Annotated in this window: 52 protein-coding genes (1 of these 52 cut by a window edge); 32 read left to right on the plus strand and 20 right to left on the minus strand. The window is 62.7% G+C overall.

The features are described 5' to 3' along the window. The 10 genes from BSZ35_RS11685 to BSZ35_RS11730 form a co-directional block, all read right to left on the minus strand. A partial coding sequence (locus BSZ35_RS11685; RefSeq protein ID WP_258096201.1) for a TPM domain-containing protein occupies window positions 1-711 on the minus strand: 711 nt, incomplete at its 3' end. A gap of 158 nt (window positions 712-869) precedes the next feature. Next, window positions 870-1,469 carry a LemA family protein gene (locus BSZ35_RS11690; RefSeq protein WP_105012603.1) on the minus strand — a complete coding sequence of 200 codons (600 nt, stop codon included), beginning with the start codon at window positions 1,467-1,469 and terminating at the stop codon, window positions 870-872. Between the two features lie 119 nt (window positions 1,470-1,588). Further along, window positions 1,589-2,107: a hypothetical protein gene (locus BSZ35_RS11695; RefSeq protein ID WP_146110069.1), complete on the minus strand. Its 519-nt coding sequence runs from the start codon at window positions 2,105-2,107 to the stop codon at window positions 1,589-1,591. Between the two features lie 232 nt (window positions 2,108-2,339). After that, window positions 2,340-5,216, minus strand: coding sequence for a phosphoenolpyruvate carboxylase (gene ppc, locus BSZ35_RS11700; protein ID WP_105012605.1), 2,877 nt, complete (start codon window positions 5,214-5,216; stop codon window positions 2,340-2,342). Window positions 5,217-5,347: 131 nt separating this feature from the next. After that, on the minus strand, window positions 5,348-6,214 hold the full coding sequence (locus BSZ35_RS11705) for a hypothetical protein (protein ID WP_105012606.1): 867 nt from the start codon (window positions 6,212-6,214) through the stop codon (window positions 5,348-5,350). Window positions 6,215-6,223: 9 nt separating this feature from the next. Beyond that, window positions 6,224-7,339, minus strand: a complete 1,116-nt coding sequence (locus BSZ35_RS11710) for a DUF3179 domain-containing protein (protein WP_258096202.1) — start codon at window positions 7,337-7,339, stop codon at window positions 6,224-6,226. Between the two features lie 77 nt (window positions 7,340-7,416). Beyond that, window positions 7,417-8,574, minus strand: a complete 1,158-nt coding sequence (locus BSZ35_RS11715; RefSeq protein WP_105012608.1) for a DUF3179 domain-containing protein — start codon at window positions 8,572-8,574, stop codon at window positions 7,417-7,419. A 344-nt stretch (window positions 8,575-8,918) separates the two neighbouring features. Next, window positions 8,919-9,479, minus strand: a complete 561-nt coding sequence (locus BSZ35_RS11720) for a DUF4269 domain-containing protein (protein WP_105012609.1) — start codon at window positions 9,477-9,479, stop codon at window positions 8,919-8,921. A gap of 134 nt (window positions 9,480-9,613) precedes the next feature. Continuing rightward, on the minus strand, window positions 9,614-10,267 hold the full coding sequence (locus BSZ35_RS11725) for a response regulator transcription factor (RefSeq protein ID WP_105012610.1): 654 nt from the start codon (window positions 10,265-10,267) through the stop codon (window positions 9,614-9,616). Window positions 10,268-10,444: 177 nt separating this feature from the next. After that, window positions 10,445-13,090 carry a PAS domain S-box protein gene (locus tag BSZ35_RS11730; protein WP_105012611.1) on the minus strand — a complete coding sequence of 882 codons (2,646 nt, stop codon included), beginning with the start codon at window positions 13,088-13,090 and terminating at the stop codon, window positions 10,445-10,447. 276 nt (window positions 13,091-13,366) lie between these two features. On the opposite strand from BSZ35_RS11730, the gene BSZ35_RS11735 reads away from it, so the two are divergent. From BSZ35_RS11735 to BSZ35_RS11785, 11 genes are all read left to right on the plus strand, one after another. Next, window positions 13,367-14,251 carry a universal stress protein gene (locus BSZ35_RS11735; protein ID WP_219846635.1) on the plus strand — a complete coding sequence of 295 codons (885 nt, stop codon included), beginning with the start codon at window positions 13,367-13,369 and terminating at the stop codon, window positions 14,249-14,251. Between the two features lie 605 nt (window positions 14,252-14,856). Continuing rightward, window positions 14,857-16,089, plus strand: coding sequence for a hypothetical protein (locus BSZ35_RS11740; RefSeq protein WP_105012613.1), 1,233 nt, complete (start codon window positions 14,857-14,859; stop codon window positions 16,087-16,089). A gap of 111 nt (window positions 16,090-16,200) precedes the next feature. After that, complete coding sequence (locus tag BSZ35_RS11745; RefSeq protein ID WP_105012614.1) at window positions 16,201-16,809, plus strand: YceI family protein; 609 nt, start codon at window positions 16,201-16,203, stop codon at window positions 16,807-16,809. Window positions 16,810-16,978: 169 nt separating this feature from the next. Next, the gene (locus BSZ35_RS11750) at window positions 16,979-17,689 is read left to right on the plus strand and encodes a response regulator transcription factor (protein WP_105012615.1); all 711 of its coding nucleotides are present in this window, start codon (window positions 16,979-16,981) and stop codon (window positions 17,687-17,689) included. Next, a complete protein-coding gene (locus BSZ35_RS11755; protein ID WP_105012616.1) occupies window positions 17,682-19,199 on the plus strand; it encodes a HAMP domain-containing sensor histidine kinase in 1,518 nt (505 codons plus the stop codon). Before BSZ35_RS11750 ends, BSZ35_RS11755 begins: the two co-directional genes overlap by 8 nt. A gap of 63 nt (window positions 19,200-19,262) precedes the next feature. After that, window positions 19,263-19,994, plus strand: coding sequence for a YceI family protein (locus tag BSZ35_RS11760; RefSeq protein WP_219846636.1), 732 nt, complete (start codon window positions 19,263-19,265; stop codon window positions 19,992-19,994). A 131-nt stretch (window positions 19,995-20,125) separates the two neighbouring features. After that, window positions 20,126-21,466 (plus strand): TolC family protein, encoded by a 1,341-nt coding sequence (locus tag BSZ35_RS11765; RefSeq protein WP_105013824.1) that lies wholly within the window; start codon window positions 20,126-20,128, stop codon window positions 21,464-21,466. A 116-nt stretch (window positions 21,467-21,582) separates the two neighbouring features. Beyond that, the gene (locus BSZ35_RS11770; RefSeq protein WP_105012618.1) at window positions 21,583-22,692 is read left to right on the plus strand and encodes an efflux RND transporter periplasmic adaptor subunit; all 1,110 of its coding nucleotides are present in this window, start codon (window positions 21,583-21,585) and stop codon (window positions 22,690-22,692) included. 184 nt (window positions 22,693-22,876) lie between these two features. Beyond that, window positions 22,877-26,125 carry an efflux RND transporter permease subunit gene (locus BSZ35_RS11775; protein ID WP_105012619.1) on the plus strand — a complete coding sequence of 1,083 codons (3,249 nt, stop codon included), beginning with the start codon at window positions 22,877-22,879 and terminating at the stop codon, window positions 26,123-26,125. A gap of 421 nt (window positions 26,126-26,546) precedes the next feature. After that, entirely contained in the window at window positions 26,547-26,897 is a 351-nt protein-coding gene (locus BSZ35_RS11780; RefSeq protein WP_258096203.1) for a P-II family nitrogen regulator, read from the plus strand. Window positions 26,898-27,058: 161 nt separating this feature from the next. After that, window positions 27,059-27,559, plus strand: coding sequence for a hypothetical protein (locus BSZ35_RS11785; protein ID WP_105012621.1), 501 nt, complete (start codon window positions 27,059-27,061; stop codon window positions 27,557-27,559). 170 nt (window positions 27,560-27,729) lie between these two features. Here BSZ35_RS11785 and BSZ35_RS11790 read toward each other — a convergent pair whose 3' ends face one another. The 3 genes from BSZ35_RS11790 to BSZ35_RS11800 all read right to left on the minus strand — a co-directional run bounded on the left by BSZ35_RS11790 (window position 27,730) and on the right by BSZ35_RS11800 (window position 30,099). Further along, window positions 27,730-28,329 carry a short chain dehydrogenase gene (locus tag BSZ35_RS11790; protein ID WP_105012622.1) on the minus strand — a complete coding sequence of 200 codons (600 nt, stop codon included), beginning with the start codon at window positions 28,327-28,329 and terminating at the stop codon, window positions 27,730-27,732. A 146-nt stretch (window positions 28,330-28,475) separates the two neighbouring features. Beyond that, on the minus strand, window positions 28,476-29,426 hold the full coding sequence (locus BSZ35_RS11795; RefSeq protein ID WP_219846637.1) for an SMP-30/gluconolactonase/LRE family protein: 951 nt from the start codon (window positions 29,424-29,426) through the stop codon (window positions 28,476-28,478). Window positions 29,427-29,889: 463 nt separating this feature from the next. Continuing rightward, entirely contained in the window at window positions 29,890-30,099 is a 210-nt protein-coding gene (locus BSZ35_RS11800; protein ID WP_105012624.1) for a cold shock domain-containing protein, read from the minus strand. Between the two features lie 385 nt (window positions 30,100-30,484). Here BSZ35_RS11800 and BSZ35_RS11805 point away from each other — a divergent pair, with 385 nt between their 5' ends. The 3 genes from BSZ35_RS11805 (at window position 30,485) to BSZ35_RS11815 (ending at window position 33,020) form a co-directional block, all read left to right on the plus strand. Continuing rightward, window positions 30,485-31,558, plus strand: a complete 1,074-nt coding sequence (locus BSZ35_RS11805) for a mannose-1-phosphate guanylyltransferase (RefSeq protein ID WP_105012625.1) — start codon at window positions 30,485-30,487, stop codon at window positions 31,556-31,558. Window positions 31,559-31,783: 225 nt separating this feature from the next. Continuing rightward, the gene (locus BSZ35_RS11810; protein ID WP_219846638.1) at window positions 31,784-32,305 is read left to right on the plus strand and encodes a cupin domain-containing protein; all 522 of its coding nucleotides are present in this window, start codon (window positions 31,784-31,786) and stop codon (window positions 32,303-32,305) included. 43 nt (window positions 32,306-32,348) lie between these two features. Then, window positions 32,349-33,020: a TrkA family potassium uptake protein gene (locus BSZ35_RS11815; RefSeq protein ID WP_105012626.1), complete on the plus strand. Its 672-nt coding sequence runs from the start codon at window positions 32,349-32,351 to the stop codon at window positions 33,018-33,020. A gap of 18 nt (window positions 33,021-33,038) precedes the next feature. Here the strand turns inward: BSZ35_RS11815 and BSZ35_RS11820 are convergent, their stop codons facing one another. After that, entirely contained in the window at window positions 33,039-33,686 is a 648-nt protein-coding gene (locus BSZ35_RS11820; RefSeq protein ID WP_181149318.1) for an outer membrane beta-barrel protein, read from the minus strand. A gap of 382 nt (window positions 33,687-34,068) precedes the next feature. Here BSZ35_RS11820 and BSZ35_RS11825 point away from each other — a divergent pair, with 382 nt between their 5' ends. Beyond that, window positions 34,069-35,508, plus strand: coding sequence for an alpha-L-fucosidase (locus tag BSZ35_RS11825; RefSeq protein ID WP_105012628.1), 1,440 nt, complete (start codon window positions 34,069-34,071; stop codon window positions 35,506-35,508). A 267-nt stretch (window positions 35,509-35,775) separates the two neighbouring features. Here the strand turns inward: BSZ35_RS11825 and BSZ35_RS11830 are convergent, their stop codons facing one another. Both BSZ35_RS11830 and BSZ35_RS11835 read right to left on the minus strand, forming a co-directional pair. Then, window positions 35,776-35,976 (minus strand): hypothetical protein, encoded by a 201-nt coding sequence (locus tag BSZ35_RS11830; protein ID WP_105012629.1) that lies wholly within the window; start codon window positions 35,974-35,976, stop codon window positions 35,776-35,778. 216 nt (window positions 35,977-36,192) lie between these two features. Further along, complete coding sequence (locus BSZ35_RS11835) at window positions 36,193-36,642, minus strand: Hsp20/alpha crystallin family protein (protein ID WP_105012630.1); 450 nt, start codon at window positions 36,640-36,642, stop codon at window positions 36,193-36,195. A 198-nt stretch (window positions 36,643-36,840) separates the two neighbouring features. Between BSZ35_RS11835 and BSZ35_RS11840 the strand changes: the two genes are divergently transcribed. From BSZ35_RS11840 to BSZ35_RS11860, 5 genes are all read left to right on the plus strand, one after another. After that, window positions 36,841-39,507, plus strand: coding sequence for an MMPL family transporter (locus BSZ35_RS11840; RefSeq protein ID WP_258096204.1), 2,667 nt, complete (start codon window positions 36,841-36,843; stop codon window positions 39,505-39,507). 104 nt (window positions 39,508-39,611) lie between these two features. Next, window positions 39,612-39,956 carry a hypothetical protein gene (locus BSZ35_RS11845; RefSeq protein ID WP_105012631.1) on the plus strand — a complete coding sequence of 115 codons (345 nt, stop codon included), beginning with the start codon at window positions 39,612-39,614 and terminating at the stop codon, window positions 39,954-39,956. Then, a complete protein-coding gene (locus BSZ35_RS11850) occupies window positions 39,953-40,210 on the plus strand; it encodes a hypothetical protein (RefSeq protein ID WP_105012632.1) in 258 nt (85 codons plus the stop codon). The genes BSZ35_RS11845 and BSZ35_RS11850 overlap by 4 nt, the downstream gene beginning before the upstream one ends. Before the next feature lie 208 nt (window positions 40,211-40,418). After that, window positions 40,419-40,763, plus strand: coding sequence for a hypothetical protein (locus BSZ35_RS11855; protein WP_105012633.1), 345 nt, complete (start codon window positions 40,419-40,421; stop codon window positions 40,761-40,763). A gap of 111 nt (window positions 40,764-40,874) precedes the next feature. Further along, window positions 40,875-41,366, plus strand: a complete 492-nt coding sequence (locus tag BSZ35_RS11860; protein WP_181149319.1) for an HPF/RaiA family ribosome-associated protein — start codon at window positions 40,875-40,877, stop codon at window positions 41,364-41,366. A 35-nt stretch (window positions 41,367-41,401) separates the two neighbouring features. On the opposite strand, the gene BSZ35_RS11865 is transcribed toward BSZ35_RS11860, so the two are convergent. The 4 genes from BSZ35_RS11865 to BSZ35_RS11880 form a co-directional block, all read right to left on the minus strand. Next, window positions 41,402-41,992, minus strand: coding sequence for a HEAT repeat domain-containing protein (locus tag BSZ35_RS11865; protein WP_105012635.1), 591 nt, complete (start codon window positions 41,990-41,992; stop codon window positions 41,402-41,404). Between the two features lie 223 nt (window positions 41,993-42,215). Next, window positions 42,216-42,890, minus strand: coding sequence for a BON domain-containing protein (locus BSZ35_RS11870; RefSeq protein ID WP_105012636.1), 675 nt, complete (start codon window positions 42,888-42,890; stop codon window positions 42,216-42,218). A gap of 183 nt (window positions 42,891-43,073) precedes the next feature. Continuing rightward, window positions 43,074-43,946 carry a transporter gene (locus tag BSZ35_RS11875; RefSeq protein WP_105012637.1) on the minus strand — a complete coding sequence of 291 codons (873 nt, stop codon included), beginning with the start codon at window positions 43,944-43,946 and terminating at the stop codon, window positions 43,074-43,076. A 324-nt stretch (window positions 43,947-44,270) separates the two neighbouring features. Continuing rightward, on the minus strand, window positions 44,271-44,723 hold the full coding sequence (locus BSZ35_RS11880; RefSeq protein WP_146110071.1) for a hypothetical protein: 453 nt from the start codon (window positions 44,721-44,723) through the stop codon (window positions 44,271-44,273). A 388-nt stretch (window positions 44,724-45,111) separates the two neighbouring features. Here BSZ35_RS11880 and BSZ35_RS11885 point away from each other — a divergent pair, with 388 nt between their 5' ends. The 12 genes from BSZ35_RS11885 to BSZ35_RS11940 form a co-directional block, all read left to right on the plus strand. Then, on the plus strand, window positions 45,112-45,879 hold the full coding sequence (locus BSZ35_RS11885; RefSeq protein ID WP_105012639.1) for a glucose 1-dehydrogenase: 768 nt from the start codon (window positions 45,112-45,114) through the stop codon (window positions 45,877-45,879). A 315-nt stretch (window positions 45,880-46,194) separates the two neighbouring features. Next, window positions 46,195-47,109, plus strand: coding sequence for a universal stress protein (locus BSZ35_RS11890; RefSeq protein WP_105012640.1), 915 nt, complete (start codon window positions 46,195-46,197; stop codon window positions 47,107-47,109). A gap of 58 nt (window positions 47,110-47,167) precedes the next feature. Further along, window positions 47,168-48,442 carry an FAD-dependent oxidoreductase gene (locus BSZ35_RS11895; RefSeq protein WP_105012641.1) on the plus strand — a complete coding sequence of 425 codons (1,275 nt, stop codon included), beginning with the start codon at window positions 47,168-47,170 and terminating at the stop codon, window positions 48,440-48,442. 147 nt (window positions 48,443-48,589) lie between these two features. Further along, on the plus strand, window positions 48,590-51,004 hold the full coding sequence (ppsA, locus tag BSZ35_RS11900) for a phosphoenolpyruvate synthase (protein ID WP_105012642.1): 2,415 nt from the start codon (window positions 48,590-48,592) through the stop codon (window positions 51,002-51,004). A 102-nt stretch (window positions 51,005-51,106) separates the two neighbouring features. Continuing rightward, window positions 51,107-52,516, plus strand: coding sequence for a F0F1 ATP synthase subunit beta (gene atpD / locus BSZ35_RS11905; protein WP_105012643.1), 1,410 nt, complete (start codon window positions 51,107-51,109; stop codon window positions 52,514-52,516). Between the two features lie 51 nt (window positions 52,517-52,567). After that, entirely contained in the window at window positions 52,568-52,945 is a 378-nt protein-coding gene (locus BSZ35_RS11910; protein ID WP_105012644.1) for a F0F1 ATP synthase subunit epsilon, read from the plus strand. 6 nt (window positions 52,946-52,951) lie between these two features. Continuing rightward, the gene (locus BSZ35_RS11915) at window positions 52,952-53,257 is read left to right on the plus strand and encodes an AtpZ/AtpI family protein (RefSeq protein WP_105012645.1); all 306 of its coding nucleotides are present in this window, start codon (window positions 52,952-52,954) and stop codon (window positions 53,255-53,257) included. 40 nt (window positions 53,258-53,297) lie between these two features. Beyond that, window positions 53,298-53,591 (plus strand): ATP synthase subunit I, encoded by a 294-nt coding sequence (locus BSZ35_RS11920; RefSeq protein ID WP_105012646.1) that lies wholly within the window; start codon window positions 53,298-53,300, stop codon window positions 53,589-53,591. A 111-nt stretch (window positions 53,592-53,702) separates the two neighbouring features. Beyond that, window positions 53,703-54,404, plus strand: coding sequence for a F0F1 ATP synthase subunit A (locus BSZ35_RS11925; RefSeq protein ID WP_105012647.1), 702 nt, complete (start codon window positions 53,703-53,705; stop codon window positions 54,402-54,404). Window positions 54,405-54,577: 173 nt separating this feature from the next. Continuing rightward, window positions 54,578-54,847 (plus strand): F0F1 ATP synthase subunit C, encoded by a 270-nt coding sequence (locus BSZ35_RS11930; protein WP_105012648.1) that lies wholly within the window; start codon window positions 54,578-54,580, stop codon window positions 54,845-54,847. A gap of 167 nt (window positions 54,848-55,014) precedes the next feature. After that, on the plus strand, window positions 55,015-55,857 hold the full coding sequence (locus BSZ35_RS11935) for a F0F1 ATP synthase subunit delta (protein ID WP_105012649.1): 843 nt from the start codon (window positions 55,015-55,017) through the stop codon (window positions 55,855-55,857). A 5-nt stretch (window positions 55,858-55,862) separates the two neighbouring features. After that, window positions 55,863-57,105, plus strand: the 5' portion of a protein-coding gene (locus tag BSZ35_RS11940) for an alternate F1F0 ATPase, F1 subunit alpha (RefSeq protein WP_105012650.1). The gene runs 314 nt beyond the window's last position; only the first 1,243 of its 1,557 coding nucleotides appear in the window; the start codon lies at window positions 55,863-55,865; the stop codon falls past the right edge of the window.

Genomic DNA, 57,105 nt, shown 5'->3' on the forward strand with positions numbered 1-57,105 from the left:
GCCCCCTCCGTGTCCTCCCCCGCCCCAGAAGATGATGGGAAAGTCTCCGCCTCGCCGTCGCGACCGACGTCCCTTCTTTCCGGTGCCCCCGCCCCGAAATGAGGAGATGACAAAGTAGGCAAGCACCAGCAGCGTAAAGAGGAGGGCCATTGGCATGCCGTCGTCCGACGACGCCGAGCGTGAAGAGGCCGTTGCGTCGTACTCTCCCTTGGTCGCCTGAATGATCGCGTCGGTCCCGCGGTCGATGCCGGCGTAGAACTGGCCTTCGCGGAAGTAGGGGGTAATGACGCGTTCCACGATCCGGTTCGCGATCGCATCGGGGAGTGCGCCCTCCACTCCGTACCCGGTGGCAATGAACATCTGCCGGTCCCCGCGCGAGACGAGCATAACGACGCCGTTGTCCTTTCCTTCCTGTCCCACGCCCCACTCACGCCCCAGTGCCACCGCGTAGTCCGCGATGGGGGCTCCATTCAGGCTTCGGACCGTCACTACAACAATAGCGGTGGAGGTCGTGTCGGTGAAGGCGGTGAGCTTGCGGGCCAGTCGCTCCTCCTCGGTAGAGGACAGCAGGCTGCCCTGATCAAGCACGGGGCCGGACGGACGCGACGGAAAATCGTACCGCTGCGCCTGAGCAGGGGCTCCCATCGCGAGGGCGAGAAGGCCAACGCCGGCAAGAATCAGAATGTACGCACGGAAGCAGCGAGGGAACACAAGAAGGGATCGTGCAGCAATTGAGAGAACTGCCGAGAGCTTTTCTACACCGAGCCCGTCGGCTGTTTTTGTGTCTCGAGTGCTCGGTAATGTCAAACGGCTGAGTCAACTCCGTGAGTCCAGTTCTCACGCATCACGGATTACGCATCACGAGTCTCTCAGTCAAAGTTCACGTCCGGGGCCTGCTCGGCTCCGGCTTCCGCCTCGAACGCCGTGCGCGGCGGGAAGCCCATGAGACCCGCAAAGAGAACCGTCGGGAAAGAGCGCACCTTCGTATTGTACTGCTGGACCGCCTGGTTGTAGTCGCGGCGGGCCACGGTGATGCGATTTTCTGTGCCTTCCAGCTGGGCCTGTAGGTCGCTGAACGCCTGCGTAGCCTGCAGCTGGGGATAGTTCTCGGACACTGCCAGCAGCCGTCCGAGCGACTGACCAAGCGCCGACTGGGCTTGCTGGAATTGCTGAAGCTTTTGGGGATTGTCGAGGTCCTCGGGGCGGACCTGGATGGACGTCGCCTTTGCCCGTGCCTCCGTCACCGCCTGAAGTGTTTCTTTCTCAAAATCGGCGGCGCCCTGGACCGTCTCTACCAAATTGGGAATAAGATCGGCCCGGCGCTGGTACTGCGCCTGCAGGTTGGACCATGCGGTCTTCACGCTCTCGTCGGACTGCACGAGGGTGTTGTACGAACTCGCCGCTCCACAGCCCCCGAGGCCCAGCAAGACCACGAGGATGACGAGTGTAATTGTGCCTTTGCTACGCATTGATGTTCGGATGTTCGGGGAGATGAAAGAGGTGAGTCGTGATGCGTGGCGAGTGATGCGTGACCACCAGGGCGTCCGGAAACCACGCACCACGTACTACGCGTCACGGAGGCATTCGGTTACTCAAACCGGACGACGAGGTGGACCTTGTCCCGCGCCCATTCCACGTGTCGCTTGCGCTGGAGGCCAAGGACCACGACGCCCGCATACGCGCCCACCCGGTCGAAGAAATACTCAACGGTCGTCGGGACCGCGTTTTCTTCGGGATCCTCTTGACTGTCAGCGTGGGTGTGCGAAAAGATCGAATCAGACTTATCAAAGTACAATAGGGCACTTTCCTCCGCGGCGTGGTCGAACGCTTTCCGCAGGTTGTTCTGCGTCTGCATCCGATGGTCGCCGAGGAGTGAGGCCATCTGGAATTGGTGCACGTTGCCCGTGGCGTGCCGCGTCAATGTGGCCAGGGCCTGCTGACGATGCTCCCGCACGCCCCCGTAGAATAGAAGGCGCGTACCGGTGCGGGCGTCCCGGTCGGCCATGAGGGATTCGAGGCGCTGGGCAAACGCGTCGGGGTCGTATGCGAGTACGGGAGCATCCACGGCCTCCGGATTTGTGCCCTCAGATGATGGGGAAGAAGGCATGGCACCGGGATCGGAGCGACGAAGGATACGGATGATTGGAAGTCCGGGACGGAAGGACTTGTTCCTCATCCGCCGCGGGTGTTTTTCCCGATCGGGACTGAGAACCGACGCATTCCGCAGGCGGTCGCACGACTCCAGGCAGGCACTCGCCCACAGAAGCGCCACTGGACACCACCGACGCTCCGGGAGGGCTATTCGGGGGGGCGTCTCCACAGGAAGAACCGAAGTACTATCACCCCGTGCTTTGCATAGCTGCCGCAATGCCGTTGAGGCTCAGGAGAAGCGCCTCGCCCAGTGTTTCTTGTTGGGAGGGATCATCTGTGGACCGATACCGCTCCATGAGCTCCACCTGCAGCAGATTGAGAACATCGGTGTACGGGTTGCGGAGTTGGATCGACTTCTTGAGCACCGGGCTGTTCTCGAAGATCTCGTCCTGATCAGTAATTTTCAGGATGGCTACCTCGGCGCGCTCATAGTCTTCGACGATGGTGGCGTGGTTCGAGATCGCCGGATCGGTGTGGGCGTCGTACTGTTCGGCGATGGAGAGGCGGGCTCGTGCCATCTCGCGCTGCGCGCTGTCAAGAATGCCCCGAAAGAACGGCCACCGCCGGTAGAGAGAGCGGAGCGTATCGAGAGCCTCCGGGGTCTCATCAAGGATCTTCGACAAGGCGTAGCCGGTCCCGTACCAGCCGGGCACAATGTACCGTGGTTGCGTCCAGGAGAAATTCCACGGAATGGCCCGCAGCGAACCGAAGTCCACTTCTTCTCCCGCCGAGGCGCGGGACACCGGCCGGGAGGCAATGGGGAGGCGGCTAATGTGCTCGATGGGCGTGACCTGCGTGTACCACTGCCACTCCGTCCCGCCGCCGTCGCCAATGAGGTCCCGATAGGCCTCCATCGAGTGCTCGGCGAGGCGATCCATGAGGCCCGCCACGTCCGAGTCGGTAGACACCTTGTCGTCCAGCATCTCCTTGTAGCTCTCATCCTCCTGCGCCTGGGCGGTGGACAGAAGCGTGGCGTTCACGAGCTGCTCCACGTGTCGACGAGCAATGTCCGGCAGCGCGTAGCGGAACGAGATGATTTCTCCTTGCTCGGTCATCCGGATGCGGCCGTTGTGCACGACCGGCGGGAGGGCGCGGATGGCCTGCGAGGAGCGCCCGCCCCCCCGGCCCACCGTCCCGCCACGGCCGTGGAAGAGGCGCAGGTCCACGTCGTACTCGTCGCAAACAATGCCGAGATCGTTGATGGCCTTGTGGAGTGCCCAGTTGGCCATCCAGTAGCCGCCGTCCTTGTTGCTATCCGAATAGCCGAGCATGATCTCCTGAAAGCCGTCGCGTCCCTCCAACTGCTGGGCGTAGACCGGGTGAGTGAAGAGCGTCTCCATCCGGTCGTCGGCGGCATCGAGGTCGTCGATCGTTTCAAAGAGCGGCACCATGTCGACCGGGCACTGGAACGCCCCGTCGACCACGTTGCCCAGGCCCGCCTCCTTTGCCAGCAGCATCGGCTCCAGCAGGTCGCTTACCGTGTGCGTCATGCTCACGATGTAGCTGCCCACCGCGTCCGGGTCCACGGTGTGGATGGCCCGAATGACGTCGAAGACCTCCATCATCTCCGCCGGCATCTTGGGGAGGTCGTCGGGGTCGGAGACGAGCGGGCGCGGGTTCTGGAGCTCGGCCTCCAGCACCTCCAGTTTTTCTTCCTCGGAAAGCCCGGCATAGTCCCCCTCGACCCCGGCCTTGCGTAACAGCGCAGCCACCGTCTCTTCGTGTACGCCGCTGTGCTGGCGCACGTCGAGCGCAGCAAGGTGAAAGCCGAACGTTTTCACGAGTGCACGCATCCGATGCAATTGCCCACTCCGGCCCGCATCATTAAAGCCGTGCAGGTTCAAGCTCTCGGCAATCAGGTCGAGGTCGGCCAACAGATCATCGGCGGTGTAGTCGGCCGCCATCGCCTCCACATCCGTCTCGTCGATTTGGTCGAGCAGGGCCTCCAGCCGGGCCTCCACGTAGCAGAGCTTGAGCCGGTAGGGCTCGTGGCGGTACTGGTGCAGGGACTCGTCGGAGAGGACGACCTCCTGGGCGTCCGCCTCAATGGAGTTGAGCAGGGCTTCCGAGGCGGTCACCTGCCGGCGCGAGAGGCTGAGGTCGTCCCGCAGCTGATCGAGCTCGTCGAGGTAGTGCTCGATCGTGTCCTTCCGCTGGGTGGCAAATGTCCAGCGCGTCACGTCGGCCGTCACGTTGGGGTTGCCGTCCCGATCGCTCCCGATCCAGGAGCGGTACTGGAGAAAGGCCGGCACCTCGGCGGTGTCGTCGTAATGATGACGCAGCGCATGCTGCACGTCACGATGGATGTGAAAGATGGTGTCCCAGATGGGGCCGTGCAGGAAGTAGTGTCCCTGCTCCACCTCTTCGCGCACGGTGGGCCGGTCCGCTCGAATCTCGTCGGTGGCCAGAAGGAAGGCGACCTGCGCGTGCAGATCGTCGAGCGTGTCGGCACGCTCGGCGGGGGTGGCGTCCGTTCGGTCCAGCGTCGCCAGCAGGTCGGCAATGCGCTTCTGCTTGCGGAGTACCGTGCGCCGCCGGGCCTCTGTGGGATGGGCCGTGAGGGTGGGCTGAATGTCGAGCTGCCCGAAGAGCTCGGCGACCTCGTCTACCGAGTAGCCTTCTTCTTTCAACTGGGCCACCGCCGCATCGATCGACTCCGCTCGCGGCTGTCCGCCCGATTGCTCGTTGCCGGATCCCGGCCCCAGCGGCCAGTCGGCGGGACCCGACCGGCGCGCACGCTCCCGGTTGATGCGAATAATCTCCTGCTGCTCCGCCTGGTTGACGAGGTGGAAGAACGTGGTATATACGTGGAGCAACCGCACAATGTCGTCCTCGTCCAGGTCGGCGATGCGGTCGGCTGCCTCCTCCCGGAGGGACGGGTCGTTCTCGTGTTCGGCTCGTTTGCAGAGCACCCGCAGCGCTTCGACGTGCTCAAACAATTCGTCGCCCACCTGGTCGCGGGTAATTTGCCCCAGCATGGAGCCGAGAAGGTTCACCTGTCGACTCAAGGGTTCGGAGATGCCGGTGCCTTCCGTTTCGAGTTCGAGACCGTCCCAACGAGGCATACAGCGGATATATCGTGTTAAGATAGGATGTAGTCGCGAAATCACCCTAAGATAGGAACACAGGGGATAGGGTCCAAACGCGGGTGCGCTTCCAACGAAGGGCATTAGGAGATCTTAACATCCGGGTCGGGCTACTTCCAGACCGGTTGATCCCACGTGAGGAAGTACCCGAGGGTGACGCTCGGACCGGCGGGCAGATTGTGACCATGGAGCGGAAGTCGAGCTCCGATCTCGACGATCCCCGGCCCGAGGGCGCCTCCGAGCGTGGGAAGGAGCTGGACGAGCGTGCGCCGGTTGTTTTCCAGCACGAGGCCGAAGTCGGTGCGCACGGGCGGACGCCCAAACAGTCCGTCGACGGCAATCTTCCAGTGAAGAAACTCAAACGAGCCCCCTGCGGCGACGTACAGCAGTCGCTCATCGCCCGGCCGTCGCTGGATTTGAGTATTTTCTTCACGCCACCGATAGCCGGCCCAGCCCATCACGTAGACAGGCCACGGGTGGAAGCTTTTGCCTACCTCCACGAGCACCTCCCAGTCGCGCTGGCCCTCGGTTAGGGGCACAATGTCTGGGTCGATCGGGAAATCGCCCACGGGAAATTTGACCCCGCTTCGGAGAGCGAAAGAGACGGGCAGATCGTTGAGGCCAAAGAGCGCCGGACCCATGCGAAGAAACACCCGAGGATCTCCCAGTCCCGAACTCCGACGGTCCTGTACCACGTCGTTGAAGGCCAGGCGGTGGTAGGGGGCGTCGACCCAGACATCGAGCCCGCGCCAGAGTCCCAGCGCACCGGACAGCCGAATCGTTGTGGTGATGGATCGTGCCCCCTCGTTGAAAAGCGGCTCGGTCTCGCCCAGGTGATTAAAGCGCCGGTCCGTGTCCTGATGGGACAGTTGAAGCTCGACCCATCCCGTGCCGGGGGGTTCTACCCATTGCGCCTGTCCCGGGAAGACCGGAGCGACGAAGAGGCCGACCACAATGGCGATGAGCGTTTGTCGCATGGGGGGAGGTTATGACGATGAGGACGGGCCGGTCCATACCTGCGTTTGGGGCTGAAAGACGGCCCAGGCGAACCAGAAGGCCACGTAGGCGCTCTTGACCGGGGCGAGTCGTTCGCCCTTTCGGGGTCCTTCGATGGCCCGGCCGTCGAGGCTCCACACGCTGCCGGTCTCGTCGTCGACGATGCGGCCGTTTTGGACGGAAAAGGAGGCATCGGTGGTAAACGCCATCGCCCCCTGTGCCGCTCGGCTCCAGAAGATCGTCTTGACGCTCCCGCCGACGGTCACCCTCACGACCCGGGCCGGGGATCCGTCGTCCAGGAGTCGAAAAGGGAGGGCGAGCCCCCCGCTTCTGCCCTCCGGAAGGCCGAGGACGCGTTCCTTCGGGGGGCGACGGTTGTCGATGGGCGTTCCCTCAAACAGCAGGCTCGTGTTGTGGAGGCGCTCGTACGGGCCGTAGGGGTACGACCGCGGCCCGTAGGAAAACCGGTGCCCGGTATTTCGGGAGAGCACGTTCGTGTCGGGGTGAAGGGCCTTCCATCGGCCCCATTGCATCTCCACGACCGGAATCATGGTGAGGCCGTCGCCGGTCGCGGGGCCGCACATGGCCACCCGATTCATTTGCGGCCAAAGCGACTGCTCGTCGCGGCGATCGTACATCACGAGATTGTTGTCGAGCAGAAGCCCGGAGACGCCGAACTCGGCCCCGTCGGCCCCGCTGCGATCGAAGGCCAGGCTGGAGCCGGTCAATGGACAGTAGGTGACGGCGATGGGGCGGTTATTCCAGTCGTTCAAATTCACGATCTCGTGTCGCCACAGAATGTTGTGGGGCACGGCCAGGGGCGTTTCGCCGCCCAAAAGGCCAATAACCCGACTCGTATCGGCAAGGTAGCCTGCTGCTTCTGCCTCGGGACCGACGAGCGGCGGATCGGTGAGGGCGGGAATGCCGTCGCGTCCCACCTCACTGTCGATAAGTCGCTCGGTTGAGAGGAGACAATTTTCCACGAGGGTGGAGTTGCCGGACGTACCGGGAGGCTGCGACGATCCGCGGTCGCAGCCTCCGAGCACGAGTCCGCCTGCAAGCACGACGAGTAGGCCCATGAAGAACCGAGTTGAAAAAGCGGGCATGGGAAAAAGGCGTTGGTGGCAGAACGGGAGGCGATGGAAATGCTCGTCCGCCGAAGGGGGCGTACGGAACTACGATCTTACGATCCGGCCGCGGGAGCGTAGAGGCGCGTGTCCGGGCGAAACGCAAACCAGGCGAACGCAAAGTAATCCCCGTGGGAAAGACGGGTCAGCTCCGTGCCCTTCAGGGGTCCCTTCACGGCCGTGCCCGTGATCGTCCACACGCTACCAGTAGACGTGTCTTCAAATCGGCCGTTGTCGAGGTAGCGAAATCGAAGCGTCCGCCCGTCCACCCGACGATCAAAGACGCCAGTGGAGCCGACCGCTTTCGAGCGTTGGATCTGCCGGGCGTCGAGGGCCGAAACGGCGCCCGGGGCATGAAAGACGACGATCGGTCGGGTCGCAATCGTATCGTGAAGGACGCGCTTCTTCTGCGTGGTCCTGTGCGGATAGGCCTTGTACGTACCGTCGAGACTGACGGCCACCACCTTTGCTTTCGGCGGCAGCCGATCGTCGGTCGGTCCATCGTACGCGAAGGGAGACTTCGTGATGTCGTCGTAGCCGGCGTACGGGTTCCGGCCATAGGGCCGGTCGTACCCAGTATCTCGTGAGAGCACCTGCCCGTCCGGATAGTTATTGGCAAACTGTTGGAAGGAGATGAGCTGAGACGGAACAACCGCAAGTTCGTCCCCTGTGCGGTCCCCCACGATTGCTTCTCCCGTAAATTGCTGCCAGAGAGTCTCTGTGCGCCGGTCGTACATCACGAGGTCGGAGTTGCGGAGCAGTCCCGAGACGCCGAAGGTGGTGGGCTCTCCCTCCAGGGTGCGCTCGAATGCGATGGCGCTGTAGCAGAGGGGGCAGAAGGTAACGGCCACGGGCGTGCCGCCGATCGTGTCGTTGACGATCTCGTGGTACGTCAGGATCTGGAGCGGATAGGCCTTCACCGTCCCGTTGTGCTCAATTGCGATGACGGGTTCCGTCGGGGCGATCCAGTTGCGGGCCGCCGCAATCGACACGAACGACGGCTCATCGATCGAGGGAATGCCGTCTTTGGACGGGCCCCCGTGGCGGAGGGTCGCAAGGTCGATGCTGGCCGTCGACAGGTCGGTATCGAATTGAGCAAGAGCAGAGGGAGCCTCCGGCGGCAGGTCGGGTTGAGCCTGGAGGGGGAGGGCGACGGCAAGGCCCCAGAGGCCGACCACAACCACTCCTCGAAAAAAATGGGACAGGTAAGGCATGGCGGTCAGGGAGCGTCGAGCAGGCACGGCGCGTTCATCGGGGACTTTAGAGAAGCGCCGGTCCGGAACGTTACGCTGAACAGGCTCTCCCCGAAGAAAAAATCGGAAGAGAGACGATTTTATACCAGAGGCCGAGGATCGTTATGCACGTTGGAGGCCCGCCTCGGGACGGACATCCGTTTCGACTGGGAGAGGTAGATGCCCATCGATCCTTCGAAGATGGTATTACTCCGATTCCCGCTGCTCAGGCATAAGGGGCATGCAGGCCTTGGAGGAGCTGCCCGTGCCGCCTACTCACGCCGGTTGCACGCGGTTCTGGTTCGCCCCGCGACGGCAGACCGCCGTTACGCTGCACGGGCGCACAGGTCGCTGATTTCCTTCTCCGTGGCCGTCTCCAGCGACAGTATCGCCTCGTACGGGTCGCCGTCCAGCCCCAACAGATGGGCGAAGGCGGGTTCTGTGCCGAATCCTTCTCGCTTCAAGTGCCGGACCTCTTCCCGCAGTTGGGGAGCGGCCTCCACGAGGCGCTTCATCACGTTGAGGTGCCGCCAGGCCGCCTGGCGCTCAACCGGCTGCTGCTTGCCGAAGAGCTCCACCGGAAAGGAGGCCGTGTCGAACCGGGCCACGACGGCACCGCCCGCTCGCGTCCACATCTGAAACTGGGGCTGATGACCATAGAGTCGCTCGACGGTGGATTGGAAGCCGGCGGGTCCGCCGGACCCGCTCACGTCGCAGATGATGTCGAGGTCGCTTCCAGAGACGTCGAGGCCGATACACACGGTGCTCACCAGCGCGGGATCGAAGCGGCGGAGGTGGTCGAACACCGCCAGCTTCACCAGCACGTCGTGGGCCGTGCGTTGCCGGGGCGTGCCGTCTTGCAGGTACGAAAACCTACGCCAGTTCATGTCCGGGCACACGGGATTAGTCGTTTTCTACACAGGTGGCCTCCCCCTCGTCCGGCGGACAATCTCACAATCCTACATGCCAATGGCGCTACGGAAGCCTGCGTCCTACCGGAATAGAGCTCCCGGAATTGGTATCAGGGCGAATTTTCGCTCTCAACCCACTGCACGGCGTGCTTCATGAGCTCGTTGCCCGAGTCGAAGTTGAGCTTGTCCTTAATGCGGGCGCGATAGGACTCAACCGTCTTCACAGAGAGGTGGAGCCGCTCGGCAATCTCGCGGGTCGAGGAGCCCTTGCCGGTGAGCTCAAATACCTCCAGCTCGCGGTCGCTCAGCACTTCGAGGGGAGACTGCATGATGCGCTCACGTCCGCCCTCCGCCATGCTCTGCAGCAGCCGCTCGTTGATCTCCTCACTCACAAAGATCCGGTCGTTCAGCACCTTTCGGATGGCCTTGATGATGATGTCCCCGGCTTCCTGCTTCATGAGGTAGCCCTTGGCTCCGGCTCGAATGCAGCGCTCGGCGTAGAGCGTTTCGTCGTGGCGCGACACGACGAGAATCTTGACGTCCGGCACGCGCGACTGCAGATGTTTGATGAGCTCCATTCCACTCATGCCGGGCAGCGAAATGTCAACGATTGCGAGGTCGGGCGCCAAGTCTTCGATTTCTTCCAGTGCCTCCTCGGCACTGCTCATTTGTCCGACGACGTGCAGGTCCACTTCGTTCTCGATGGTGCGCCCCAGCCCTTTCCGCATCAGGGGATGATCGTCGATGAGTACAAGGTCAGCCATGGTGGAGCAGGAGTTGTGAGCAGAGCGGGCACCCGTGTCCGTCGGGGACGCGCCCAACGAGACGGGTGCGATGGGATAAGGAAAATGTACGACGCAGTGCCCTACAATGGTGTCGGGGACACGCGGAGACGCGTGTGGGGTATTCCCGGACACGACCTGTGCAGGAGGAGTGCGGGGTTAGGCCGAGGGGAGGTTCTGTTCATCTAGAATGGGATCTTCGATCGGGGACTCCGTGCGGGGGAGGGTGCAGGTGACCACAGTGCCGTCCCCGAGGGCGCTGTTCAGGTCGAGCGTCCCGCCGATGATGCGTGCCCGGTAGTTCATGATGCGCACCCCCATTCCGGCATCGGTCAGGTCGTCTTCCTCAAATCCGGAGCCGTCGTCCCGAACCTGGAGGCGGATTTGTTCGTCGCCTGCGGCGAGGATAATGCGCAAGCGGTCGGCATCGCCGTGGCGCACGGCATTGTTGACGGCCTCCTGGGCAATGCGATAGAGGTGAGTGGCCGTGGAGTTGTCGGGAATGCGGACTGAGTCGGTGCCCTGGAAGTCACATTCGACGCTGAAGAGCCGTTCAGCATTCTTGGAGAGGCGGCGTAGCGCCTCCGGCAGGGCCGACGGCTGCTGACCCTCCACGTCCACCGGGATGAGGCCGTGCGAGAGGTCACGGGCGTACTGGTCGGCCTCCTTTACGTGCTCGGTAATCTCGGCCATGTCCTCGGCCCGCTCATGGCCCTCTTCGTCGAGCTGACGGGCGACGTCCTGGCTGAGCAGCCCAATGCCTGTGAGCATCTGCCCGAGGCCGTCGTGCAAGTCCTGCCCGATCCGGCGGCGCTCCTCCTCGCTCACGTTCAGGATTTCCTTCTCCAGCCGCCGCCGCTCGCTGATGTCGCGCACGATGCCGGTATAGATCGTACGGTCGCCCAGCTCGACCTCACTTACCGCCAGGTCCATTGGAAAGGTGGAGCCGTCCTTCCGCTTGCCGGTCACCTCGCGCCCAATGCCGATGATGTTGCGGTTGCCGGTCTCGTGGTAGTTTCGAAGGTATTCGTCGTGTTCTTCGTGGTAGGGAGAGGGCATGAGCATCTTCACGTTTTCCCCCACCACCTCCGACGCGTCGTACCCGAAAATGTCCTCGGCCGCCTGGTTGAACGACTCGACGATGCCATTCCGGTCGATGGTGATGATCCCGTCCACCGTCGTTTCGAGGATGGCTTGCGCGCGGGCCTCGCTCTCTTCCAACGCCTTCTTGGTTCGCTTCAGTTCGGTGGTGTCGAGGGTGGCCCCTACTAGCCGCGTTCCGTCGTTTTGCACCTCGGCCTGCGTGAATACCCAGCGCTCGCCCCCCTTTTCCGTAAGCAGACGATGCTCCAAGCGAAACAGGGAGTCGTCCGCGTGGACACCTTCGAGGGCGTCTTCGAAGCGGGTCCGGTCGTTTTCGGGAAGGAACTCGAGCACTCGATCGAGACTGGGCGAGAAGGCATCCGGATCCACCCCGAACAGTCGGTACATTTGCTCGGACCAGACCATGGTGCCGGACGTCAGGTCGTACTCCCAGCTCCCGAGGCTTGCAATCTTTTGGGCTCGGCTCAGCCGCTCGGCAGTCGTCTGGAGGGTCTTCTCCGTCTGGCGCCGCTCCGCAAACTGTCCAATCTGGTTGCCGATCACCGAAAACATCTGCAACAGTCCCTCGTCGGGCTCACGAATCTCGTGGCTAAAGAAGACCATGACCCCGAGGACCGTATCGTCGATGCGAATGGGAAAGGCGAACCCGGCGCGCATGTCGGCCTGCTTGGCGGCATCGGTTCGTTTGAAGGCGTCGTCCTGTCGCACATCGGGCAGCCAGTGGGGGCGTTGGTCCTCCCACACGCGGCCCGGGAGGCCCTCGCCGAGAGCAAAGGTGGTCTCGTGAGTCACGTTCTCGAACCCGTTCATCGTCGTGGCGGTCGCCTGCCACGTTTCCACGCTCTCCAGGTGCTGGCCCTCGGGGGTGGGCAGCCAGAGCTCGCCGCGCTCCCAGTCGAGGTGCTCGCAGATGGTTTCGAGAATGCGGGGGGCGGCCTCAGTCAGAGAGTCGGAGCCCGTAAGCACGTGCGCCGTGTGGTACTGGGTGGCCAATCGGCGTTCGTCCTTCTTCCGCTCCGTGATGTCGCGCACAATGACGGTAAGGAGGGGCTGCTCGCCCATTTCCACCTCACTGATGGACAGCTCTATGGGAAAGAGGGAGCCGTCGCGACGGCGTCCCTGCAGCTCGTAGCCCGTTCCCACGATTGCCGGGCGGCCGGTCTCGCGGTAGGTGCGGAGGGCGTCGGTCAAACGCTCACGGTCGGACGCTGCGAGGAGGGAGGGCAGGGACGTGCCCACGACCTCTCCGGCGTCGTAGCCAAAGAGTGTTTCGGCGGCTGGATTGAACGATTTGATCGTCCCCTCTGCATCCACCGTGAGGATGCCGTCGAGCGTCGTGTCGAGGACGGCCTGGGCGCGCGCCTCACTCTCGCGCCGGGCCTGCACGACGTGTTTGTACCCGAGTACCACCGCCACGGCCATCCAAATGCCGAAGAGAACAATGCCGTGATTGATGAGGGCCGCCACGGGCTCGCCTCGATACAGGTGGACAGCAAAGCCAGTCCCGACAAACAGGGTCGTCACGCCTCCGAACACAAACGTTGGGCGACGATCGCGCACAAAGAGGGTCAGTAGCACGATGGCCACCTGCATCAACTCGACCGTAAGGCCGGCGGGCAGTACCCAGTCCAGCACGAAGAGGCCCAACGATAAGACCCCGAGCAGCCCGTACAGGAGCAGCCGGCGAGACGAGTTTAGCATAAGAGGAAGGGTCGTGGTGTCAAGTCAGTCTGCCTCGATGGGCGGTCCGTCCGATCGGCAGTACAAGGCGCTCATAGCGGGGGTGACGGCACAGTAGGTGGCAGCCCCACACGAATGCAATGCATCCTCCTACAAAACGAACGGCAAACATTCGGTCAAATGCCCCTTTCAGAGAGCCGTTCTTTACACGAACGTGGGATCATAGAGTTGTCGTTCGGAGGGGACGCACGTACCATTTCCCGCAGGTCTTTTTTACACCTCGATGTGAGCGGATTTATGCAAGCGGCCAACCACATATTGTGCCTGGTGGCGGACGAGGCCTCCGCGGCGCTGTCGCAGGCCGCGCATCTGGCCTGTCGGGCCGAGGCTACGCTGCACGCGATGCCCATCGGGGGGAATACCCGCGATGCGGTAGAACGGGCACTCCAGTCGGTTGAGCGCCCGGCAAGCGGGGCGTGTCTGCACGATCGCCTGGCCTCTCCTCCCTTGGAGGAGGGAGGATTGACCGAGCACGTGCAGGCATACGTGCAAGAAGAGGCCATTGATCTCGTTGTCGTGGATACTCCCTCGGACCGCGGACCCGTTCCTCCTCTTGCAACCGCACTCACGAAAGAGGTTATACAGGCCCTTGACTGTTCAGTGTTCGTAGTTGAACACAATGCGGATCCCTCTGCCATTCAGCACATCCTGGTCCCAACGGACCTGTCGGAGTCGGCGCTCGCGACGGTCCGGTACGCAACGCGCCTCGCGTCAATCTACGATGCCGCTGTCGACTTGCTCCACGTCATCGAGGCGGTGCCGTACGTGGCCCTTACGCCGGTCGATCGCCTCTCCCTGAGTGCCACTTCGTTTCCGGAGCACCGGGCGCGGCGTCGGCTCGCGTCCCTCGTTGAGAAGAGTCCGTTGAGCTCCGACGCGTTTCAGACCCACTTTGAATACGGGGATCCGGCCGACCAGATTGGGCGATTTGTGAATCAAGAGGCGGTGGACCTGCTCGTGCTGTCATCGAAGAGCGTCTCGTCGTCCTCTCGGGTCCAGGGACCGGTGGCGGATCGCGTGTTGCGACGGGTCACGTGTCCGGTCGTGGTTGTCCGGTCGGGGGGCGAGTCATCTTCGTCCGGGGAATCGACGGCTGCCTCGGTGACAGAGACAACCGAATAATACCAAGTACCGTCGCGCTCCGTCTGCACATCGCCGGGGAGCGAATCGATTTCGAGGGCCCACGTCAACCGGTTGAGAGTCCACATCGGAGTGCGGGAGGACGCCGTTCGCAAAGACGGCATTCTTTACGGGACAGAGCTTAGACCTGTACAGTCGCCTTCGGTGGACGGGATAAGAGACGGCTTGGGGTTCAGACGACGGAAGACCGGGCAGAACGTTACGACGGCAGATTGTTTTCACCTTCGTTCGTTCCGACCCGGTCTTTACGACCGAGGGGCATCGGCGCGGGGATGCAGTTCTCCGATTAGGGAGAGAACCCCCCCAGTTTCTGAGGCCGTTACGGCAGGCTCCACGTAGGGGGTCCCCCCACCCCTCATAGGAGGATCCCCGTCGCGGCTGTACAAGAAATCCGGGGGCGTTTGCCAGGGGACTATTGTCAAGTCTCGCCCGATTGCGGGGGCACCTTTATAACCGTCGAAATGACGGGCGCGATCAGGAGCTATGATCGGAGGAGGGCAACACGACCAGTTTTTGTTTCAAAAATACCCCTCGGTACACTTATGAACACCCTGTCTCGAATATCTAGACTATTCGTATTCTTGCTCATGGCGGCGGCTCTGCCGTTAACCACGGTCGCTCAGGTGCCGCTGCAGGACGATATCCAATACAATCGTCCGGCCGGCCAGCAGGGCATCAACATGTTTGAGCCTCCGATCCAGGACACCACGTCCTACGACGGCTTTGCAGTGAAGCTTGGCGGTGCCTTCACCCAGCAAATGCAGGCCATCACGCAGAGTGGCCCCAATATTGACAACGATGCAATTGGGCGAGGCTTCAATCTCGCCACGGCCAACCTTGACCTTGACGTGCAGATGGCGGAAGGCATTCAACTGCACGTGCGTACGTACCTGTCGTCTCGCCACCACAACGAAGCGTGGGTGAAGGGCGGATACCTTCAGGTCGACGAGCTGTCGATGTTTAACAGCCCCGCCGTTGACGCGCTGATGAGCAACCTGTCGATCCGCGCCGGACACTTTATGCCCAACTACGGCGACACGCACTTCCGGCGCTCCGACAATGCGGACGCGATCCAGAACCCGTTTGTCGGCAACACTGTCATTGATGCCTTTACGACGGAAGTGGGAGCGGAAGCGACGTTCCAGTCCAACGGCTTTCTCGCTGTGGGAGGCTTTGGCGGGGCCCTGCACCCGACCGTCATGAACCCGGACAGTCGCGCACCGTCGTGGCACGGCAAGCTGGGCTACGACTCGCAGATTAACGACCTCGTGCGATTTCGGCTGACGGGATCGGTTTACTACACCGCCAAGTCGAATGACGGTCAGCTGCACTCCGGCGACCGCGCTGGTGGACGGTACTACAACGTCGTAGAAGGCGGCGACTGGTCAGGCCGCGCCCGGGTCAACTTCGGCAGCGAGACCACGGCCTTCATGATCAACCCGTTCGTGAAAATCGGCGGCCTTGAGCTCTTCGGCACGATTGAGTCGATCAGCGGAGAGGCGCCCAATCTCAGCGACGGGAGCGCAACCCAGTACGCCGGAGAAGCCATCTACCGGTTCGCCAACGACGACCTGTTCGTCGGGGCCCGCTACAACACCATGACCGCCGATCTGGACCTCAGTGCCTACAATGAGCCCGCGAACTGGGTCACTGAGACCTCGATCGATCGCTGGCAGGTGAGTGCTGGTTGGTTCATGACGGAAAATATCCTGGTCAAAGCGGAGTACGTCACGCAGTCGTACAACGACTACCCCACCGGCACACCGCAGGAGGGCGCTGAATTCGACGGCCTCATGCTCGAAGGCGTCGTCTCCTTCTAACGACCTCCGAGTCCACCGAGGGCTGTCGGCCGATACCGACGCGGGCTGGGTCTTCGGACTCAGCCCGTTCGGGGGCCGGCAGTATCTTTTTTATAAACCCACGAGCCTCCCATGAAATATATTCTGTCCCTTCTTCTTGCGTTGGGTCTCGTCGGATCGCCGACCGTGGCCGACCCGGGATCCCCGCCGGCCGACTCGGCGACCTACCAGTTTAACAATGCCGAGAGCACGATGACCGTGTACGGCTCCTCTAACGTGCGTGACTGGACGATGGACGTGACGCAAATCAACGGATCCGTTGCTCTCGGGAAAACCAGCGGAGCGGTACCCTCGATTCAGTCAATCCAGGTCGAAATTCCCGTCCAGCAGATGGTGTCGGAGAAAGACCGACTGCAGCGGCACGCGCACGAGGCCCTGCACAAGGAAGAGTATCCCACGATCTCGTTTTCCTCCTCAGACGTAGAGGTCACACAGGCCGAGGCCGACTCGTTCTCCGTCGTTGCCAACGGCGAGATGACCATCAAGGGCAACACACACACCGTGGAGTTGACGGCCAAGGGCGCTCAGCAGTCGGATGGCACGATGAACGTCGTCGGGGAGCATGAACTGAAGCTCAGCACGTTTGATGTGGAACGCCCCTCGCTGATGTTCGGAGCCATTAAGGTGGACGATCCCATTCGCATTGGCTTCGACATCATCCTGAGCAGCGCCAACCAGTGATGGTTGACGCGAAGCCGGGGACGGGTCCTGGGTCGGTCTTGGGGCTGCTCGTCCCGCTTTCGGTGAGGCATTAGAGTTCCGTTAGAACAACAGAGGCCGGCATCCGACCGCCGGCCTCTTCGTATACACACGCACTGTTTTCTTCCTGGTCGATTCGCCGGCGTCCCTGATGGATGATTCCGTGCACATACTCCTCGTGGAGGACGAGCCGGACGTGGCCTCCTTCATTCAGCAGGGCCTTCAAGAGGAGGCGTACGACGTGGAGTGGGTGAAGAACGGGCAGCGGGCCCTGGAATACGTTCAGCAGAAGGACGTGGACCTCATTCTCCTGGATGTTCGGCTCCCCGACCGGTCCGGCATTGAGGTCTGTGAACGCCTGCGGCTCCACCGTCCCGAGCTTCCCATCATGATGCTCACGGCACTGGACGCGGTCGAGGATCGAGTAAAGGGCCTCCGGGCCGGGGCCGACGATTACCTGCCGAAGCCGTTTGCCTTCGACGAGCTGCTGGCCCGGATCGAGGCCCTGCTGCGACGCATCGATCAGGCGGAACGAACGGACATCCTCCAGGATGGGCCCCTACAGGTGAACCCGGCGGCCCGAACCTGCACGTACGACGGCGAAGAGGTTCCGCTTACGCCCACCGAGTTTGATCTCCTGACCTACCTCATGGCCCGACGCGGCCAGGCCCTCAGCCGCGACACCATCCACCGGGACGTGTGGGGACACGACTTTGATCGAGGCACCAATCTGATCGACGTCTACGTCAACTACGTTCGGCGCAAGCTCGACGAGGTGGGATGCTCCTCGCCCATTGAGACGGTGCGCGGCACGGGATACCGGTATACATCCTGCACGGAAGCGTCTGTCGCACATGATTGATCTGACCTCGCGGTCGGCTCCAAGTGGGGCCTCTGTGTCCCCCGACCGCTCCTCGTTCCGGCGGCGGCTCCTGACCACGATTGGTCCGGCCCTGGCCGCCGCGCTTGTCTTCCTGGGCCTGCTGGCGTGGGGGGCCGCCTACGTGGCGCTGCAACGGAGTGCTGTGGAGGTACTGCAGGCTGAGGCCGACGAGGTGGAAGCCGACATTCTCCAGACTGACGGCTCCCTCCAGATCGGCGGTCATACCTGGTCGGAAGTCCACCACCGTCTGGCGGCGGAACGAGTGGATCCCGTCTTTCTCCAGGTCTTTGATCGTTACAACCGGGCACTTCGCGTCTCTGCGAACGTCGACTCCCTCAGCGTTCTCTATCCCGAGCAGCCCCTCGCACTCGACACTCCCTACGACTGGATCCCGACGCTTCGAACGGTTGAGGTCGGCGGACGGACGCTCTACTATCTGGTGCGTCCCCTCACATACGAGGGCCGAACGATCGGCTACATCCAGGTGGCCCGAGAGGTGCCCAACTACTGGGCCTCCCTGACGACGTTTGGGGTGGCATTGGGCGGGCTCATCATTTTGCTGTTTGGGGGACTCCTGGTGCTCGTTTCCTGGGCCGCCGCACGTGTCCTGCACCCCCTCCGCCGCATCACCGCCGTGGCGGACGACATTACTTCTGCCGACCTGGACGAGCGGGTCGAGGTGACGGACGCCGCCGACCGCGAAACGGCACTGCTGGCCCACACCTTCAACGACCTGCTTGATCGCCTGGAGGACAGCTTCGACGCCCTGCGCACGTTCACGGCCAACGCCGCCCACGAACTGCAAACGCCCCTCACCGTGCTGCAAGGGCACGTGGAGATTGCCCTCCGCCGCTCCCGCTCGGCTAAAAGCTACGAGTCGACCCTTCACCTGTTGGATCGCAAGCTGGGCACGCTGGTGCGAACCGTCCGCGCCCTGCTTACGTTGACTCGACTCGACCGTGGCGAAACCCTGACAACTGAGCCCGTAGCCCTGGGGGCGCTTGTGGAGAGGGAGGAGGGATCTGTCCGGTCGGAAGCAGAAGAGAAGGGCCTGTCTCTCTCCATCGAGACCGCAGACGTGTGGGTCGACGGTCAGGCCGACCTGCTGCGAGAGGCCGTCCAGAACCTCGTAGACAATGCGATCAAGTACACGGAGGACGGCACGGTGCAGCTGTCGGTCGTCGAGGAAGAGGGACACGCCGTCGTGCGCTGCCGGGATACGGGCATGGGAATTGCAGAAGAGGATCTACCGCACGTCGGTGCCCGGTTCTACCGCAGTGCCGAGGCCGGGACCACCGAATCGGACGGAAGCGGGCTCGGGCTCGCTCTCGTCCGCCGCATCGTCGCGGCCCATGACGGCGAGCTCCGGGTCGACTCGACGCCGGGGGAGGGAACGACCTTCGAAATTGTGCTGCCTTCGATTTCGCCGCCGGACAAACCCGAGCGTGTCATGCCCCTGGAGAAATCCCGACCTCCGGTACGTTCATAACGCCCATCGTCGCTTCTACGGAGTGCTTCTTCTATAATGATTACGAAGCGGAACGACAACGACATGCGAAAGGCTCTACTGGCGTCGACATGCCTTGCCCGCTGGCTCATCGTCGTACTGGGGGTGCTTGGGATGACCAGCGTGCCGACCGCCTCGGCCCAGTCCTCCCACAAGCGCCTCACGGTCCACTCGAAAAGCCAGTTTTGGATTCAGGGCAAAGCCACGACGCACTCGTTCACGTGCCAGGTGGAAGCGGTCGAGGGTACGGCACAGCTTCCCGCGGCACAGGACTCCATTCCGAAGGAGACGAAGGACGAGCAAACGACTGTGAACGTGAGCGTCCCCGTTCGCTCTTTCGACTGTGGGAACCGAGTGATGACGAAGGATCTGAAGGAAACCCTCAAAATGGAGAAGCATCCGAACATTCGGTTCGAGCTGATCGACGCACGGGTGGGCACTCCCGTTGACACGTCGAAGCAGTGGCGGCCGGTGGAAGTGCTCGGGGCCCTCACTGTGGCCGGCACGAAGCGGGTGACCAGCCTTTCGGCCCTCGGACGGGCAATTGACGAAAATCGATTCCGGATTCGGGGATGTCATCCCCTCCGGATGACGCACTTCAACATTGAGCCCCCCACCAAAGCCTTTGGGCTCATCAAGGTTAAGGATCGGATCGAAGTACAATTCGACCTGCTCGCCCATACCGCAGGACTGGAACGGACCTCTCCATTCGGGAGGAGGACCATTGCCGAAGCGCCATCCTGCCCCCTCGTGGAAGGAGACGTCGGGTCATTCTAATCGTCCTCTAATCGGCTTCTCATCGTGCACTAAGATCGCGTTCGCGGGCAGGGCGTCCAAGGGAGTGGATGACATTGCGTCACAACTCGCAGCCGGGCATGGGCTGCTTCACACTCTCCCTGTTCTCGCCCATGGCTTCGACGCTTTCCCGTGCTCTTTTTGGAGCGGTGAGCCTTTTTCTTGTGCTCGTGGTTCCCCGTGCCCTTCAGGGACAGCCGCTCCCCGACACGCTCACCTTTGAGCGGGCTGCGGCGCTCCTCCAGCAGCACAATCCGCAGCTCCGAGCCGCTCAGGCTCGGGCGCAGGCCGAAGGGCGTGCCGCAGAGGCGGCGTCGCGCTATCCGAACCCGACGCTCTCAGTCTCCCAGGAGCGCACCAATCTTCCACAGGGTGTAGACAACCAGTGGTATACGTCCATTCGCCAGTCACTGCGCTATCCGGGCGAGCACGGGGCGCGCTCCCGCTCGGCCGACGCCACGCAGCGGGCCGCCGGGGCTATGGTAGAAGAGGAGCGCACGCGCCTCTACAATGAACTTCGCCACCGCTACCTCGACGTGGTGGCTGCTCAGGTCCGCGTGGACGTGCTCCGCTCCTTTGCCGATGCTCTTCAGCAGGCCGCAGAGGCGGCCCAAGTGCGCTACGAGGAGGGCGACCTTAGCACATTTCGCCGCGCTCGGATGCAGGTGGCGCGGGCCCAGTACGAAAATGAACGGGCCGACGCGGAGCGGCGCCTCTGCGACGCCCGCATCGAACTCGCGTACCTGCTGTTGCCCGATGCACAGGCCACTCTCGACACGGTGGCGGCCCTGAGCGAATATCGCGTGGCCGGGGCGATGCAGTTCCGTCCGGTGAGGGTCGATGAGTCGATGGCTCTGCGCCGGGCGCTCCGGCAGCGGGGAGCCGTACAGGCGGCCCTCGCCCAGGTCGACGCCCGCACCGCCGACCTCGACGCGGCCACGTACCAGCGCTACCCGTCCCTCAGCCTCTCCGCTGGGCCGAAGCGGCAGTCACTACCCACCTCCACCACCTACGGCTACACGGCGGGTCTCTCCATCGGACTGCCCGTCTGGAACGGGGGGCGCACGCGGGTGGAGGCCGAACAGGGGCGCCGCCGTGCCGCTACCGCGACCCTGGAGGCCACGCGCCGCCGGGTGGAGGTGCAGGTGCACGACGCCGTGGAGCGGCTGCAGAGCTACCGCGACCGCATTCAGACTGTGTCGGAGGACGTGCTCGTCGACACCGATTCGCTTGGGGCCGACGCCCAGTTCGTGTACCAGCAGGGAGAGATCTCGCTCTTTGAGCTGCTTGACGCGATCGACGCGGCCAAGCAGGCGGCGCTCCTCCGCCTCGACCTCACCGCCGGTTACCTCCGCGCCCTCTACGACCTCGAATCCGCCGTGGGCATCGGGCCCACTGACGACGCCCTTGTCATTGAGGGCGCCCTCCGCCCCCGCACGGCCGATCTGCGATGACCTATTTTTCGCAATCGCTCCGCGATTCCACAAAGCCGCCCCACGCATCCGCCTGATATTCAATACAGGCGACCCGGCGGGTTGCCTCTCCTGTTGGATTAATCGACACCGCCATTATGCCCCGTTCCCGCCTACCCCTGATCGCGATTGTTGCCCTCACCGTGGCCCTCCCCGACTGCGGCGGAAACGGCGCCACCACGCCCACCGCCCAGGCCGACTCCGTGGCCGACCCGGACGCCATCACGCTTTCGGAGGCGCAACTCAATGAGGTCAGCGTGCAGACCACAGCGGTCACCGAACAGCCCGTGACCACGACGCTGCAATTGCCAGCCCGTGTGCGCCCGGGGGCCGACCAGGAGGGCTACGTGACCTCGCTCGTCGACGGTCGCATCGAACGGCTGCGCGCCCGCACCGGGCAGCGCGTGCAGGCTGGTGAGATCATCGCCGACGTGGGGGCGCCCGATCTGAGCGAGATGGTGGCCGATCTCCGGCAGGCCCGCGACGAACTGGACCGCCAGCGGCGGCTGGACGAGCGCGGGGTGGCCATCGAGAAGAACCTGCGCGCCGCCGAGCGGCAGTGGCAGTCCGCCCGGCAGCGGCTGCGCTCCATCGGGGTGCGACCCGACCGCATCGAGTGGGTGGCGACGGGCGAGGAGGACATGACCACGCTTCCGCTCGTCGCTCCTCTTGACGGCGTGGTGCTCGACCGCAGGACGGTTCTTGGCGCTCCCGTGCAGCAGGGGGACAAGCTTTACCACATTGCCGACCTGCAGCCGATCCGCGTGATGGCGGACGTCTTTGAGCGCAACCTGTCGATCGTCCGCGAGGGACAGTCCGTTGTCGTTACGACCCCGATGAATCCGGATCGTGCCTACGAGGGGACCATCGAACAACTGACGCCCCAGGTGGAGGACGAGAGCCGCGCCGCGAGCGCCCGCATCGTGCTCGACAACAGCGACGGCAGCCTGCGGCCCGGCATGTACGCTACCGTGCAGGTGCAGCGGACCGGCAAGGCCCAGTCCGCCATTGCCGCCGATCACCTCCTCACGGACGGCTCCGGCGCCTACGTTCTCGTGCGGGAGGGGCCGCGCACCTTCCGTCGCGTGTACCTGGAGGCCGACGCGGAGGCGGAAGGGACCGTTGCCGTACCGACACTTTCACCTGGGACTGAGATTGTAACGCGGGGCGCCTATCAGATTGTGAGCGCCCTGAATCAGCGGGGGTAGTTGCTGATGAGGAAGTGCTTTCAGAGTGCGCCCTGAATCAGCGGGGGTAGTTGCTGATGAGGAAGTAGTTTCAGACTGTACACTCAATCAACGCGGGTGATCTTTCGCCTGGAGGCGTGGAGCATGAACGATCGTGTCCTCCACGCCCCTCGCCTCTCGCCCCTCACCACTCGATCTTTCTGCGATGTTTGACCGCCTCGTCTCCTCCGTCGTCAAGAACCGGGTGCTCATCCTGCTCCTCATGGCCGTGTTGGTCGGGTGGGGCATCTACAGCTGGCGCCAGGTGCCGGTGGACGCCTACCCGGAGCTCACCAACAACCAGGTGCAGATCCTCACGCGGGTGCCGGGCATGTCGCCGGTCGAGGTGGAGAAGCTGGTGACCTATCCCATCGAGATCAGCATGACCAACCTCGAAGGGGTCCAGGACAACCGCTCGCTCAGTCAGTTTGGCCTCAGCGTGGTGACGCTCGTCTTCGAGGAGGACATGGACCCGTACTTCGTGCGTCGCCTCGTCTCGCAGCGCCTGAACCAGGTGAAGGAAGACCTGCCGGCGAAGGCCCAGCCGTCGCTCGGGCCGCTCTCCACGGCGCTGGGGCAGGTCTACCAGTACGCCCTCGTAGACAAGAAGGACGACGGCCGGACGTACTCGGCCCGCGAGCTGCGGACGATGCAGGACTGGATCCTGGCGCCGGAGCTGCGCACCGTGGAGGGAGTGGTAGAGGCCAACGCACTCGGGGGCTTCGTGAAGCAGTACCACGTGCGCTTCGATCCGGAGCAACTGGTGAACCACGACCTCTCGCTGGACACGGCCTACGAGGCCCTGCGCAACAGCAACCAAAACTCGGGCGGCAACTACATCGTGCGCAACGACCAGCAGTACGTGGTGCGCGGCGTGGGGCGGCTGGGAGCGAAGGGCGGCGACATCATTGAGGACATCGAGAACACCGTCATCACCAGCCGCAACGGGACGCCCATCCTCGTGCGCGACGTGGCGACCGTGCAGGTGGACCACGCCGTGCGGCACGGCGCCGCTTCCGTGAACGGGCGGGGCGAAACGGTCGTCGGCATCGTGATGATGCGGCGCGGGGCCAATGCCCAGCAGGTGGTGAACAACGTGCAGGCCAAGATGGAGGATCTGAAGCAGGCGCTGCCGCCAGGCGTGGGCGTGGAGGTGTTCTACAACCGGAATGAGCTCACAAGCGCGGCCATCTCGACGGTCACCACGAGTCTCCTCATCGGGGGCGTCCTCGTCATCCTGGTGCTGCTCGGCTTCCTGGGCGACTGGCGCTCGGCCCTCATCGTGAGCCTCGTGTTGCCGATGACGGCGCTCGCCACGTTCATTCTGATGAACTACTTCGGCTTCAAGGCCAACCTGATGAGTCTGGGCGGTCTGGCCATCGGCCTCGGGATGTTCGTGGATGGGGCCATCGTGATGGTCGAGAACATCTACCGGCTGCGCGAGCAGGACCCCGACGAGTCGATCGGCCTCATCGTGGTGCGGGCCGGGCGGGAGGTGGCACGGCCCATCGCCTTCTCCGTGGGCGTCGTGATCGCGGTCTTCCTGCCGCTCTTCACGCTCCAGAACCTGGAGGGCCGCATGTTTCGGCCCATGGCGTTTACAGTGTCGTTTGCCCTGATGGCCGCGCTCTTTCTGGCCCTCACGATGGCCCCCGCGCTCAGTTCGTACCTGCTGGCGTCCGTAGGGCAGTCCGACGATAAGGAGGCACCCCCGGTCAACGAAGGCGGAGGAGAAGAGGAAGGGACGCTGCCGGAGAACGGAGCGCCCGCCGGCGGCACCGGATCGACGAACCGGTTTGTGGCGTGGCTGAAGGCCGGCTACGAGCCGCTGCTGGACACGGCCCTCGCGCACCGGTGGAAGACGGTGGGCGTGTCGGTGCTTCTGCTCGGCGTCGGGGCGGGCGTTTTCACGACGCTCGGCACCGAGTTCGCGCCGCCGTTGGAGGAGGGCTCCGTGGCCATCCAGGTGGCGCTGGAGCCGGATGCGGCCCTCGAAACCTCGACCGACGTGCAAACCAAGGTCGAAAACGCTCTGCTGGAGTTTCCCGAAGTCACGAAGGCAGTGAGCAAGACCGGGCGTCCGGCCGTGGCCTTCGACCCGATGGGGCAGAACCTGACGGACATGTTCGTGGGCCTCACGCCGCGCAACACGTGGCGCTTCGACTCGAAAGAGGCCCTCGTGGATTCGCTGCGGGCGCGTGTCAATCAGATTCCCGGGGCCAACTTTGCCTTTACCCAGCCCATCGCCCTTCGCCTCGACGAGATGGTGAGCGGGGCCAAGAGCGAGATCGCGATCAAGATCTTTGGGCCGGACCTCGACGAACTCAAGCGCCTGCAGTCGGCGGTGGCCGACGCGGTGTCCGACATCCGGGGCGCAGCCGACGTGCTGCCCTCGCAAATCGCAGGCTTCGGCTACGTGGAGGTCACCATCCGCCGCGATGATGCGGCCCGATACGGCCTCAACGTGGGCACCATCCAGCGGGCCATCGACATGGCGATTGGGGGCGAGCGTGTGAGCACCATTTTGGAGGGGGACCGCCGCTTCAGCCTCGTCGGCAAGTTTCAGGAGACGTCGCGCGGGTCGGTCGAGTCGATCCGCAACCTGCCGATGCGGACCCCGGACGGAGCGCAGATCCGGCTCCGCGACGTGGCGACCGTCGAGTTGACGGAGGCGCCGGCGGAAGTGAGCCGCGAGCAAGGCGAGCGCAAGATCACGCTGGGCATCAACCTGAGCGGCCGCGACGCCGGGAGCTTCGTGGCGGAGGCGAAAGAGGCCGTGCGCAACGAGGTCTCCTTCCCCGCCGGCTACACGGTGGACTGGGGCGGCCAGTTCGAGAACCAGCAGCGCTCGCGCGAACGGTTGATGCTGATCATGCCCATTACGCTGGCGATCGTGTTCGTGCTGCTGTACATGACGTTCAACTCGATTAGTCAGGCCATCCTCGTCTTCCTCAACATTCCGGTGTCCATCGTCGGGGGCATTCTCCTGCTGTGGGCGATGGGGCTCTACATGAGCGTGCCGGCGTCGGTCGGGTTCATTGCCGTGCTCGGTATTGCGGTGCAGAACGGGGTGGTGATGATCAGCTTCATCGACAACCTGCGGCAGCGGGGGCAGTCGCTCGTGGACGCGGTGCGGGAGGGGGCGCTGTTGCGCCTGCGCCCCATCCTCATGACGACGCTCACCACCCTGCTCGGCTTGCTGCCGCTACTGGTGGCCGAGGGCATTGGGGCCAACGTGCAGCGCCCGCTCGCGGCGGTGGTGGTGGGCGGCATCTTTACGCTGGTGCCCTCCACGCTTCTCCTTCTGCCCATCCTCTACGGCTGGTTCAATCCGGAGACCCGCACCGAGACGGCCATTGCCCGCGAGGTGGAGGCCGGCGAGGAGGCGCAACTGCGGGGGAGTGTGGCTTCGTGAAATTCCACAGTTGGCCCCACATTTCTGACGGCGTAGGGACGCATGGTGTGGGATTATGAAAATAACTGCCGTACGAGGTTACTCTCTTCCTACATTTGTACTTCCTTCCGGCAGGGAGCGTGCATTTTTGGCTTGGATCCAAAAATGCACAAAAAAGATCAAGGCTGTGAAGAAATCGCCTGACACCTTCCTGCACTCCACTGAAATTTCTCAAACTCGCTTACGCTCAGACATGAGAAATTTCGGTCGTTTCGCTCCCGTCGGTGTCCGGGCGGCCATTTCTTCAAGGCCGGAAAAGGTCCCTTTCGGTCCTCAGGGGATGTCCGGCGGATAATCTCATAAAGCCAAACCATGCGTCCCTGTAACATCATGTATTCTTCAGGTTAAGCCCTTTTTACCAGAGCCCGTTCCTGCCATGCAAATGATCATAGCGTACATTCGCCCCATCGTAAAGGACGAGGTGGCCGAGCAGCTCCGGACCCTCAAGGTGCCGGGGGCCAGCCTCTCGCGGGTCGACGGCTTCGGTCGAGAAGCCGATTCGCAGGGACGAGAGTCCTATGGTCCGCAGGTGTCGCCCTACGCCGATATGGTAAAGCTGGAGGTGGTGTGTTCGGACGCCCGGGTGGAGGAGTTGGCGGAGGCCATCGCGGATGAGGCGCAGACGGGACGGCGGGGCGATGGCAAGGTGTTCATTCTGCCGGTGGATCGCATGATCGACATCCGCACGCAGTCCTGGTCGCAGCAGGAGCAGACGATTGAGGGGGAGAAGTAGACCGGCCGCTGGATGTGCGTAATTCCCCGACAGGACGGTGCGTGTTTGACGGGTAGCATGGAAACTGTTCAGCCTCGACATTGCAAAACGATACAGAAATTCGGTTTTAGTTTCCATCCGATTTCCCGTCCCTCTTTTCACCCACAACGTCCCTGACCCCAATGAGTGCTGCACATCTCCATTTGCTATTGAATCACATTCCGCTTCTGGGTCTCATCTTCGGGGCTGCTTTGCTGGCCTACGGCCTATGGCGGAGCCACGAAGATGTCCAAAAAGCGAGTCTCGGATTGCTTGCAGTCGCCGGACTGTCGGCGATCGCTGTATATCTGACCGGAGAGCCCGCAGAAGAGATTATTGAGGGCCTGGCGGGGGTTTCCCACGACGCCATTGAGGCCCATGAGGAGGTTGGTATCTACGCACTCATCGGAGGGCTCGTGACCGGACTCTCAGCCCTCGGCGCGCTGGGATATGCGCTCCTGCGGGAGCATCTCGTCCGGTGGACGGTGATTCTTACCCTCGTGTTTGCCGTGATCGCGTCTGGCCTCATCGGTTACACGGCCAATCTAGGCGGCAAGATCAGTCATCCGGAGCTTCGAGGCGCCTCCGCCTCCACGATGCAGGACGAGGCCCCCAATGAGACGGAGCATGAGGAGGACGAGTAATTCCGAATCCACTTGCGGGAGGGGCTGCGTGTTGGCCTTCGGGCTCGTGTGGATAGGGACGGGAGAACGTGTGGACGGGTGGAGGAGACATCCGTCCACACCCCCACCCCGAGGAGCATGCGGAGTTCGTAAAACGCCGCCTCTACGCCCGATGCCAAGTGAGGCGCGGCCTACACGTTGCGCGCATCGATGGTGGTTCCCGTCTGGTTGCCGTCGAGACTGGCCCGGTAGGCATCCGCCACGGTGGCCGCCGGAAGACTCGGCGAAAAGTCGGCGCCCATTTCGTCGAGCGTCTCCTCGACCCACGGCGGGCTCACCACATTGATGCGGAGGTCCCTGGGGAGCTCGATCGCCGCGGCCCGCACGAAGCCTTCGAGGCCTGCGTTGACGAGGCTGATGGCCGCGCTTCCCTCAATGGGTTCCTGACTGAGGACCCCGCTCGTAAGTGTGAATACGCCGCCATCGCGCACGGCGTCGATGCCCTGCCGGACGAGTTTGACTTGGCCCATCAGCTTGTTGGACAAGCTCACGTCAAAGTCCTCGTCGGTGAGCTCTTCCAGGCCTCCGAATGCCGCTTCGCCCGCACAGGACACCACTGCGTCCACGATGCCGACGGACTGATACAGGCGGTTGATCGAGGAGGGGTCGGCAAGGTCTACTTGCACCTCCCCGCTGCTGTGACCGGCGATGATGACGTTGTGGTCGTGCTGGAGATTGCTCACCACCGCGGTTCCGATGGTGCCAGTGCCGCCAACGACGAGTATGTCCATAAGGAACAGATCGTGCGTGCAATGAAACGGAAGAGCGAAAGAAGGGCGGCGGTACGGGGGCTCCACCGCCCGCTCTCCTCACGCGTTCTAACAGGGAGGAGACGGAGCGATCGGAGACAGGCCCGAACGGGACGTTGGGTTGCGGATTACTCTGCCCCCGGCACGTTCACCGGAACGCGGTAGACGTGCGGGCGGGCGGTAATGTAGAGGGTCTTTCGGTCCGGCCCGCCGAAGGCGAGGTTCGTGGGGGCCTTTGGAACCGCAATGCGGGCTTGCTGCGTACCGTCGGGGCTGTACACCCACACGCCGCCGGGCCCTGTGGTGTAGAGATTGCCTTGAGCGTCCACCTTCATGCCGTCCGTGCTGCCCTCAGCGCCCTCGTCGGTGGGAGCCGCAAACTGTCGACCGTTTTCGATGCCCCCGCTCTCGGTGACATCGTACGCTCGAATACGAGTCTCGCGTGAGTCATTCACGTAGAGGGTGGAGTCGTTCGGCGAGAGACAAATCCCGTTGGGGCGTGCAAAGGTTTTGGTGAGGAGGGTCAGCTCGCCGTTCGGCGAAAGGCGGTACACCCCCGAAAAGCTAAGCTCCCGGTCGTTTTCGTCCACGCCGTAGGGCGGATCGGTGAAGTAGATGGTGCCGTCGGAAGCGACCGTCAAGTCATTGGGACTGTTCAGCCGTTTGCCGCCGTAGGTGTTTGCGAGGACGGTGACCGACCCGTCGGCTGTGCGCCGTCCCACCTGTCCGTCGTGCTGGGCGAGGAGAAGTTGTCCCGAGGAGTCGATCGCAAGTCCGTTGGCGTGGCCGGAGGGTTTCATGAATACGGACGTTCCGTCGTCGGGCGTCCACTGATACACGGTGTTTGCCGGGATGTCCGAAAAGAGGAGGGTGCCCTGATACCAGATTGGCCCCTCCGTAAATTCGAATCCATCGTCCACCAGCTCTACCGTTGCTCCCTTGGGCACGGGCCGTTGCTGTGCCACTGCCGACCCCCCAATTGACGCAACGCCAATCAGGAGGGCGAGACAAACGAGGCCTCTTCTGAGTCCCCCGTACGGTTTTCGGAACGGGGCCCACATGTGTATAAACCGGTTCATATCGACACAGCACTGTCACAAAGACATTGAGCAATTCCCGTCTCCTTTGTACAAAAGCGGCCACCCAAGTACAAAACAAAAAAAGCCGCCGCTCCGCCGCGGCGCACCTCTGTTCGACACAGTATGAGAAATGGCAGGGACACACAGATCCCCCGCTAGGCATTCTGGAGACGAGTGCGGAGCTGCCCACTGGGGACACACGACAGTGCGTCGTATCGGCCTTCATCAGGCGTAGACCCAATGCGCCCCTACGACAAGGGGCATCGCAACTCCACAGAAAAAGACGGCGTCGGCGAGCCGAACCCGCGCGGCCCAATGCCACGCATCGGAACCGAGCCCCCTCGGAACGGGTGCGCCAGTGCTCCGGCAGGGCTCCTTGCGGACGAGCTCGGCCCGACTCGTGTGACGCCACAATATGGGGATACGGTCCCGAGCGCACCCGACGGGGACCGCCGTCGTCAGTTTACCACTGACGCTCGGTGACGCGCTCGACGTTGATCGCGCTCAACCCCTTGTCGGTCTCTTCGATTTCAAATTCGACCCGATCTCCTTCCTCGAGATCCTCGTCGGGGACCTCGCTGTGGTGGAGAAAGACGTCGTCTTCTCCTTCGTCGGGTTCGGCGAATCCATATCCTTTAGCAGGACTGAACCACTTAACGGTTCCTTGCACCATGATTCCGGGTAGTCTTTGTCTCTTTCTTGTTCGATGATCGCTTCGACAGTCTCGCTCCAAACAGAGCCAGACGACGAAGGGCGTATGACGCAGACCTACAACGAGGGGGCTTCCCACGTGTTCTGTTCCCCCTTGTGTGTCTCTTCATTTTCTCAAGATCGGACACGAACGGCCGGAGAGCCGGAGGGGACAAAGGGACGCAAGAGAGCAGAATCGCCGAGCCACGAAGCGCGTGTCTGCCCGAGCAGAATCGCGTCTGGCTCCGTGGGTGTGCTCTCCGGGTCTTCGTTCTTCCTCTCTCCGATTCCATGTGTGCAACTTCTCGCCGTAACTCCTATGTTGCACCCGATCGATTTTTTCCGTTCACGAGTCTCTCCGCTCTCACATGGACTACGCCGTGATCATGGCCGGGGGCATCGGCAGTCGCTTCTGGCCCGCCAGCCGCAAGGAGCGTCCGAAGCAATTTTTGGACGTGTTCGGTGACGGAACGCTCATCCAAAATACCGTCGCTCGCCTGCAGGGCCTCATCCCGCCGGAGCGCTGCCTCATCGTCACCCACGAGCGCTACATCGAGCAAACGCAGAAGCAACTACCGGCAGTTCCTGACGAGAACATCCTCGCCGAACCGATCAGCCGCAATACGGCGCCCTGCATTACGTATGCTGCCACCACCCTTGCGGACCGCGACCCGGACGCGACGATGGTGGTCCTCCCGGCGGATCATGTGATTGGCAATGTGGAACGCTTTCACAGCACGTTGGAGGTTGCCCTTGAGGCGGCGCAGGAGCCCGACGCGCTCGTGACCATCGGCATCGAGCCCACTTACCCGGCCACCGGCTACGGCTACATTCAGTACGACGGTGATGAGCAGGAGGAGGGCGCTGAACTGGAGGCTTATCCGGTGCGCACCTTTGCCGAGAAGCCGGACCAGTCTACCGCCGAGCGCTTCATCGACAGCGGCGACTTTCTGTGGAACAGTGGCATGTTCATTTGGCGTGCCGATACGATTCTGAATCAGGTAGAGCGGCACCTGCCGGACGCCCACAAGGCCTTCGAGCCGGTGCGGGCGGCCGGCGATGGGGTCGATGAGGAGACGCTCACGCAGGCCTTCAAGGATAGTCCGCGCATCTCTATCGACTACGGCGTCATGGAGCAGGCCGATTCCGTGTACGTTGTGCCCGGCTCCTTTGAGTGGAACGACGTGGGCGACTGGCGGGCCGTGTACGACCTCAGTGAGAAGGACGAGCACGGAAACGTGATCGAGGGAAATGTCATCATGCAGGACTCCAGCCGGTGCTACGTGCAGGCGGGCGATCGGCTCGTAGTGCTCGTGGGGCTTCACGACTCGGTGGTGGTGGATACCGACGATGCCGTCCTCGTCTGCAACCGCGAGAGCGCACAGCAGGTAAAGCAGGTTGTTGAGTACCTCCACGCTCATCAGTTTGAGGAGTATGTATAACGGACGGTGGGCTCGCACGTCCGGGTTGCTCTGGGGATGGCAATGAAGGGACCATTATTGGCGCTCGAATCGTGAGTGTGCCGATCCAAGAGGGCGGCGTTCCGGACGTGTGGGCACAGAAGACGCTGTCGAGCGGGCAGTCTGCGGCCGCGGACGTGGGGACTCGGCGGTCCCCGCAGACCAGCGAATCGCTTCGGGCCTCCAATTTTCGACACCTGTCCCGTGATGCTCCAACGCGACATGCTCGATGCCTCAACTTGGATTGACCGGCTGGATCTGGAATCGCATCCGGAGGGAGGGTACTACCGCGAAACCTACCGGGCCGAGCATTCCATTCCGGCCAGCGGGCTCCCGGGGCGGTTCGCAGACGCCCGCGACGCGGCAGCCCTCATTTACTTTTTACTTCCGAGCACGTCCTTCTCGGCCCTCCATCGCATTCGGCAAGATGAGGCCTGGCACTTCTACGAGGGGGGTCCCGTCACGCTGCATCAGATTGCACCGGACGGCACCTACTCGACCGTGACGCTGAGCCGATCGGTCGAAGATGGGCACCACCTTCAGACGGTTGTGCCTGCTGGAACGTGGTTCGGGGCCACCGTGCACGCCGAGGAAGGATATGCTCTTGTCGGTTGCACGACGGCCCCGGCGTTCGACTTTGCGGACTTTGAGCTGGCCGACCGGGCGGCCCTCACGAACGAGTTTCCCGAGCACGCCGCGCTTATCGAGCGGCTCACCCGTGCGGACTGATTGTCCGTCGCATTTTTTTGCTTTGTAGAACAGGACATCGCTCATGAAACGGTTTGTCATCGTCGGGCTCGGCAACTTCGGGTCGAGCGTCGCGGAGGCGCTCTACAGTCGTGGGCATGACGTCATTGCCGTGGATACGGACGAACGGGCAGTGGACAACATTGCCCCGCACTGCTCGCGCGCCGCGGTGGGGGACGGACGACAGAGGGAGACGCTGGAGGAAGTGGGGGCCGGGGAGGCCGACGCGGCCGTTGTGAGCACGGGCGACGACATTACCGCCAGCATCCTGGCCACGATGGCGCTCACGGACCTTGGCATCGAGAACGTCTACGCCAAAGTGATTTCGCACAATCACGCTCGGGTGATGGTGCGGCTTGGGGTGACGGAGACCGTCTTCCCGGAGCGCGAATCCGGATACAATCTTGCCAGTCGGATCTCGGAGAAGGGGGTACTCAATTACGTCCGCATGGCGCGCAACCTGAGCGTGCAGGAGCTGGTGGTGCCGGACGACTGGCGGGGCCGCACCCTCCGCGACCTTGAGGTCCGTGCGCAGTTCGGCGTGTCCGTCGTGGGCATCCACGACACGACGAACGACGAGATGATTGTGCCGCCGGATCCAGATGAGACGCTCGAACGGACGGACACGCTGCTTCTTGCGGGTCCCGACGACGCACTGGAAGCGGTGGCCGAACTCGCGAACGAGACGGCGACCTGACTGGACGTCACGGCCGCGTCAGACTCCAAGCCGAAGCATGATCGACCACGTCCGGGTCTCGGCCGTCGTAGGAAAGGGGGCCTGCTCGTAGGGCTGGCGGTCAATGGAACGGGCCACGTCCACCATCCCGTGCTCGTAGCGAACCGCGAGATTGATGCGACGGTCGCGTCCAAACTTGAAGGTGCCGCCCAGTCCCCCGGTGAGCCCCGCGTTGGTGCGCCGAAAAAATGACGCCCCGTCATTGGGGAGAGGCAGGCTAAAGTCGCCCCCGGCCCGCTGCTGCTCGAAAATCTTGATGCCCCCAACGCCCCCGGCCAGCCCGTACGGCGTGACGGGCCCGAGCATTGGCAATTGGAAGCGGAGAAGGACCGGCAGGTCGATGTACCCCGCTCCGTACCGGATGCTGCCGCCCTGCTGGCTTTGGACGAGTGTCCCCTTTTGACTAAGGAGGAGCTGCGGCTGGACGGAAAGCGGCCCCGAGATGGGCACTTGCATGACAATTCCACCCGTTGCCATCGTTCGGGTGCCGAGATTGCCGGGACCCTCTAGCGTGGTTGCGTTGAGGCCGAGTGTAATCCCAAACTGCGGAGAGGGTTGTCCCTGCACCGAAGGGGCCGCCACCAAAAGAGCGCCGATCAGGAGCAAGGGGGGAAGCAAACGGGACACAGGCGGGCCTCTTTTGGAAAGATACAGAGCGAATGCTGGAACGAGCCGTTCCCGCGTGGGATCCGTTCCGGAGGGGGCTGAAAGACGCCCGGAAGGGTCCTAGGAGGTCGAAATGAGCTTTCTTTTCTTCGGCAGGTCGGGGCGGAGAACGCCGAACGTCGCCTTGTTTGCGTTCGCCTCGGCCAGAGACGTATGGGACGGAAGAAGGGGGCAGGGCCAGACGACACGATCGGTACTCGTTCAACGTCTAGGGCGGGGAGGCTCTGGCGAATGTGCAAAGCAGGCGGACAGCTTGGTGAGTAGGTCTTAACATTTTCTCTCGGTATTGTATCTTGCGGTACGGTCCATCGTCTGCCGTCTGACATCCAATGCCCGGTTGCCCATGTGTCCTGAAAGTGTCCCCTTCTGCAAGAGACCTCGTCCGTCGTCGCTTTCGGTTTTTGTGATCGGCCTCCTTGCGGGCCTCATTTTGCTGCCGTCCCTCGCCGCTGCGCAGGAGAAGGGAGCTCCCTATGAGGCCACCTACAGCTCGCTGGAAGCGCATACAGCGCCGACGTGGTTCCACGATGCCAAGCTCGGCATCTTCATCCACTGGGGCGTGTACGCCGTCCCGGCCTGGGCTCCGCCCGCCGAGTATGCCGAGTGGTATCCGGAGCGCTACGACGAGCCCGGCACGCGCACCTACCGGTACCACAATAAGACCTACGGAAACGATGTGGAGTACGAGGATTTTGTGTCTCAATTCCGGGCGCAACGCTGGGATCCGGAGCGCTGGGCGAAGCTCTTCAAAGACGCGGGCGCTCGCTACGTCATCCCCGTGGCGGAGCACCACGACGGGTTTCCGATGTGGGATTCTCGCTATACGGACTGGGATGCGGCGGACAAGGGACCGCAGCGGGACATTATCGGCGAGTTGGCCGAGGCGGTTCGGGCCGAGGACATGCGCTTTGGGGCCTCCTACCACGCCATGTTGAACTACTACACGCCCAAGTACTCCGGCCCCCACCCGGCCTACATGAGCGACGACTACGTGCGCTACATGAACACAAAGGCCCGCGAGCTGATCGACGAGTATCACCCCTCAGTCTTGTGGCTAGACGGGGACTGGATGGGCACGCCGGAGCAATTTCGTTCAAAAGAGCTCATTGCCTACTACTACAACCAGGCGGCGGAGCGCGACCAGGCGGTGGCGGTGAACGACCGCTGGGGAAAATCGCGCGGGGCCCGCGGAGATTTCTACACGCAGGAGTACCAGTACGATACGATCAATCGCCTCATTGGCCACAAGTGGGAAAACACACGGGGCATGGGCGAGTCGTTTGGCTACAACGCCAACGAGCCGCGCTCCAACTACATGAGTCTCGATGCCCTGGTGGACCTCTTCGTGGACAATGTCTCGAAAAATGCCAACCTATTGCTCAACGTGGGCCCGAAGGCCGACGGTACGATCCCGGCGGTGCAGCGCGAGTTGCTCACGGGCCTCGGGGAGTGGCTGGACGTGCACGGCGAGGGCATTTACGGCACGCGGCCGTGGGTGGAGGCCACGGGCACGACGCTTCGGGACTCGCTCCGGGTTCGCTTTACGCAAAAGGAGGACACCGTGTACGCCTTTCTGCTGGACACGCCCTCGCGCTCGACGATCACGATTCCGCGACTCCAGCCGAAGACGGAGATGACCGTTCGGCTCTTGGGACGATCCGCGCCACTGGAGTGGACCGCAACGGAGAAGGGGCTTCGCATCACACTTCCCTCGGACGTGCCCGAGCGCCCGGCCCACGCGCTCAAGATCGCTCCGGCTCCCTGGCGCATGATGCGAGATTGACAAGCCCGAGTTGCGGACGACAAAAGATCTTCCCGGTCCGACCGCGGACTGCGGTCTGTCGTGCGTCGTCAGCTTGAGCAAAAGTGTGCAGTCCCCATCGCAGTTATACTAGATTCGAAAGCAGGCGTTAGGGAGCGCCCCGGATCTCCGAGATGTCGGGGCGCCAGGTATTGGGTTCGTGGAGCGTGCGGCCGAATCCGGTGATGTCGGTTTGCAGGACACAAGGAGAGATTGGGGAGGCAGAGGGCACCGGCTCACGGAACGACTCTATGCCTTTTGCACCCGTTTGGGTTCCAGCAGGAGCGCCCCGAGTTCATCGTAGTGTTGCTCGCCGATGTACAGCGGAGTATCATCCGGGGACGTGAAGTGGATCGCGACCACGGTGCCAAGCTGTACGTGCTCCTCTTTTCGGATGTAGGCAACGTGGTCGAGGTTGATGTAGAGGTCTGCAATTTCGACGTAGTGCATAACGGGGTAAGGGTCTGTTCGCCACTCGCGTACGAGCAGCCGAGAGAAAAAGCCTCTGGCGCCGCCCGCCCCGCTCCGAGTCAAGGGAGGGGGCGGAGGGACGCGGGTCTGCATCCGGGGGCGCCGTTGCTTCGTCCAACGGCGCTCCGGGAATGAAGAGGACGGGAGCATTGCCGTCCCGTCTACTCTCGACGCGATCACCGGCGACGCCGGAGGCTACGAAATTTTGATTTTCTTGGGCTTGCTCTTCTCCGTCTTCGGAATGTCGACGGACAAGACCCCATTGGTGAAGGTGGCCTTGATCTTGTCCTCGTTCACGGACTTCGGAAGGCGAACCGAGCGGTAAAACGATCCGAAAGTGCGCTCCATGCGCACCATGTTCTCGTTCTCCGTGCGGGAGTCTTCCCGGCGCTCGCCTCGGATTGTGAGGCGATTGTTCTCGACGGAGATTGAGACGTCGTCCTTCGAGATGCCCGGCAGGTCGACCGAGAGGTGATAGTTGTCGTCGGACTCGGTGAGGTCCATTCGCGGAGACCAGACGGTCGACATTGATTCTTCCTGTTCGCCCATCGAACTCGGGAAGACGGACTCAAAAACGCGATTGACCTCGTCCTGCAGACTTCGAAGCGGCGAGGTGCGGCGGGACGAGCGAGTGAGTGTTTCCATGGCGGTATGCGTGAGAGTTTGTGAGTAGAATCGTGTGGGATCGAAGATGCGGATTCGATTCGGAAGGGGCTTCTTGATTCGGGCATTTTGTCGGTTTTCCAGTGGCGAAAGTGCAAGTCAGCGAGCGACCCTGCTCTCCTGCTCCAACGGCGCGACGAGCCATCGAGAGATGGATGTCAGGGATTTCCGGACGAGAGAATGAGTGTCCCCGCCCTGGTGGGACGGGCCGACGGTGCGTACCCTTCGCCTGTACGCCGTCTCTTTGGTCCCGCTCGTCCCTACGGACATTCGTTTATGATTGAACGCCTCTTCGACGTCCTCGCCCCCCTGATGCGGAGGGTCGTCCAGCATCCACTTCTCGTGCTGGTCGTTGCGGCAGGGCTGGCCGGGGTGGGCGGCGGCCTCATGACGGGGCTGTCGATCAATACCGACTTTTCTACCCTCCTGCCCGAGAGCTATCCGAGCGTGCAGGCAATCACGGAGCTGCGGGACCGGATGGGGGGAGAGAACGAGGCGGCGGTGATTATCGAGAGCCCCTCGTTTGATGCCAACAAGCGGTTTGCCGAAGCCCTCATTCCCAAGGCCCTCGATCTTCAGCGGCGGGCGGCCGACGAGCCCTACTTCCTGCGGGTCGACTACTACCACGACGTCACGTTCATTCAGAACAATGCGCTCTACTTCGCGACGCCCAACGAACTCGATTCGCTGGAGGCGTACCTGCACCGCGAGATCCGGACGGCAAAGTTGAAGGCCAATCCGTTTTACGTCGAGCTCGACGAGGAGGGCGCGGGCCCCGACCCCACCGCCGAGCGTCTGCAGCAGCTCTACGAGGACCTGGTGACGAAGGAATACCCCATCTCGGACGACTCGACGGTGATGGCCGTGCGCCTGTATCCAAGCGGGGCGCAGACCGACATCGGGTTCATCGACGATGCCTACGCGTCCCTTCGACGGTTGGTGGACGAGATGAATCCGCAGCGCTTCCATCCGGACATGGAGGTGACGCTCGGGGGGCGGCTCCTGCGACAGCTCATTGAGGTGGAGACCATCACGAGCGACGTGTGGGGCTCCTTCGGCGCCGGCGTGTTGACGCTGCTGCTTCTCGTCGTTGCCTACTTTGCGTACAAGAGCTATCAGTCGCGCGTGGGGCATCAGTGGCGCCCGCGCGTGCTTCGCTCCGTGCTGATACGGGCGCCGGTAAACGCTCTCATCCTGGGCCTGCCCCTGCTGATGAGTCTGGCCTGGACGTTCGGGGTCGTCTATCTCACGTACGGGCAGCTCAACATCATGACGGCGACGCTGGGGCTGGTGCTGTTCGGATTGGGCATCGACTTCGGAATCCACTTCTACGCCCGCTACGCGGAGGAGCGCGGAGAGGGGCACGACGTGATGTCGTCTGTGCTGCATACGTTTACGACGACCGGCCAGGCCATCACCGTGGTCGCCATTACGACGGCGGCGGCCTTTTTTGTGCTCATGATTGCGGACTTTCGGGGCTTCAGCCAGTTCGGCTTCACGGCGGGGGTGGGCACCGTGTTTGCCCTGCTCGCCATGCTCGTTGTGCTTCCGGTCCTGTTGGTGTTTCTGGAGCGCGTGCATCTCCTTCACCTGGAGGCCGAGGGGGCCCGACTCTCAACCGCTGCGCCCTCCGGCTCCTTCCGGTATCCTTTCCCCCGACTCATCGTGGGTATGGGAATCGTGGCCCTTGGCCTGTCGCTCTGGGCCGGGTGGCCCGTGCCGTTTCAGTACGACTTCGGCGAGCTGGAGCCCCGTTACGAGCGCTACGAGCAGATCAAGGCGAAGTGGCGGCAGGTGTACAGCGAGCATCGGTCCCGCACGGCAGCGTACGTGATCGTCGACCGTCCGGAGGAGGCGCGGGCCGTGGCCGACGCACTCCGGCGCTCCGCGGCCCGTGACACACTCTCGCCCACCGTCGACGGGGTGGAGGTGCTGCAGGACCGCTTCCCGATGGACTCGACCGCACAGCAGGACAAGCTTCAGCAGCTGCAGGCGGTACGGTCGCTTCTCGACAACTCCTTCCTACGAGCCTCGAACGACCCAAACATTGAGCGCCTGCGCCGGGCCGTGCAGACGCGGGTGCCCGTCGCGCTCGATCAGGTGCCCGATTTTCTGAAGCGCCCCTTCACCACGAAAACGGGCGAGATCGGGAGTCTCGTCATCATCTATCCGTCCGTGGGGCTGGCCAATGGGCGCAACTCGATGCGCTTTGCGGACGACGTGGGCACGATTCGCACGGCGGACGAGGAGGTGTACCACGCGGCCTCTACCTCCATCGTGGCCGCCGACGTGCTTCGGCTCATGCTTCGCGAGGCGCCCTGGATGGTGGGGCTCACGCTGCTCATCGTCGTGGTGTTCAAGCTCATCATTCTACGCCGGGTCAAGTGGGTGCTGCTGGCCCTTCTCCCGCTGGCGGCGAGCTTCCTGTGGCTGTTCGGCCTGATGGCGCTCTTTGGGTGGAGTCTCAACTTCTACAACCTCGTGGTGCTGCCCACCGTGCTCGGCATTGGGGACGACAGCGGCATTCACGTGGTGCACCGCTACCTGGAGGAGGGGCGCGGCTCCATCGGGCGCGTACTGCGCTCTACCGGTGAGCACGTAACGGTGAGTGCCCTGACGACGATGATTGGGTTCGGCGGGTGGCTCTTGTCGATGCATCCGGGACTGCATTCCATCGGGCAGTTGGCTGTGGTCGGGATCGGGCTCACGCTTGCGGCGGCGCTAATCTTCCTGCCGGCTCTGCTGCAGTGGGACGAGGAGCGGAGGGAAGAAGGCAATCCGACCGGGGAGACCGCGGCGCGAGTCCCAACGCTGTCTGCTGAGGAAAAGAATCACCCGATGCGTTGATGAAGTGGGGGCCGGTGCGCGTTTCGGCGCGGGCCTGTGTGGAGGAATGGAAGAGGGCGACACGGTCGGAATAGCGCAGGTCGAGGAGGGGCATCCGAGGTATTATGCTGCGGGCTGTGCCCGGTGGGCGAACGGGGGGACCGACGGCGACCGAGCAGCCGCGCGACTCCGGGGGGGCGTACTCGGCCGTCCGTGCCCGTCTGTTGATTGCGGCACGTTCGCCCTCGCAGTCCGGAGGATCGCAGCCAAACATCGACATTTCTTCTTCAGTCGTTACGCTCATGAGCAGCAAAGGATGGATTTTCGTTGCCGGGGTGGCGGCGCTCGCCCTGTCCCTGTACCTCTGGTTTACGGGCAATCCCCAGGCGGCGATTTTCGTCGGGTTGTGGGTGCCATCCCTCTGGATTCTGGCCGATCTCGTCGCCCAAATGGAGGAGACCCAATCATGAAGCTCTTTCTCGAATACTTCGGTCTGTTGATTTTTTGCTTCGTCCTTCTCGTGGGTGCCCTGATCGCGCTTCCGCGGACGACGGACCTCCCGGTTACGTCTCCAAGCGAGATGGTGGGGCTCGGCCTCGCGTTCGTAGTGGTCGGGGGCGGCTTTGCTTGGTACTATTTGGCGCGTTCGCACCAAGGACGGCCCCCCGGCACGGGCGCATCCGAGGCCGTCCGGCGGGGGACGGGCAGACGGGCGGGATCCTGACACCTCGATGCGCCGGAGGTCCATCCGTTCCCCGGTTGCTTTTTTGTATCGTGAGACCAGAGCACCGGCCGAAGTAGCAGGTCCCTTGGTGGCGAAGACTCAGAGCGTTTGCGATTGAGATCAACGTCGGGTCCATCAGACCAGCGAACCGAGCCGGTGCTCTCTTTTGTTTTCCAATTCGCTCTCCGTACCGCCCGAGCCGACAGTGATGGACACGTTCCCCGAACACGTTTTCCTCTTGGAGGGCGCCGCCTCCTTTCTGGACGTGGTATACGAGACGATCGAGGCACACGTCCGGCGCACCGGCGAAGAGTACGAGCAGGTGATTACGGGAATTGAGGGGGCCGACGTGGGCGACGTGGACCACGAGTCAACCGCCGTGCTGTACGTCTACGCGCTCGGCACCGTAGAACCAGAGGAGGCGAAGGCATGGATCGAGCGGGCGCTCGACCGGATCGCCGACGACCACAACATGGACCTCTCCCGGGCAGGCGTGCAGGTGACCCGTGAGGGTGAGCTGGAGGAAGAGGAAGGGACGAACGAGGAAGTGTAACGGGCCGGTCGGGCGTGTCGATGCAGAACATTCTCGTTGAGGACGTTCGCGGTCGATGGGACAAATCACGCGCGGTCGGTTGCTATGCCATCACCAACTTCCACCAGAACCATGCTTGTGCGCGTGCAGGGGACGAATCTTGAACTCGACGATGCGCTCTACGCGTTCGTGACCGAAAAGCTGGGCGATGCCTTTCGGGCTCTCGGAGCCCTGGATCGAGATCCGGTGCAGGTGGACGTGGAGCTTGAGGAAACGACCCGACGTCATCCCCAGGAGCGAGAGGACGAGCGACGTTATCGGGCCGAAGTGAATATCACTGTGCCCGGCCACCTCATCCGCGCTGAAGGATCGGCAGACACGCTTTCGCAGTCCATCGTGGAGATGAAGCACCACCTCACGCGCGAACTCCGCGAGTGGCGGGAGCAACTGATCGATGACCGACGCGCCGGCGGGCGCAAGGTGAAGCGAGAGCTGGGCGCGGAGATTGAGGCAGAGCGCTACGAGGGGCTCACGGACGAGTATGAGGACCGCTACATCGAGGAAATCGGGGAGTTTGCGGGGGAGGAACCCGATACGGAAGAAGACGCCCCTTCGGCATCGTAGTCGTCCTCGCCCCGCAGGGAAGACGGCCCGTCCTTTTACGGCTCTTCCTCGGGGTCGACGGTCTCCATCGGCTCCAACGGACCGATTTCCACGTCTCCCTTCGGGGTATAGTACCGTATGAGCCTTCTGGCATACGACGCTGCTTCCCGATCCATGCTGAAGCTTTCGGCCCCGTAGTAGTCTACGAGGGCGGCGAGGGTCACAAGTTTCAGCCGCGGCGGCCAGCGCTGGTCGTGCATCGATTGGCGCACCTGTTGCATTCCCTTCTTGTCCCCGATGGCGTAGAGGGCCACGAGCGCGTGGAGGCGCACGTTTGCGTCGTTGTCGTTCCGGTAGAGGTCGACGAGCGTGGGCACTGCGTCGGAGAAGTCGATCTCCTCCTCGTAGAAGGAGGCAAAATAGGTGATGTGCTGAAGGGCCTGATCCCGAGTGGCCGGGTTCCCTGATTCGAGGGTCGTCCGGAGCTGTTTGCCGAAGTTCTGAACCCAAATGGGCACCGACGTCGGCTCCCCGGCCGGATCCGTCCGGTCCTGGGCGCGACCCGTTAGGGGGGCGAGCAGCACCGCGGCAATGAGAAGGAATATTGTCTTGCTTGTGAGAGCGTCTACGGAAGGGATCCAATACATCACGTTTTGTGGGGCCTATTTGCAGTGGGGAACGGGACTCCGGGGAGGCTGCGAGACACGAGGGGGCGTTCGTGCTTCCGATTGGAAAGGAGACATCGTCTCACGCGACGATGGCAGCACAGTACGCGCTTTCCAATGCCAGCGAGAGCGCCGGACGCGGGACCGGGCCCCGTGTTCGGCACTTCACGCCTTTGCGATCCGAACGCCGACGAGGCCAAATGGGCTACACGTACGCCGTCCGGGAGACCTTGAGATTATTTTTGACCGTCGTCACGCCGGGGGCAGCCCATACCGCATCCTCAATGTCGTTTCGGTCGGACCAGGAGGGAACGGTGCCGCTCAGGGTCACGGTGTCTCCGTCGACGCTGACATTGATGTGTTTGGCTTCCTCGTCGATTCGACGTTCCAGGGCCTGCTTGATGCGCTGGCGCAGATCGCCCGGGGTGGCTCGCTCTTTCACCCGGAGGTGATTGGAAACCCCCTTTACGCCCATCAGGTACCGGATGGCACGCTCGGCCCGCTTGCGCTGATAGTTCCATTCGACCACGCCTTCGAGGGTAATCCAGCCGTTGTCGACCTTCACCTTTACGGCGTCCGAAGGAATCTGAATGTGTCGTTCGAGCGCGTGGACGACCGCCTGGGCGATTTCGTGGTCCGACCGGCCGTGGTCGGAGGATAGTTGCACCTTCATCTCATTGGCGACGCCCTTCACGCCGGAGAGGCGAAGGATCGTGCGTTCGGCCGTGCGCTTCTGAGCATAGCTGGGCACGTGGCCGCTGAGGGTAACAATGCCGTCTTTCACGGCCACGCCGATGTCGGCCGAGTCTAGGCTGGGTTCCCAGTCCAGCTCGTCCAGCACACGATTTCGGAGGTCCTTGTTCGATCGTTTGGTTGTCATGGTACGGAGAGAGGTTAGAGAACGGACGAAGCGTGTTGCAACAGAACAAGAAACGACGGGCCCGGGGGGGCTGCGATCTCAGATTCGGACTGAAGGCTGTAAGGACATGGAGGGAGATGCAGTCCGCCGCAGGAGGCTGGGCGGTGGGCTGAAGAGAGGCCTCCGAATGGGACGAACGGAGTCTCAATTGTTGAGTGTGAGAGTAGCCCCGAGCCCGAAAGACCAGTCGGCAGCTCCTTCCGACAGGCCGGAGCTCACCGTCGCGTTCACGCCCCATTCTCCCGTCGAGAAGCCCAGCCCCCCGTTTAGGGAGAGGGGCGGATCGATGCCTTCAATGACGGTTGTCGACCCAGAGAGGGAGGCCAATAACCCCCAGCGGCCCTCGAAAAACGTCTGTCCCACGGCCACGCTGTAGGTAGCCCCGTTCTCCAACGGAAGGTCGTCCAGGTCCCCGAGCCACCAGTACGTCCCCTCCACGAGCACAAACCAGGGGGACAGCATCCGCGATACGACCATCCCGATCCCACCGTCCCACGCTCCGGTGCTAAAGCCCGCGTCCACGTCGGCGAGGGGCGGCTTCAGCGTACCCGTGAGGCGAACGCCCCACTCCGTGGTGTCCGGGCGAACCACGGCCACCGACGCTCGAAGCAGCGGATCCCCGACCCCGGTCTGACGACTGGATCCGGTGTCGGGGAGAGGAACGGGGGAGCGGCGTCCGCGCTGCGGCCCGCGCCGTCCACTTCCCACCGCTGCGTGCTGTGGGCCGCCGGACGGCGTAAAGCCCCCGCCCGTGTATGACACCCACGGCGTGGTTTGGACAAGGAGGGGGATGCTCACACCAGCCTGAAGTCGTCCCTGGGTGAGGCCCAGGTCTGTCGTCCACGCGAACACGTCCGTCGACTCCGTGAAGATGTAGTCGCCTCTCGAATACTGCCCGGAGGTGCTCACCGTGACCTGCTGCGCGACGGCAGAGGAGACGAACCCGCCGGCTCCGCACAGAAGCATAGCACTCAGAAGAACGGTTGCCATCCGCACCCGGACGATGGGTCGCTGCATGATGATTCGTCTCGTGAGAGAATGTTGGTGATTAGTACGAGTGGGGCTACTGGAAGACGCGGGCACAAAGATTTGAGGAAGTCTAACACTAAGACATGATCCCTTTTCGTCGCTCCAAGCTTGACTTGGAGCCCATCCAGCCGGGTGGGGAGGCCTCTATGATGATTGGATAGGCTCTGGCAATCTAGATTGCCCAGATCAAGTTTGGACATCTGAGATGCTGGCCATCTAGATGCTGGGAATCTCAGATTCCCTGGAGCGACGATGGAATGATTCACTGGCGTTGGGATGCTATTCCATGTGCATTCAATAGCACCAGCCGTATTAGTTCTCCTCCGACATCTGCGTGCGCGTCTGAACGCGCTTGGTCATCCGTTCCATGAGCTGGACGGAGTTCTCCATTTGCTGCGTCATGCCGCTCAGCTGCTTATGGAGGCGGTTCATGTCCCGCTCCATCTCGCGATTGCGCATCATCTCCTGATCTTGCATCATCATCTGGCTGCGCTCCATCGCATTCTTCATCTGACCGGCCATGGCGTGGAAGTGCTCTCCCATCCGTTGCAGTTGCTGCATCTGCCGACGCTGCTGATCATTTTGGGTCGTCTGCATCCGCTGATGCATCTGCTGTGACATCTGCTGGGTGCGTTGCATAAGCTGCGTCATGCGCTGCATGTGATCCTGCATCTGCTTCATCTGCTGCTGCATCTGACGCTGCGCTTGTTGGCCCTGTTGCTGGGCCCACACGCTCGGCGCACCTCCCGCGGATACGGCGAGCATAAGAAGGAAAGCGACAAAAGAGTGCCTCGTGATATTCATGGTCTCGTTCGGCTTGGCCGAAAAGGTTCGGATCGTGGGGCGAGGGTCTCGTGCCCGACGGTGTGCACAGCATACACAGGGTGGGAGGTGGCGCCCTACGAGAATTCGAGCATTCGACGGTAGGCAAAAAAAGAGGGGCGGGGGCGCTTTCCACCCATGGCCGCGTACGCTCGGCGCATCCCCTTCTCTCGTTTTGGCGCTCCGGTGTAGGGGAGACGTCGAGCATGAGAATGGGGATTTGCGTACACGCACCTCCTCCAAATCGAGCCGGTCTGATGGGCCTTGATCTCGTATCTAATGTGTGTAAACAGATCTACTACTCACACACCTTCCGAGGGAGAACACACGTATGGGACGCGTTCAAGGCCGAGTTGCAATCGTGACTGGGGCCGCAAAAGGCATTGGAAAAGCCGCCGCTCTTCTCCTCGGCCATGAAGGCGCTATGGTCGCGGTCACCGACGTGGACGAAAAGGCCGGCCGTGCCGTCGCCAAGGCCATTCGAGAGGACGGCGGGCAGGCGCAATTCTGGCCGCTCGACGTGGGGAACGAAGAGGCCGTGCGCACCACCGTCGCCGAAATCCACGACCACTACGAGCGGCTCCACATTCTGGTGAACAACGCCGGCATCTCCGGCGCCAACAAGCCCACCCACGAGGTGACGGACGAGGAGTGGGACCGCGTGATGCAGATCAACGTCAAAGGGGTCTTCTACTGCACGAAGTACGCTGTGCCGTTTCTGCAGGAAGCCGGTGGGGGCAGCATCATCAATCTATCGTCGGTCTACGGCCTGGTGAGTGCTCCAGACGTACCGCCCTACCACGCCTCGAAGGGGGCCGTGCGGCTCATGACCAAAACGGATGCGTTGCTCTACGCCAACGACAAGATCCGCGTCAATTCCATCCACCCCGGCTTTATCTGGACGCCGATGGTCGAGAATCATCTGAAAAGCAGCGGGGACGTGGAGGCAGGGCGAGAAGAGGTAGCCAAACTCCATCCCCTCGGTCACTTGGGCGAGCCCGACGACATTGCCTACGGCATCCTGTACCTGGCCTCCGATGAGTCGAAGTTCGTGACGGGCGCGGAGTTGGTCATTGACGGGGGGTACACGGCTCGGTAGCCTCGCGAGGCATGCAGCCGGTGCCTGGTATACAAGATTCCCCCACATGCACTTGCGCGAATCCTACCATGCAGCACTGCGGCGTGTATTGCATCTTCTTAAATGTCATTTAGAGAAAATATGTCCCCTGATTTTGTCTCCGCTCTGAGTGTTCGCTGATCGATCGCCGCTCATTCCGCTTGTTCCTGCCGGATTGCCCCCCGCATTCCTGTACGCCCCCTCCTCACACGTCCCCGGTCCGGTTCCCGTCCATTGTTCTTGCCGGCACCCTCGACATTCCCCTTCGTCCTCGAATCGAAAAAACCTCTTCTGCCCATGTTAACCATCCGCCGCATCCTATTTCCCACCGATTTTTCCGACGGCGCCGCCCGTGCCTTTCCGCAGGCTGCTCATCTTGCGGACTGGCATGATGCAGAACTGCACATCGTGCACGTGGCCGGTCCTCAGGACGAGGCCGACACCGCCCTTCCGGTCTCCCAGGATACCCTCCAGGAGTGGCTCGGGCAGCCGTCGGGGTCGTTTTCCCTGGACACGCTTTCCATCGTGCAGCATCAGGTTGAGTCGGACGCGCCCCCGGAGCGCCTCGTTGCCTACACCGAAGATCAGGACATTGATCTCGTGGTGATGGGGACCCATGGGCGCCGGGGCATCCGCCGGATGATCCTGGGAAGTGTCACGGAGGAGGTGTTACGGAAGGCCTCGTGCCCCGTCCTTACGGTTCGGTCCGACGCCGAAGAGACGCCCAAGCAGGCCATTCGTCGCATTCTCGTGCCGGTCGATTTCTCGGAGGCCTCGGAGATCGCGGTGCAGCACGCAAAAGAAATTGCGCAGACCTACGGTGCGGAGATTGATCTGCTGCACGTCGTGGAAGAGGTCGTCTACCCGTCGGCGTATGGGGTGGAGCCACCGTACGTGCCCTCACAGGATATAGTGGCCCGGGTCGAGAAGGCCCTGGGCACCATGGCCCGAGAGGACATTGGGTACGAGCACGTGCAGGTGTCGGCCCGGATCGGGTACGCGCCCCTCACGATTCTCGACTATGTGGAAAGCAACGACATCGACCTGATCGTTCTGGCTACACACGGCCGCACCGGTCTCGACCGAATGCTACTGGGCAGCGTAGCCGAGCGTGTCATCCGTCGAGCACCCACACCTGTGTTTATCGTCAAGCCCGACCAGAAATCGCTCGTGCCGCCGGCTAAGGCCGAAGCCGCTGCGACCTCTGAGTAATGCCCACGGGCCGTCGGTGCTGCGTCCGTTCCTTTTGCTCTAAAGTCCTCACGTTGCCATGAGCGCCTCTCCCCAGATCCTTGTTCTCGGCTGCAACTTTGCCGGCCTCACCACGGCACGATACATTCGGGAGTACGCGGGCGAGGAGGTCGACATTACCTGCATCGACCGGAAGCCGTACCTCACGTTCATCCCCAACATTCCGCTGGAGGTGTGGCACAACAACAATCCGGCCGAGGAGCTGCACCTGCCGTTCGTCAAGTTTCTCGATCGGGATGATATCCGGTTCCTTCAAGGCGAGGTGCAGACCATTGACGTTGAGGCCGAGTCCGTCGAATTTACCCCGGCGGAGCGGTCCGGATCGGCCGCCGAGACGATCGATTACGACTACCTCGTCGTGGCGCTCGGCAACAACCTGGCCTTCGACGATATCGAGGGCTTCGCTGAGCACGGGCACACCTTTACCGACACGTACTACGGCGAAAAAGTCCGCCGCTACCTCTTTGACGGCGGCTACAAAGGCGGACCGATTGTCATCGGATCCGACCGTTTCCTCCAGGGACACCATCCCAAGCTGCCCGATCTTCCCGAAGCCGAAGCAGCCTGCGAGGGCCCGCCCGTCGAGATTGCCTTTTCGATGGCGCACTGGCTCGACGAGCAGGGCAAGGGCGATGCGAGCTCCATCACCCTCACCACGCCGGCCGAGGTCATTGCCGAGGACGCGGGCAAAAAGATCCTTGATGAGCTGCTCCCGATGGTCCAGAACATGGGCTTCGGCTACCGGGCCGACACGAAGGGCATTAAGCGCCTCTACGCAGACGGCATCGAGTTCGACGACGGCTCCAGCCTGGAGGCGGAGATGAAGATTATTTTCCCGAACTGGACGGCCCACGACGTGCTGAAGGGGCTGCCCATCACCGACGATCAGGGCTTCGTCGTCACGGACCTGCACATGCGCAATCCGGACTACCCGAACGTCTTCGCCGTGGGCGACGCGGCCTCCGTCACCGTGCCCAAACTCGGATCGCTGGGGCACAAGGAGGCCGAAATCTGCGCGAAGGTGCTGGGGGATGAGACAGGCGTCTACATTCCCGACGAGCCCATCTCGCCGCTGGAATTCGAGGTCATCTGCATGGGCGACATGGGCGGGCGCCGCGGCTTCTACATGCACACGAACGAGTGGTGGGGCGGCGACACGAGCATCCTGAAGATGGGCTACACCCCTCATGCCCTGAAGATGGGCTTCAAGACGATCTACTACACCACCGGCGGCAAGGTGCCCACGTGGGGGCTCCCCCTCTCGGAGTTCGTCGCCGACCATACCGTGATTTAACCTCCCTCAGTACCGGCATCCTGCACCGCGCCCTCCCGGGGACCTCTCTCCTCATAAAGTAAAGGCGTCTCGTACCACAGGCCTCCCCCGTCTACTCTAACGTAAAGGCGTCCCGCCGGGACGCCTCGACATCAAAAAATAAAACGTATGCCCTCCGTCAAAGAAGCTCCTCAGACAGAAACCCTCGTCCGCCGCTTCGACACCCTGACCAACGACGACGTAGCGATCGTCGGCGGCAAAAATGCCTCGCTCGGGGAGATGATCGGGGCACTCAAGGAGGAAGGCATCCGCGTGCCCGACGGCTTCGCCACCACGGCCGAGGCGTACTGGCGCTATCTGGACGCCAACGACCTCCGCGACCAGATTCAGGCAGAGCTGGACGCGATGGAGGCCGGAGAGCAGTCGCTCGATGCCACCGGCACCGCCATTCGGGACCTGATTCGCGGGGGGACGTTCCCGTCCGAGATTGCCGACGCGATCCGGTCGGCCTACCGCACCCTGAGCGAGAACTACGACGCGGAGGCCATCGATATTGCGGCGCGCAGCAGCGGTACGGCCGAGGATCTGCCCGAGGCCAGCTTTGCCGGGCAACAGGAAACCTATCTGAACGTGCGGGGCGAAGACGCGGTGCTGGACGCCTGCAAGAACTGCTTTGCCTCCCTCTTCACCGACCGCGCCATCAGCTACCGGGAGGAACAGGGATTCGACCACATGCAGGTCGCCTTGTCGGTGGGCGTTCAGAAGATGGTCCGTTCCGACAAAGCGGGCGTGATGTTCACCATCGACACCGAGAGCGGCTTTTCCGACGCCATCATCATCAATGCTGCCTGGGGGCTGGGCGAGACCGTCGTGAAGGGCACCGTGAACCCGGACCAGTACACCGTTTACGAGCCCTTTTTGGAGGACGAGACGCTGACGCCCATCATCGGAAAGCAGCGCGGCGACAAGGCGACGAAAATGATCTATGCGGAGGACGGGGACGCAACCACCGAGACGGTGGAGACGACGGACGACGAGCGCGCCGCCTACGTGCTGTCGGACGACGAAATTCTGACGCTGGCCCGGTGGGGGCACGTCATTGAAACGCACTACGACCGCCCGATGGACATCGAGTGGGCGCGCGACGGAGAGACCGAGGAGCTCTTCATCGTCCAGGCCCGTCCCGAGACGGTGCAGTCGCGGCAGGCCTCAGGCATCCTCCGCACGTATCGCCTCACCGATACGAGCGAGCGACTGGTGCAAGGGCTCAGCATCGGCCAGTCGATCGCCGCAGGAACGGTCTGCCTCATCCACAGTGCCGACGAAATCGACCAGTTTGAGGAGGGATCGATCCTCGTGACGGACATGACGGATCCGGACTGGGGTCCGATTCTGAAGAAGGCGGCCGGCATCATTACGGACCGCGGCGGTCGCACTTCGCACGCCGCCATCGTGAGCCGCGAGCTCGGCATTCCCGCCGTCATTGGCACCGGAAATGCAACTGAGATCCTGCAGGACGGACAGGAGGTCACGCTTTCCTGCGTGGAGGGGACCGAGGGGTACGTCTACGAGGGCCTTCTGGAGTACGAGGCCGACGAACTGGACCTCACGGCCCTGCCGGACACCGATACGAAGATCATGCTCAACGTGGCGAGCCCCGCTGCGGCCCTCAACTGGTGGAAACTGCCGGTGGAGGGCATCGGCCTCGCCCGCATGGAGTACATCGTCAACAACGTGATCAAGGTGCACCCGATGGCGCTGGTCGCCTTCGATCGGGTGGAAGACGAAACTGCTCGTTCGACCATCGACGAACTTACCCGGGGCTACGACGACAAGGCCGAGTACTTCGTCGATCACCTCTCACGCGGCATCGCTACCATCGCGGCGTCGCAGTACCCGCACCCGGTCATCGTGCGCCTCAGCGATTTCAAGACGAACGAGTACGCCGACCTGGTGGGCGGGCAGGCCTTTGAGCCGCACGAGGAAAATCCGATGCTGGGCTGGCGGGGCGCGTCCCGATACTACAGCGACGACTATCGCGACGGCTTTGCGCTAGAGTGCGCCGCCCTGAAACGGGTGCGCGAGACGATGGGCTTTACGAACGTAGTCGTAATGGTGCCCTTCTGCCGGACGCCGGAGGAGGCGGACCGCGTGATCGACGTGATGGCCGAAAACGGACTCAAACGCGGCGAGAACGGGCTGGAGGTCTACGTGATGGCCGAGATTCCCTCGAACATCCTTCAGGCCGACGACTTTGCCGAGCGGTTTGACGGCTTCTCGATCGGCTCCAACGACCTCACGCAACTCGTGCTGGGCGTAGGGCGCGACGCGGAGCGGCTGGCCGACCTCTTCGATGAGCGCAACCCGTCGGTGAAGCGCTTGATCACCGAGCTGATCGAACGAGCGCACGCAGCGGACCGTCCGGTGGGCATCTGCGGGCAGGCGCCGAGCGACCACCCCGACTTTGCCGAATTCCTGGTCGAGGCCGGCATCGACTCGATCTCCGTCATCCCCGACAGCGTGGCAGATGTCATTCAGCACGTGGCCTCGGCTGAGAAGGAGAGACAAAAAGAAATCAATTAAGCTTTCTGTTACGGAGCGTATTGCGTAGTGCGTATTGCGTCTGGTTGCCCCTGATGAAGCAATACGCAATACGAAATACGCAATAACCTCCCCACCACTACGATGTCCTCCTCAAACCAAATCACGAGCACCCAGACCGGCCATGTGCTCTCCGTCCGCGGCAGCGTGATTGATGCGCGCTTTCCGGACGAGCTGCCGGAGGTGCATCACATGCTCGTGACGGGAACGGACGACCGCATCGTCGTGGAGGTGGCGAATCATCTCGACGACGAGACCATCCGCGGGATGGCGCTCACCTCGACGCAGGGACTGGCGCGCGGTGAGGCGATCCGGGATACCGGCCACCCGGTCCAGGTCCCCGTGGGACGCGAGACGCTGGGACGCGTGTTTAACGTGCTCGGCGAGACGATTGACGGGAAGGGCCCGGTAGACATTGCCGAGCGTCGGTCCATCCATCGCCCCCCAGTGCCCATTGCGCAGCAGTCCACGCGGCGCTCGGTGCTGCGAACGGGCATCAAGGCGATCGACCTGCTGGCGCCGCTGGAGCAAGGCGGCAAGGCGGGCCTGTTCGGCGGCGCGGGGGTGGGCAAGACGGTGCTGCTGATGGAGATGATTCACAACATGGTGACCGAGTACGAGGGCGTGAGCCTCTTCTGCGGCATCGGGGAGCGGAGTCGGGAAGCCGAAGAACTCTACCGTGAGGTGGAGGAGGCGGGCGTGCTGAAAGATACGGTGCTCGTTTTCGGCCAGATGAACGAGGCGCCGGGCGCTCGCTTCCGCGTGGGACAGGCCGCCCTCACGATGGCCGAGTATTTTCGCGACGATGCGAAGCAGGACGTGCTGCTGCTCATCGACAACATTTTTCGGTTCGTGCAGGCGGGGACGGAGGTGTCGGGGCTTATGGGGCGCTTTCCGTCGCGTCTCGGCTACCAGCCCACGCTGGGGAGCGAGCTGTCGAGTCTGGAGGAGCGCATCGCCAACACGCAGACCGGCTCCATCACGTCCGTGCAGGCCGTGTACGTGCCCGCCGACGACTTTACCGATCCGGCGGTGACGCACACGTTCACGCACCTGTCGGCTTCCATTGTGCTGTCGCGCGATCGGGCAAGCCAGGGGCTCTATCCAGCGATCGATCTACTGGAGTCGACCTCGGGCATGCTGTCGCCGCGGGGCGTGGGCGAACGGCACTACCGCATTGCGCGGACGGTGCGGGAGACGCTGGCTGAATACGAGGAGTTGAAGGACATTATCGCCATGCTGGGCATGGAAGAGCTCTCGCGCGAGGACCAGCGCACCGTGAACCGAGCGCGGCGCTTGGAGCGCTTCCTCACCCAGCCCTTTTCCGTCACCGAGCAGTTTACGGGGCGCGAGGCGCGGGCGGTGCCGCTGGAGGCCACCCTCGACGGCTGCGAACGCATCCTGAACGATGAATTCAACGAGGTGCCGGAGCGCGCCCTCTACATGATCGGGCGGATTGAGGAGGTAGAGACCTCCACTGCCTCACAACGGTAGGGGCGACTGGCCCGGTCGACCTACGACTCGAATTGTATTTCGGGATTCCCAATGACGCTGAAAATTCTCCTTCCAGAACGGGTGGTGCTCCACGAGACGGTCGACAAGGTTGTGGCGGAGGGGGGCAACGGCTCTTTTGGCCTGTTGCCGCGCCACATCGACTTCGTGGCGCCGCTCGTGCCCGGCATTTTGTCGTACACCCAGGACGGGGAGGAGGCGTTCGTCGCGGTGGACGAAGGGGTGCTGGTGAAGTGCGGGGGCGAGGTGCTGGTTTCGGTGCGCGACGCGGTACTTGGGCCGTCCCTCGAATCGCTGGAGGAGACGGTGCGCACGCGGTTCGACGAGCGGCGAGATCAGGAACGCGTCATGCACTCGGCCCTGGCCAAGCTGGAAGCGGAAGTGGTTCGCCGGTTTATGGAGCTGCGATGACACACTATGAGTGACTCTCCCTCCAATCCTCGGGACGAGTTCATGGACCGGGTCTCGGAAAAACAAAAGCGAAAGGAGCAGGCGCGTCGAGAGAAGCACCGGGCGATCTGGTTCGGGATGGGCATGTTCGGGCTCGTGGGGTGGTCGGTGGCCATTCCGACGGTGCTCTTGCTTGCACTGGGCATATGGATCGACGGGCGAACCGACTCGCCCTACTCCTGGACGCTCATGCTGCTGGTGGTGGGCATTGCGGTGGGGTGCCTGAACGCGTGGTACTGGGTGAAGCGAGAGAGTGGAAGGGGAGAAGGGTGAAGGTTGGAAAATTGGACTTTGAAACGATGGAGGAACCAATATGACGATTCTTATCGGGGTACTTTTGGCGCTTGGGGTGGGCGGCGGGCTCAGTGTGCTCTTCTTTGGGGGATTGTGGTGGACCGTTCAGGAGGTGGTCGAACATGGGCGCCCCCAACTGCTCTTGCTCGGCAGCTTCGTGCTCCGCTCCGCCCTTGTCCTGCTCGGCTTTTCCTTCGTGCTTCTGCTAATGGGCACTCACTGGGAACTGCTGGCCGCCACTCTGCTGGGGTTCATTGGAGGACGAACGGTGCTAGTTCGCCGCTGGCGTCCGCGTACAACGTCTATACACTAACGCTCGGTTACATTTTTGAGAGGAGCCCCAGCGTGTGGACGCATCCCGCATTCGGTTTGCATGGGGGAGGGGATCGTCGTCCGCTGAAACTGGCAACACAAGAGAAGAAAGATGGAGATCACACCGGACCAAATTATCTACTGGGAATGGGGGGGCGTCACCCTCAACGCCACCCTCGTGTTTTCGTGGGCCGTCCTGCTGTTTCTATCGATCGGATCGTGGCTCATCACTCGAAACCTGGAATCAGGACCGCAGATCCCGCGATGGCAGAACCTCCTCGAAATCATCGTAAGCCGCATTCGCTCTCAGATCGCCGAGGCCAGCGGCGGAGACCCGGACCGGTACCTGCCGTTCGTTGGCACGCTGTTTCTGTTCATCGTGGTGTGCAACGTGCTGGACGCGGTGCCCGGCTTTAAGGCCCCCACGGCCTCCCTGACGACGACCGCCGCCCTCGCCACGTGCGTGTTCGTCGCCGTCCCGGTGTTCGGCATCGCAAGAAAGGGCATCGCGGAATATTTCCGGCAGTACGTGCGCCCGACGCCGCTGATGCTCCCCTTCCACATCATTGGCGAGCTCTCGCGCACACTGGCCCTGGCGGTCCGTCTCTTCGGCAACATCACGAGCGGCAGCCTCATCGTCGCCATCGTGCTGAGCATCGCGCCCCTGTTCTTCCCCGTCGTCATGCAGGCCCTCGGCCTCCTCATTGGCATCATTCAGGCGTACGTCTTCGCGATCCTTGCGCTCGTGTACATTGCCTCTGCCGAACGCGCCCATCAGCAACAAAACAGCCCGCATGAAATGACTGCTCAATGACAATCTCTTCTGCCCTCCTCGACTGGGAGAAATATTGCGTATCTCGTATTGCGTCTCATCTTCGAGAGGGTCGAGATACGAAATACGCAATACGGAATACCTCCTTCTCGGAATTGAGCGAGTGCTTTGGAGATGCCTCTACACACAGAACGCTCACCTCAACCTCAAAACCAATGGATACTACCGGCCTCGTCGCAATGGCATCAATCATCATTTCCGGGCTCACCATTGCCATCGGCTCCATCGGTCCGGCGCTCGGCGAAGGACGCGCCCTGGCTCAGGCCCTCAACGCCATGGCCCAGCAGCCCGACGAATCGAACACCATCACGCGCACCCTCTTCGTCGGCCTCGCCATGGTAGAATCGACCGCCATCTACTGCTTCGTGATTTCGCTCATCCTCATCTTTGCCAATCCCTTCTGGAATTACGTGATCGGAGGATGAATACGAGTCGATCACTGAGGAAATGTTCAACCGGTGTGCTTCTCCACGCACGGTGACGTTTGGTTCGTATTGCGTGTTGCGTATTGCGTAACCAGCCGGGCTTGTTCAATGCTCCCTCTTCACCGAGACACTCCGAAATACGAGATACGCAATACGAAATACAAAACATGCAAATTAACTGGTTCACATTCGGCGCCCAGATCGTCAACTTTCTCCTCCTGGTCTGGCTACTCAAGCGTTTCCTGTACGGCCCTATCGTGAATGCGATGGCCGAGCGGGAGCAGCGCATTGCCGATCGGTTCGAAGAGGCGCGCGAGAAGCGAGAAACCGCTGAGGCAGAAGCCCGCAACTACCGGCAGAAGCTGGAGGCGCTGGCCGAAGCCCGAGAAGAAAAGATCGAAGAAGCGGAAGAAGCGGCACACGAACGGCGCCGAGAGATGATCGAGGACGCCCGGACCGAAGTGGACCAGCTGGAGGCCCAGTGGAAAAACGCCCTGCGCCGCGAGCGAGAGACGTTCCTGAAGGAGTTGGCGGATCGCGTGAGCCGCGAGACGATTACGATCGCCCGCCGTGCCCTTCGCGACCTGGCCCACGCGGACCTGGAGCAACAAGTGGTGCGCGTCTTCCTAAAGCGTCTCAACTCTCTAGGCGACGACCGGCGCCGGACGCTGACCGACGCAGTCCAATCCGACAAGGAGATATCGGTCCACACCGCCTTCGAGCTCGACGAAACCGATCGGCAACGCCTCACCGAGACCCTCCAGGCCGTTACCGAGAACGAGGTGACTCCCGAGTTTTCCCGCGACGCGGAGATTGGATTCGGCATCGAGGTGCGGGCCGGGGGGCACAAGATTGCCTGGAGCCTCCAAAGCTACTTTGCCGAGATGAGCGACCGTATCCGAACCCAGATTGACGACGAGCTCTCAGCGGGAGCCTTCTCCCTCGCCGAAATGTCCTCTCACGCCCTGGACGACGTGCCGTCGACCTCTGCCCCTGCCGATGACGCTTGACCACAATGAACAGCTTCCCGACCAACGAAACGGAGCATCCGCTCGCCGACCTGCTCGACACCGCGTTCGGTGTGATGCGGGCATCGGCGGAGCGGCACGTTCCGGAGATTGTCCTCCGCGAGGTGGGCACGGTGACGTCCGTGGGCGAAGGCATTGCCCGCGTGAAGGGGTTGCCCTCCGTCCAGTCGGAAGAGCTGCTGCAGTTCCGCGGCGGCATTCGGGGGATGGCTTTCAATCTCGACCCGGCGGAGGTTGGCGTCATTCTGTTGGACGAGAGCACCCGCCTCGATGCGGGTGACGAGGTGCACCGAACGGGCCGCGTGCTCGACGTGCCGGTGGGGGAGGGGCTCCTGGGCCGCGTCGTCGATCCGCTGGGCCGACCGCTCGACGAGCAGGGACCGATCCATGCCGTCGAGCGGCGGTCCATTGAGCAGGAGGCTCCGCCCATCATGCACCGGGCCCCCGTGCGTACCCCGCTGCAGACGGGACTCAAGGCGGTCGACGCTCTTCTTCCCATCGGCCGCGGACAGCGTGAGCTCATCCTCGGCGACCGGCAGACGGGCAAAACCGCCGTTGCCCTCGACGCCATCCTCAACCAGCGCGACACCGAGGTTGTCTGCGTCTACTGCGCCATTGGGCAGCGCAGTGCGGCGGTCGCGGGCGTCATGGCTGACCTGACAGAGCACGATGCCCTCGACTACACGACGGTCGTCGTGGCAGGGGGCGATGACCCGCCCGGCCTCCAGTTTGCCGCGCCCTACGCCGCCACCAGCATGGCGGAGTACTTCATGGAGCACGGGCGCGACGTGCTCATCGTGTACGACGACCTGACGCGCCACGCGCAGGCCTACCGTGAGCTCTCGCTCTTGCTGCGCCGCCCGCCGGGTCGCGAAGCCTATCCGGGCGACATCTTCTACATCCACTCGCGCCTGCTGGAGCGCTCGACTCGCCTCCGCCCCGAGCATGGCGGCGGATCGCTTACGGCCCTACCCATCGTGGAGACGGAGGCGCAGAATATGTCGGCGTACATTCCAACGAACCTGATCTCGATCACGGACGGCCAGATTGTGCTCTCCCCGTCGCTCTTCCAAAAGGGGGTTCTCCCGGCGGTGGACGTGGGGCGGTCGGTCTCGCGCGTGGGAGGCAAGGCGCAACTGCCGGCCTACCGGGCGGTGACGGGCGAACTGCGGCTCACCTATTCGCAGTTCCAGGAGCTGGAGGCCTTTGCCCGCTTCGGCACGCGGCTCG

Source organism: Salinibacter sp. 10B (assembly GCF_002954405.1).
In the GTDB taxonomy this organism is placed as follows: Bacteria; Bacteroidota; Rhodothermia; order Rhodothermales; family Salinibacteraceae; genus Salinibacter.

Excerpts from the sequence above, each read along its gene's own strand:
- BSZ35_RS11690 (WP_105012603.1), bottom strand. The coding sequence starts at position 1,469 with ATGCGTAGCAAAGGCACAATTACACTCGTCATCCTCGTGGTCTTGCTG.
- BSZ35_RS11695 (WP_146110069.1), bottom strand. The coding sequence starts at position 2,107 with ATGCCTTCTTCCCCATCATCTGAGGGCACAAATCCGGAGGCCGTGGAT.
- ppc (WP_105012605.1), bottom strand. The coding sequence starts at position 5,216 with ATGCCTCGTTGGGACGGTCTCGAACTCGAAACGGAAGGCACCGGCATC.
- BSZ35_RS11705 (WP_105012606.1), bottom strand. The coding sequence starts at position 6,214 with ATGCGACAAACGCTCATCGCCATTGTGGTCGGCCTCTTCGTCGCTCCG.
- BSZ35_RS11710 (WP_258096202.1), bottom strand. The coding sequence starts at position 7,339 with ATGCCCGCTTTTTCAACTCGGTTCTTCATGGGCCTACTCGTCGTGCTT.
- BSZ35_RS11715 (WP_105012608.1), bottom strand. The coding sequence starts at position 8,574 with ATGCCTTACCTGTCCCATTTTTTTCGAGGAGTGGTTGTGGTCGGCCTC.
- BSZ35_RS11720 (WP_105012609.1), bottom strand. The coding sequence starts at position 9,479 with ATGAACTGGCGTAGGTTTTCGTACCTGCAAGACGGCACGCCCCGGCAA.
- BSZ35_RS11725 (WP_105012610.1), bottom strand. The coding sequence starts at position 10,267 with ATGGCTGACCTTGTACTCATCGACGATCATCCCCTGATGCGGAAAGGG.
- BSZ35_RS11730 (WP_105012611.1), bottom strand. The coding sequence starts at position 13,090 with ATGCTAAACTCGTCTCGCCGGCTGCTCCTGTACGGGCTGCTCGGGGTC.
- BSZ35_RS11735 (WP_219846635.1), top strand. The coding sequence starts at position 13,367 with ATGCAAGCGGCCAACCACATATTGTGCCTGGTGGCGGACGAGGCCTCC.
- BSZ35_RS11740 (WP_105012613.1), top strand. The coding sequence starts at position 14,857 with ATGGCGGCGGCTCTGCCGTTAACCACGGTCGCTCAGGTGCCGCTGCAG.
- BSZ35_RS11745 (WP_105012614.1), top strand. The coding sequence starts at position 16,201 with ATGAAATATATTCTGTCCCTTCTTCTTGCGTTGGGTCTCGTCGGATCG.
- BSZ35_RS11750 (WP_105012615.1), top strand. The coding sequence starts at position 16,979 with ATGGATGATTCCGTGCACATACTCCTCGTGGAGGACGAGCCGGACGTG.
- BSZ35_RS11755 (WP_105012616.1), top strand. The coding sequence starts at position 17,682 with ATGATTGATCTGACCTCGCGGTCGGCTCCAAGTGGGGCCTCTGTGTCC.
- BSZ35_RS11760 (WP_219846636.1), top strand. The coding sequence starts at position 19,263 with ATGCGAAAGGCTCTACTGGCGTCGACATGCCTTGCCCGCTGGCTCATC.
- BSZ35_RS11765 (WP_105013824.1), top strand. The coding sequence starts at position 20,126 with ATGGCTTCGACGCTTTCCCGTGCTCTTTTTGGAGCGGTGAGCCTTTTT.
- BSZ35_RS11770 (WP_105012618.1), top strand. The coding sequence starts at position 21,583 with ATGCCCCGTTCCCGCCTACCCCTGATCGCGATTGTTGCCCTCACCGTG.
- BSZ35_RS11775 (WP_105012619.1), top strand. The coding sequence starts at position 22,877 with ATGTTTGACCGCCTCGTCTCCTCCGTCGTCAAGAACCGGGTGCTCATC.
- BSZ35_RS11780 (WP_258096203.1), top strand. The coding sequence starts at position 26,547 with ATGATCATAGCGTACATTCGCCCCATCGTAAAGGACGAGGTGGCCGAG.
- BSZ35_RS11785 (WP_105012621.1), top strand. The coding sequence starts at position 27,059 with ATGAGTGCTGCACATCTCCATTTGCTATTGAATCACATTCCGCTTCTG.
- BSZ35_RS11790 (WP_105012622.1), bottom strand. The coding sequence starts at position 28,329 with ATGGACATACTCGTCGTTGGCGGCACTGGCACCATCGGAACCGCGGTG.
- BSZ35_RS11795 (WP_219846637.1), bottom strand. The coding sequence starts at position 29,426 with ATGAACCGGTTTATACACATGTGGGCCCCGTTCCGAAAACCGTACGGG.
- BSZ35_RS11800 (WP_105012624.1), bottom strand. The coding sequence starts at position 30,099 with ATGGTGCAAGGAACCGTTAAGTGGTTCAGTCCTGCTAAAGGATATGGA.
- BSZ35_RS11805 (WP_105012625.1), top strand. The coding sequence starts at position 30,485 with ATGGACTACGCCGTGATCATGGCCGGGGGCATCGGCAGTCGCTTCTGG.
- BSZ35_RS11810 (WP_219846638.1), top strand. The coding sequence starts at position 31,784 with ATGCTCCAACGCGACATGCTCGATGCCTCAACTTGGATTGACCGGCTG.
- BSZ35_RS11815 (WP_105012626.1), top strand. The coding sequence starts at position 32,349 with ATGAAACGGTTTGTCATCGTCGGGCTCGGCAACTTCGGGTCGAGCGTC.
- BSZ35_RS11825 (WP_105012628.1), top strand. The coding sequence starts at position 34,069 with ATGTGTCCTGAAAGTGTCCCCTTCTGCAAGAGACCTCGTCCGTCGTCG.
- BSZ35_RS11830 (WP_105012629.1), bottom strand. The coding sequence starts at position 35,976 with ATGCACTACGTCGAAATTGCAGACCTCTACATCAACCTCGACCACGTT.
- BSZ35_RS11835 (WP_105012630.1), bottom strand. The coding sequence starts at position 36,642 with ATGGAAACACTCACTCGCTCGTCCCGCCGCACCTCGCCGCTTCGAAGT.
- BSZ35_RS11840 (WP_258096204.1), top strand. The coding sequence starts at position 36,841 with ATGAGTGTCCCCGCCCTGGTGGGACGGGCCGACGGTGCGTACCCTTCG.
- BSZ35_RS11845 (WP_105012631.1), top strand. The coding sequence starts at position 39,612 with ATGCTGCGGGCTGTGCCCGGTGGGCGAACGGGGGGACCGACGGCGACC.
- BSZ35_RS11850 (WP_105012632.1), top strand. The coding sequence starts at position 39,953 with ATGAAGCTCTTTCTCGAATACTTCGGTCTGTTGATTTTTTGCTTCGTC.
- BSZ35_RS11855 (WP_105012633.1), top strand. The coding sequence starts at position 40,419 with ATGGACACGTTCCCCGAACACGTTTTCCTCTTGGAGGGCGCCGCCTCC.
- BSZ35_RS11860 (WP_181149319.1), top strand. The coding sequence starts at position 40,875 with ATGCTTGTGCGCGTGCAGGGGACGAATCTTGAACTCGACGATGCGCTC.
- BSZ35_RS11865 (WP_105012635.1), bottom strand. The coding sequence starts at position 41,992 with ATGTATTGGATCCCTTCCGTAGACGCTCTCACAAGCAAGACAATATTC.
- BSZ35_RS11870 (WP_105012636.1), bottom strand. The coding sequence starts at position 42,890 with ATGACAACCAAACGATCGAACAAGGACCTCCGAAATCGTGTGCTGGAC.
- BSZ35_RS11875 (WP_105012637.1), bottom strand. The coding sequence starts at position 43,946 with ATGCAGCGACCCATCGTCCGGGTGCGGATGGCAACCGTTCTTCTGAGT.
- BSZ35_RS11880 (WP_146110071.1), bottom strand. The coding sequence starts at position 44,723 with ATGCTCGCCGTATCCGCGGGAGGTGCGCCGAGCGTGTGGGCCCAGCAA.
- BSZ35_RS11885 (WP_105012639.1), top strand. The coding sequence starts at position 45,112 with ATGGGACGCGTTCAAGGCCGAGTTGCAATCGTGACTGGGGCCGCAAAA.
- BSZ35_RS11890 (WP_105012640.1), top strand. The coding sequence starts at position 46,195 with ATGTTAACCATCCGCCGCATCCTATTTCCCACCGATTTTTCCGACGGC.
- BSZ35_RS11895 (WP_105012641.1), top strand. The coding sequence starts at position 47,168 with ATGAGCGCCTCTCCCCAGATCCTTGTTCTCGGCTGCAACTTTGCCGGC.
- ppsA (WP_105012642.1), top strand. The coding sequence starts at position 48,590 with ATGCCCTCCGTCAAAGAAGCTCCTCAGACAGAAACCCTCGTCCGCCGC.
- atpD (WP_105012643.1), top strand. The coding sequence starts at position 51,107 with ATGTCCTCCTCAAACCAAATCACGAGCACCCAGACCGGCCATGTGCTC.
- BSZ35_RS11910 (WP_105012644.1), top strand. The coding sequence starts at position 52,568 with ATGACGCTGAAAATTCTCCTTCCAGAACGGGTGGTGCTCCACGAGACG.
- BSZ35_RS11915 (WP_105012645.1), top strand. The coding sequence starts at position 52,952 with ATGAGTGACTCTCCCTCCAATCCTCGGGACGAGTTCATGGACCGGGTC.
- BSZ35_RS11920 (WP_105012646.1), top strand. The coding sequence starts at position 53,298 with ATGACGATTCTTATCGGGGTACTTTTGGCGCTTGGGGTGGGCGGCGGG.
- BSZ35_RS11925 (WP_105012647.1), top strand. The coding sequence starts at position 53,703 with ATGGAGATCACACCGGACCAAATTATCTACTGGGAATGGGGGGGCGTC.
- BSZ35_RS11930 (WP_105012648.1), top strand. The coding sequence starts at position 54,578 with ATGGATACTACCGGCCTCGTCGCAATGGCATCAATCATCATTTCCGGG.
- BSZ35_RS11935 (WP_105012649.1), top strand. The coding sequence starts at position 55,015 with ATGCAAATTAACTGGTTCACATTCGGCGCCCAGATCGTCAACTTTCTC.